Below are 57,671 nucleotides of genomic sequence, written 5' to 3'. Positions count from 1 at the left end.
TGGCCTTGTCGAAGCTGGCCTTGAAGACGTAGGGGATGCCCAGCTTCTCGGTGACCTTGACGTAGCTTTCGCAGATCTGCATCGCGAGATCACGCGACTCAAGCACGTTCATGCCGCCAAACAGCACGAACGGCAGGTCGTTGCCAATGCGGATGTCGCCAAGCGACAGGATCTTCTGCGTGGACATGGGTGCCACTCCCGAGGTGTCGTGTGTCGTTTTTGTTGTGATGACCGCTCAGTGTCCGGAATGCTGCAGCGCAGCGCGCACGAAGCCCGAGAACAGCGGATGGCCTTCGCGCGGCGAACTGGTGAATTCCGGGTGGAACTGACAGGCCAGGAACCACGGATGATCTTTGATCTCCACCATCTCGACCAGCGTCTTGTCGGCACTTCGTCCGGAAATCACCAGACCGGCGGCTTCCAGCTGCGGCAGATAGGTGTTGTTGACTTCGTAACGGTGGCGATGGCGCTCGGTGATCTGCTCGGCACCATAGGTGCTCTGCGCCAGCGTGCCCGGCTCCAGGTGACAAACCTGGGCCCCCAGTCGCATGGTGCCGCCGAGATCGGAACTGGCGTCACGACGCTCGACCTGGCCGTCCTCGGTCATCCACTCGGTGATCAGGCCGATCACCGGATGCGCACAACCCGGCTTGAGCTCGGAGGAGTTGGCATCGGCCAGGCCCGCCACATCCCGGGCGAACTCGATGACCGCGACCTGCATGCCCAGACAGATGCCGAGATAGGGAATCTTCTGCTCGCGCGCATGGCGTACCGTGGCGATCTTGCCCTCGGTACCGCGATCGCCGAAGCCGCCCGGCACCAGGATGCCGTCAACGCCGGCCAGCACCGAGATGCCCTGCTGCTCCACCGATTCGGCATCGATGTAGCGGATGCGCACCTTGGTCTTGTTGCGGATGCCGGCATGCAGCAGCGCCTCGTTGACCGACTTGTAGGCGTCGATCAGCTCAACGTACTTGCCGACCATGGCGATGGTGACTTCGCGCTCGGGATTGAGCAGGCCGTCGACCACGGCATCCCAGTCCGACAGGTCGGCGGGGCCAGCCTGAAGGCCCAGGCGTTCCACCACGAAGTCATCCAGACCCTGCTCGTGAAAGCGGCGCGGAATCTGGTAGATGGTCTTGGCATCCTTGGCAATGATGACCGCACGCTCTTCGACGTTGGTGAACAGCGAGATCTTGCGCTTGGAGTCGGCCGGCACGTCATGCTCGGAACGGCAGATCAGGATGTCCGGCTGCAGGCCGATCGAGCGCAGCTCCTTGACCGAGTGCTGGGTCGGCTTGGTCTTCAGCTCGCCCGCCGAGGCGATGTAGGGGATCAGGGTCAGGTGCATGAGCAGCGAGCCCTGGTAGCCGAGCTCGATGCGCAGCTGACGCACCGCTTCCATGAACGGTTGCGACTCGATGTCACCAGCGGTGCCGCCAATCTCGACGATGGCGATGTCATGGCCCTTGGCACCGTCGCGCACGCGCTGCTTGATGGCGTCGGTGATGTGCGGGATCACCTGCACGGTGCCGCCCAGGTAGTCACCGCGACGTTCCTTCTGCAGCACGTCAAGGTAGATGCGGCCGGAGGTGAAGTTGTTCTTCTTGCTCATGCGCGAACGGCGCAGGAAGCGTTCGTAGTAGCCCAGGTCAAGGTCGGTCTCGGCGCCATCGTCGGTGACAAAGACCTCGCCGTGCTGATACGGGCTCATGGTGCCCGGATCGACATTGATGTAGGGATCCATCTTGATCATGGTGACCTTGAGACCCCGCGCCTCCAGCAGTGCCGCCAGCGATGCCGCCGAAATGCCCTTGCCCAGCGAAGAAACCACACCACCGGTGACAAAAATGAACTTGGTCATGAAAAATCCAGGCCGCTTGCGTGTTGAGGCGCACCCACGTCGTGGGTACAAAGACGGGACAGAATGTTATCACGCAGGGATAGTCTGCGGGAGCCCGCGCCACAAAAGCAGAAGGCCCCTTGCGGGGCCTTCCGGTGTCTCCAGATGCTCAGGACAGCTTAGAAGTTGTACTGGGCACGGGCGGTGATGGCCGAGGCATCGAGATCAGAGGCCCCGTTCTTGGCGTTGCCATCCACGTACTCGACCATGAAGCGGGTGTTCGGGGTCGCGTAGTAGTTGACACCCACCGCGTAGTAGGACGCTTCCACATTGTCGAGATCCTTGTTCTCGATCTTGTCGAAACGGGCCTTGAGCTCGACGGCACCCTCTTCGCCATTGACCTTGGGCGACTTGAACACGCCCTTCTTGAAGTCATAGGCCTTCTCGTGGGCGGTCAGGAAGTAGCTGGCCTGCACGTAGTAGGTGTCGAGATCCTGGTCATCATTGGTGCCGGCACCAAGAGCACCCAGGGTACGGTTGTCCTTGAAGCTCGACTTGGCGTATTCGCTCTGCAGCGAGAGGGCACCGAAGCGGGCAGCCAGTTCGGCAGCCAGGGTGGTCTGTTCGTTGAAGATGCCGCTGGTGATCAGGTTGCCGCTGCGCAGACCGTTCTCGCGACCCACGACACGCACGTTCTTCGAGGTGGTGTTGCTTTCGAAGTTGTCCTGGGTGGCGCTCAGACCGATGTGCACGATGTTGCCGTTGGAACGGATCGGCACGATGAAGCCACGCGCGTTGACACCCAGGCCCTGGGTTTCCCTGTCGGACACCGAGCGCGGGGTGTAGACCGACACGCCGTAGCCGAAACCTTCGCCAGAGCCATCGAGGAAGGCACCGGTGGTGAACTGGTTGTTGTAGATGCCGGTGGCGGTAGCGAACGGACGCTCCATGAACGTGATTTCATTGGAGCTGGTCAGCTCTTCCATGCCACGGTAGGGCTTGGCCTGACCCAGACGCAGGTTCTTGTCACCCAGCACCTTGCGGCCGATCCACATTTCACGGAAGCCTTCGTTGCCCTTGGTACTGGCGGTGGCACCAGTAAGCACCGAAGAGATGGACACCGTACCTGCAGGGCAGCTGCCCGACACGGCCGTGACCACGTTGGTGGTGGTGTTCTGGCAGAGACGCGTGGTGGTGGTCGTCGTGCTGGTCAGCTCTTCCGAGCTGGTGGCGAAATCGTTCTCGAACTTGAAGTTCCAGTCATAGGCCTTGCCTTCCAGGCTGAGACGGGCGCGACGGAAGAAGAACTGGCTGTTGGACTTTTCGGCAGCCGCCGTAAAGCCGCTGTCCTTGTTGTCTTCGTTGACGTAGTAGTTGCCGTCGAAGTGGATGCGGCCACCGAGCTTGAATTCGAAGTTGCCGTCTTCCGACTTGATCTGGAAACCACCCTTGGTCTTCACTTCATCGGCAGCGAGAGCCGGAGTCGCCAGGGTGGCGGCAGCGATGGCAACAGCCAGGGTCTTGATCGTCATGTTCATTGTGTAAACCTCAACCAGTCAGCTAGTAAGAGCGGCTTGTCAGCCAGTCCCCCCGCACAGAGCCAGGGACATGGGCCTGCTGCCGGGATGCCGCGAAGTATTGGCGAGATTTGTGACAGGACGGCGCCAGTTTGATGACAGATTGGTTACAACTGATTTGGTTTACATCCGTACGGATATTTTTCAGGCAGACGCAGAGCGACAGCGTACCGCTCAAAGCCCCAGACGCTTGGCCTCCTGCCAGAGCGCTTCCTTGTCATCCAGCGAGGCCTCTGCCAGCGGCACGCCTTTCGCCTTCAGCACCGTCTCGATGTGACCGAAACGACGACGGAACTTGGCGATGCAGCCGAGCAGGGCCTGCTCGCTGTCGATACGCAGATGCCGCCCGATGTTGACGCAGCAGAACAGCAGATCGCCCAGCTCGTCCTGCAAGGCCGATGCCGGTGCCTGCTGGTCCAGTGCCTGCTCAAGCTCGTCGAGCTCCTCGCGCAGCTTGGCGATCACGGCACGCGGATCATGCCAGTCGTAACCCACCTCGCTCGCCCTGGCCTGCAGCTTCTCGGCACGCAGCAGTGGCGGCAGCCCGGCACCCACCTTGTCAAGAAACGCGGGTTCGGGCAGTGCCCGGCCGGTTTCCGCCAGATGCGTCGCCGCCCTGAGCGCCTTTTCCTGCGCCTTGATGTCCTGCCATTGCGCAGCCACCTGGTCGGCAGACAACGTCTGGCGCGGCAGGTCCAGACGACCGTCGCGGAAGATGTGCGGATGGCGACGGATCAGCTTGTCGACGATGGCCGCCGATACTGCATCGAAGTCAAACAGGCCCTGCTCGCTGGCCAGCTGGGCCTGGAACACTACCTGCAGAAGGAGATCGCCCAGTTCGTCCCGCCACTCCGCAGGCGAGCCGGACGCGACGGCCTCGACCACCTCGTAGGCTTCCTCCAGCGTGTAGGGCGCCAGGGTTTGCGGCGTCTGAGCCAGATCCCACTCGCAGCCCTGCTCCGGATCACGCAGACGCGCCATGACCTGCAGCAGCTGCTGAAGGGCTGGCACCTGGAACTCGGGCAACGTCACGACGGGCCGTTCAGACATCACGCGACTCCTGACCTGCTCCCTGCCCCTGACTGGTCAGACGACGCGCCTCGATCACGTTGGGCAGCTGCTCGATGCGCGTCAGCACGCGCGAGAGCTTGGACAGGCCGGTCACCTCCAGGGTAATGCGCATGCTTGCCGTGCTGTCACGCTTGTCGGAATGGGTCTGCACGCCGGTGACATTGACCTGCTCGTTGGCCAGCACGGCCGTGATGTCACGCAGCAGGCCGGTACGGTCCCAGGCACGCACCTGGATGTCGACGGCATAGGTATCGGCCTCGCGGGTCTGCCACTGCACCTCGACTTCGCGCGCAGGATCCTCCTGCTTCAGACGCATGAACTCGGGACAGCCGCGGGCATGGATGCTGACGCCTCGACCGACCGTGACATAGCCGACGATGGGCTCGCCCGGCACCGGCTTGCAGCAGCCGGCGATGTGGGTCAGCAGATTGCCGACGCCTTCAATGATGATGCCCGAGCCACGCTCGGCGGCACTCTGCCGTGCCGGACGCACCGGCAGCTCGGGCAGCGCCAGCTGCTCATGGCTGGGCAGCACAAGACCCTCGTGCAGGGCATGGGTGACGCGCGCCAGCGGCAGATCGCCGGCACCCAGCGCCACCAGCACGTCCTCGCCCGTGCGGACATTGAAGCGCGACGCGATCTTGTCGAGTGCGGCACGGTGATAATGCAGGCCAAGTCGCGACAGTTCACGCTCCAGCAGCACCCTGCCCTCGGCCAGATTGCCCTCGCGATCCTGCTGCTTGAACCAGTGTCTGACCTTGGCCAGGGCACGGCTGGTGCCGAGATAGCCCGAGGCCGGATTCATCCAGTCACGGCTGGGCTGACCGCCGCGCGTGGTCATCACCTCGACCTGCTCGCCAGTCTGCAGCTTGTAGGTGATGGGCACGATACGGCCGTTGACCTTGGCGCCGCGGCAGCCGTGACCGACCTCGGTATGGATGTGGTAGGCGAAATCCAGCGGTGTCGCGCCGGCCTGCATGTCGATGACATGGCCGTCACGGGTGAACACGTAGATACGCTCGTCGTGGATGGCCTGATTGATCTGCTCGGCGAGGTCATCCAGTCCCTGATCACCGATGTCATCCTGCCATTCCAGCACCTGCCGCAGCCAGGCGATCTTGTTTTCATAGCGCAGATCGGAGCGTGCCGACTTGCCTTCCTTGTAGGTCCAGTGCGCGCAGACGCCGAGCTCGGCCTCCTGATGCATGTCGAAGGTGCGGATCTGCACCTCCAGCGGCTTGCCGGACGGGCCGATGACCGCGGTGTGCAGCGAGCGGTAGCCGTTCTCCTTGGGTGTCGCGATGTAGTCGTCGAACTCCTTGGGGATGTGCTTCCACAGCGAGTGCACCACGCCCAGCGCGGCATAGCAGTCGCGCACCTCGGGCAGCAGGATGCGCACCGCGCGCACGTCATAGACCTCGTGGAAACCGATGCCCTTGCGCTGCATCTTCCGCCAGATGGAATAGATGTGCTTGGCGCGCCCGCTGACTTCCATGCGCACCATGCCCATGCGCTCGAGGTTGTCGCGCAGGGTCTGGATGACCTGCTGGATGTAGCCGTCGCGATCCAGTCGCTTCTCGTCGAGCAGACTGGCGATATGCTTGTAGGCCTCCGGCTCCAGGTAGCGGAACGACAGGTCTTCGAGCTCCCACTTGATGTGGCCGATGCCGAGGCGATGTGCCAGCGGCGCGTAGATGTCGAAGATTTCCCGGGCCACGCGGCGCTTGCGCTCGTCGCTGGCCTCCTTCAGCTCGCGGATGGCGAAGGTGCGCTCGGCGAGCTTGATCAGGGGCACGCGCACGTCATCGATCATGGCCACCAGCATCTTGCGCACGCTGTCGAGCTGCTGCGCCTCGGTGCCGCTGCCGGGCCGGTGGTGGTCCGGATTGATCAGACGGCTGATGGCGGCCATGCGCAACACGCCGTCGATGAGCTGGGCAATGTCCTGGCCAAAGTCCTTCTCGATCTGGCGCGGCTCGACCCGCCCTTCACGCACCGAGCGGTAGAGCACCGCCGCGATCAGGGAATCCTGGTCGAGGTTGAGCTCGGCCAGGATGTCGGCCATGGCCAGACCGGTCAGGAAGCTGGAGGTTCGGGTCGACCAGACGTTGTGGCGGGCCTCGGCCTCGCGGTCGAGCTGCTCGGCGTAGCGGCAGGCGCGCAACAGCTCGGCCGGATCATGCAGCTCGACCTGGTCCTGGATGCGCGCGAGCCAGGTCTCCAGATCGACGCTGCCGTCGACCCGGACCGGATAATCTTCGCGAACCTTGACCATGGTGATGCCTTTTCCTGTTGCTCTTGCCCTGTTATGGGGCGCTCAACGCCGTTTTTCAAACAGGGCGATGGACTCCACATGCGTGGTGTGCGTGAACATGTCCATCACTCCTGCCTTGACCAGCACATAGCCCTGCTCCGCCATGGCGCCTGCATCACGTGCCAGTGTCGCCGGATTGCAGGACACGTAGACCACACGCCGCGCCCCCAGTTTCGCCAGATGCGGAATCACCTCGAGCGCACCGCTGCGCGGCGGATCGATCAGGATCTTGTCGAAACCCAGCCCGGCCCAGGGCTGGGTCTGGAAGTCCTGGGTCAGGTCATGGGCATGAAACGACACATTGCCCAATCCGTTGGCACGCGCATTCTCGTAGCCACGCTCGACCATGCTCGCGACACCCTCGACGCCCACGACCTCCCTGGCACGGGTCGCCAGCGGCAAGGTGAAATTGCCGAGACCGCAGAACAGGTCCAGCACACGCTCGTCCGGACGAGGATCAAGCAATTCCAGTGCCAGACTGATCATGCGCTGGTTGATGTCGGCATTGACCTGGGTGAAGTCATTCGGGTGAAAGGCCATGGTCAGCCCGGTGCCAGCCGGTGCGGCCGGCGGCGTGAACGCGGCCAGATGGTAGGCCAGACGATCCGGCCCCTGCTCCGGCCAGATCTTGTGCACGGAGTCGTAACCGGCAGGTTGCAGATAGGCCTGCCAGCCACGGCTGGCGCAGAACGCGATGATGGCCTGGCGATCCGCCTCCACCAGCGGCACCAGATGGCGGAACACCAGCGCAACGTCCTCGTGACCCGGCAGGCGATCACCCGCCGCCACTTCGACCTGGGCAATGTGATCGCGAGCCTGCAGACCGGCGATCAGCTCGCGCAGCGGTGTCACTGCCTGACCGAGACGCGGGTCCATGACCGCGCAGGCGTCGATCTCGGCCAAGTAGCTGGCCTGACGCTCGCGGAAGCCGACCAGCAGCTTCTCCTTCTTGATCACGTAGCGCACACCCAGACGCGCCTTGCGGCGATAGCCCACCGCGGCATCATGGGTCAGCGGGGCCAGCCAGGTCTCCGGGCTGAGTCCGCCGAAATGACGCAGATGATCGGCCAGCACGGACTGCTTGAAGGCGATCTGCGCGGGCGGGGCCATGTGCTGCAGCGAACAGCCGCCACAGACACCGAAGTGTGCGCACGGCGGCTGGACCCGGTCAGCGGCGGCATACTGCACCGATACCACCTGGGCCTCATCGAATTTCTTGTTGCTGAAGGTCACCTGGACGGTCACCTGCTCGCCTGGCAGCGCACCATCAACAAACACCAGCTTGCCGTCCTCGCGCTGCGCGATGCCGCGCCCCTCGTGGCTGAGGCGATCAATGGTCAGGTCCAGCGGCGGCTGGGCACGCAGTTTTTCTTTCTTGCGAACACGGGGCATGAGGCTCTCGAAAAGCAGATCGTCAGGAAATCGGGGCATTCAGCGGACTGTCGGCCGGCATCGCGGCCGTCGCCGTCTGCCACTGCGACAGGAAGTCCAGCAGATGCGGCTGGCCGCTGGCGCGCAGGGTGTCCTGCAGCAGCGCGAACTCGGCATCCAGCGCGGTCTGATCCAGCAGTCCGCGCATGAACTGGAAGCGCAAGAACACCAGCCAGGTGTTGAGCACGTCGGTCTCGCAGTACTGGCGGATCTTCGCCAGCTCGCCGGCCAGGAAAGACGGCCAGACCTGGCTGCCGTCCATGCCCATCTTGCCGGGAAAGCCCAGCAAGGTGGCGATCTGGTCCAGCGGCTGCACGGCACGCGCCTGGTAGCCGGCGAGCAGATCCATGAGATCGGTGTGACGGGCGTGGAAACGCCCCAAGTAGTTGTTGAACTTGGCGTCGCGGTTGTGCTCGCCCTGGTCCCAGTAGCTGGGCGCCTGCACGCCATGCAGCAGGGCCCGGTAATGCAGCACCGGCAGGTCGAAGCCGCTGCCGTTCCACGACACCAGCGTGGGCTGGTAGCGTTCCAGACCGGCAAAGAAACGCTGGATCAGCTCGCCTTCGGTCGAGGACTCCTCGCCCAGCGACCACACCTTGATGCCGTCGCGGGTTCGCAGCACGGCCGAAATGCAGACCACGCGCTGCAGGGAGTGGCGGATGAAATCGGAACCGCCGGTCTCCTGGCGGCGCAGCTTGAACAGCGCCTCGGCGGCAGCGGCGTCATCCAGCCCGGCCAGTCCGTACAGACGACGGCCACCGGCGATGTCCGGCACCGTCTCGATGTCAAAGACCAGGGTATTCATGGTCACGCTCCGCGATCAGGCCGGCACCGGCGTGAACACGCCGGTGGACAGGTAACGGTCACCGCGATCACAGACGATCGCGACAATGACGGCATTCTCGACACGCTTGCTCAGCTCCAGCGCCGCCCACACCGACCCGCCCGAGGACACGCCACAGAAGATGCCCTCCTCGCGTGCCAGACGGCGCATCATGGTTTCCGCCTCCGCTTGCGGGATGTCGATGACCTCGTCGACGCGCTGACGCTCGAAGATGGTCGGCAGGTATTCCTGCGGCCAGCAGCGTATGCCCGGAATCTGCGCGCCGTCGGCCGGCTGCAGACCGATGATGCGGATCGCCGGGTTCTGCTCCTTGAGAAAGCGCGAGGTGCCCATGATGGTGCCGGTAGTACCCATGGAGCTGACAAAATGGGTGATGCGGCCCTGGGTCTGGCGCCAGAGCTCCGGCCCGGTACCCTCGTAGTGCGCCTGCGGATTGTCCGGGTTGCCGAACTGGTTGAGCACCTTGCCCAGCCCCTCGGCCTGCATCCTCAGCGCCAGGTCACGGGCGCCCTCCATTCCTTCGGCCTGGGTCACCGAGATCAGCTCGGCGCCATAGGCAGCCATCGCGTCGCGCCGCTCCTGGCTCTGGTTGGCCGGCATGATCAGGATCATGCGATAACCCATGATCGCCGCCGCCATGGCCAGAGCGATGCCGGTGTTCCCGGACGTGGCCTCGATCAGCGTGTCACCGGGCGAGATCTCGCCGCGCTGCTCGGCGCGCTGGATCATCGACAGTGCCGGACGGTCCTTGACCGAGCCCGCCGGGTTGTTGCCCTCGAGCTTGACCAGCACGATGTTGGAGGTCTGCCCGGGCAGACGCTGCAGGCGCACCAGCGGCGTGTTGCCGATGCAGTCGGCGATGGTGGGATAGGTCATGCCCGACAACTCGCGGAGTGGAAAACAGCGCATTGTAATGGAAAGCGCTGCCGCCCCCCACTGTCATGCCGACAGATCCCTTCCCACCTGCAGCAGCCCGTGACAGCGTGCTAGGCTAGCTGCGCACATCCCTTGGAGGCGCGCATGCTGCCCTGGCTACTCCACTATCGTCTGCTGCTGGCCGTGCTGCTGCCCACCAGCTTCTTCCTCGTCCTGCTGCCCGCACTCAACCTGGGCATGTACCGGCAGGATCTGCAGCGTCAATTCGAGAATCAGGGCCTGTTCACCATCGAGAAGGCCGGCGCCTGGCTGGACCGGCGCCAGATCAGCACGCCTGACCTGCAGGGCTGGCTGTCGCAGCAGCTGGAATTCGAAGGTCTGCGCCGCATCACCCTGCTCGACTCGCAGGGCCAGGTCATCGCCGAGGCCGGCATGAGCGACTTTCCGCGCCCTGACATCACCGGTCTGCACCAGCGCGCGCCGACGAGTCTGCGCCTGCACGTGCTGTCAGTCGCTGTCGACGAAGGCATGCACTGGATCGCCATTCTGCCCGACCAGCGCCGCCTCATCCTGACCGGCACCGACCGGCCGCAGAAGATCGCCTTCTACGAACGGGTATTGCAGTACGTGCTGATTCTGGTGGTCTCCATCGGGATCCTGTTCCTGCTGATCCGTGTGCAGATCCGGCGCACCCTGGCCCCCTTGGCAACACTGGACAAGTCGCTGCCCATCGACATGCCGGTCAGCCGGATGACCGTGCCGGAAGAGGCACGTGAAGTCTGGCCCAGCTTCGCCATGCACCTGGACAAGCTGTTCAAGCAGTGGGCGACCCAGGAGGCCAGCCTCAAGGAGGATGTCGCGCTGCTCGACGAGGAGCTCAAGGAGGCCCTGGTCACGGTCGAACGCCAGAATCTCGCCCTGCACAGCGTGCGCCGTTCGGCAAGCGCCAGCACCGAATTGAAATCGGAGTTTCTCGCCAACATCAGCCACGAGATCCGCACGCCGCTGGTCAGCCTGATCGGCTTTGCCCGCTTGCTGGAGCGCACCCCGCTCAATGAGCGCCAGCACGACCATGTCAACGACCTCAAGCAGTCTGCCGAACATCTGCTGGCCATGCTCAACGACATGCTTGACCTGTCCAAGATGGAGGCCGGCCGACTCACCCTGGATGCCACCCCGGTATCATTGCGCGAGGTGGTGTCGCAAACCCTGGGCATGCTGCAACCGCTGATCGGCGACAAGCCCGTCACCCTGCATCAGCACGTCAGTGACAGCATCCCGCGCAGCATGCTCGGCGACCCCATGCGCCTGAAGCAGATCATGACCAACCTCATCAGCAACGCCATCAAGTTCACGCCATCCGGCGAGGTCAATGTCAGCCTCGACGTGACGCGGCAGGATGCCATCAGCGCCGACCTCGTGCTCATCGTTCGTGACAGCGGCATCGGCATTCCCCGGCATCTGCAGGAGAGCCTGTTCGACGCCTTCGAACAGGCCGACACCTCGACCTCGCGGCGCTTCGGCGGCACCGGACTGGGCCTCACCATCACGCGGCAGCTGGTCGAGCTGATGGGTGGTCGCATCACGGTTGAAAGCCAGCAGGGTCTGGGTTCCACCTTCACGGTGCGTTGGCAGATGCGCAAGGACCCCTTCGAGTCCCTGGCACCGATCACGGACTCGGCGCCGCTGACCCTGCCGATACGCCAGATTCCCATGCTGGATCCACCGCTGCAGGTGCTGGTGGTCGATGACCACCCCGCCAACCTCAAGCTCATGCAGACCTGGCTGGGCGACATCGGCATCATCACGGTGGCGGTCGACAACGGTCCGGAAGCCATACACCGCGCCAGCCAGCAGCCCTTCGACCTGGTCTTCATGGATATCCAGATGCCCGGCATGAGCGGACTGGAAGCCGCGCAGGCCATACGGGCCAATGAGTCACAGGGCCATCGCGTGCCCATCATCGCGCTGACCGCGCACGCGCTCAGCTCGGAGCGCGAGTTCTGGGCCAGCAACGGCATTGACGACTACGTCAGCAAGCCGCTGCACGAATCCCAGCTGCTGCACATCCTGCAGCAGTGGACACGCTTCGTGATCTGGCAGGCGCCGGTGGTTGACTGGGACATGGCCACCCAGCGCGCAGGCGGTCGACGCGATCTCGCGGAAGAACTTCTGCAGGAGCTGCTCAAGGACTTGCCGGCTTGCCTGCAGCGCATGCGGCAGGCCATCTCCAGCCAGAATGCCTCAGCCTGGAAAGACGAGGTGCATCGCCTGCTCGGGGCCTGCCGCTACTGCGGCGTGCCGGAACTGCACCAGGCCCTGGAGGCCGCCATGACAGCCTGTCAGGAAGCCGGGGGCCAGTGGCCCTGCGCAAGCAGCATCGACGCCGTGCTGAACGGCATCGATGGCTTGCAGAACTGGCAGCGCAAGCAGACGGATGTCAGCGCGGAGCCATCCGGATAGCGCCGTCGATGCGGATGGTTTCACCATTGATGAAGCTGTTTTCGGCAATGTGCGCGACCAGCTGACCATATTCCTCGGGAACGCCCAGGCGCTTGGGGAACTGCGTCATCTCGATCAGCGGCAGCTTCACCGAGTCCGGCGAGGCATTCATCAGCGGGGTGTTGAAGATGCCCGGTGCGATGGTATTCACGCGCACCCCGAGCGTGGCGAGATCACGTGCCAGCGGCAGCGTCATGCCGACCACCCCGCCCTTGGACGCGGAATAGGCTACCTGGCCGATCTGGCCGTCAAAGGCCGCCACCGAGGCCGTATTGATGATGACGCCACGCTCGCCATCCGCGTTGGGGTCATTCTTCGCCATCTCGGCAGCGGCCAGACGCGTGACATTGAAAGTGCCGACCAGGTTCACCGTGATGACCTTGTTGAACACCTCCAGCGAATGTGGGCCGTTCTTGCCGACGGTGCGCTGGGCGCTGCCGATGCCGGCACAGTTGACCACCACATGCACCCCGCCCCACTTCGCCGACACGGCAGCGAGACCGGCCTGCACCGACGCCTCGTCAGACACGTTGACCTGGCAGAACAGGGCATTGGCGCCCAGCTCGGCGGCCACAGCGCTGCCGTTCTCGGCATTGAGATCGAACAGGGCGACGCGGACGCCGCGAGCGAGCAGAACGCGGGCAGTGGCCAGACCCAGGCCGGAGGCGCCACCGGTAATGACGGCAATCTTGTCTTGCAGCTGCATGAGAACTCCTGAAGAAAACTGACCATTCAGTCACGGCCCGGAGAATACCACCGCCAGCCAGACTGGCAAGCCGTCAGATCAGTCCGATGCCGGATATCTCGCGGGCAAGGCGCGCGGCATGGTTGTCGGTCATGCTGCCGACGAAGTCGAGCACGCGCAGATAGCCCTCGTACAGGCTGACCGCTTCCGGCAAAGGCACCTCGAGCAAGGCCAGCTGGGTGCGCTGACGATGGCTCAGCGCATCCGGACCCTGCGTGCAGAGGGCATGCACGGTCGGCACCAGGGTATCCAGAATGACGGCGAGGCAGGGATAGGCCGCCACCTCGGTGACCACCTTGCTGCGGTGCCGGTAGACCTTCTCGCTGGCCAGCTGCTTGGACGCCGCCAGCGTGTCCCGGATTTCCGGCGAGGCACCGGCAATCAGGTCATGCATGGGCAGCTCACCGGCCAGCAGGGCGTCATGGTGACGCATGAAGGTATCGGCCAGATCCTTCACGCAGCGCCCCACCATGGTGCCGCGCAGCGCCGCTGCGTACTGGCGCGGATCACGTATCTGCCAGACCTTGTCGGGATCGACGATGGGCGCCAGCAGGCGCTGCAGCTCGACCAGGTCAAGGATCTCCATCTCGACCGCATCCTCGAGATCCACGATGGCATAGCAGATGTCGTCCGCGGCCTCCATGAGGTAGGACAGCGGATGCCTGACCCAGCATTCGGCACTGCGCCGGAGCAGGCCAAGCTCCTCCGCCACGGCATCGAAATAGGCCAGCTCGGCCTGGTAGATGTTGAACTTGCCCTTGTCCGGAAAGGTCTGTGCCGTCCACGGGTATTTGACCAAGGTGCCCAGGCTGGCCGCCGTCAGGCGCATGCCGCCCTCGCCGCTGTACATCTCCAGGCTGCAGACCTGGCGCAGGCCGTGGGCATTGCCTTCGTAGGTCTGGATGTCCGCACGCTGGCCCGCGCTCAACTGCGCCAGCAACGCCGCGCGCGACGGCTCGCGAAACCAGTCGCGCAGGGCATATTCACCCGTGTGCCCGAAGGGCGGATTGCCCAGATCGTGTGCCAGACAGGCAACCTGTACAGTGGAGCCGATGTCATAGGGCGTGTAAGGTTCAGGCAAATGACCACCCGCACGCAGCATGGCACCGACCCGGTTGCCCAGGCTGCGCCCGACGCTGGCGACCTCGATGCTGTGCGTCAGGCGGTTGTGGGTATGATCATTGCGCGCCAGCGGATGCACCTGGGTCTTGCGACCGAGACGACGGAAGGCGCTGGAAAACACGATGCGATCATGATCAATGTGAAACTCCGAGCGCAGCCCCGCGCTGCCATCCTCGCTCACGGCCGCCGGCATCGCACGCAGGCCGCCATCGCGAACCTTGAAGCGGGTGGCAGACAGCAGTGTTGACCAGTGCATGCGCTCGGACATCGTTTCACTACCCTGAAATGACAGACAGGGCATCATGGCCAAATGTGACCGGGATGGCCAGCACCGGGCATGGCATACTGGTCACGTCACACTGAGGACTACGAGGATGCTGAGAATGCTGGATGAGCTGTTTCGCAACAACCGTTCCTGGGCCGATTCCGTGAAGGCTCGCGATCCGGATTTCTTCGAAAAACTGGCTCAGCAGCAAACCCCGCAGTTTCTCTGGATCGGTTGCGCAGACAGCCGGGTTCCTGCCAACGAGATCATGGGGCTGCTTCCCGGCGAGGTGTTCGTGCACCGCAATGTCGCCAACCTGGTCGTGCACACGGACATGAACTGCCTGTCCGTGCTGCAATATGCCGTCGAGGTGCTCAAGGTGAAGCACATCCTGGTCACCGGCCACTACGGCTGCGGCGGCGTCAAGGCGGCCATGGAAACCCAGAAGTTCGGTCTGATCGACAACTGGCTGCGACACATCCGGGACATTCATCGCATCCACGAAAGCGCCTTTGTCGGCCTGACCCATGAGCAGAAGATCGACCGCATGTGCGAACTGAACGTGGTCGAGCAGGTCGCCAACGTGTGCCACACCACCATCCTTCAGGATGCCTGGGCACGTGGCCAGGATGTCTCGGTGCACGGCTTCATCTTCAGCGTGCGCGACGGCATCCTGCGCGATCTCGGCGTGCACTACAGTGCCGCCAACCAGCTGCCGCCGATCTACCGCATGGACGAGACAGCCTCCTGACGGAGGCTGGCGGTGCCGCCCTGCATCAACGCAGGGCGGACTCCGTGATCCGCGTCAGCGCGTGGCACACTCGGTGTAGTCCAGCTCGACACGGCGATTGAGCTTCCAGGCCGCTTCGTCGTGGCCATCGGCAACCGGCTTCTCCTTGCCCATGCTGACCACGGCGATCTTGTCGCTGCTGACACCCTTGCTGACCAGATAGCGCGCCACCGCATTGGCGCGGCGTTCCCCCAGCGCCAGATTGTAGTCATGCGTGCCGCGCTCGTCGGTATGCCCGGTGAGCTGGGCGATGGTCTTGCCGCCCTTGAGCAGCACCGCGACATGGGCGTCCAGGCTGTCGGCCGCTTCCGGCGCCAGCTCGCTGGCATCGGTGGCGAAGTAGTAGACCTTCTGCGCCAGCTTTGCCTGCACGGCCGGATCCAGGCCAGCAAACAGGCGCTCCAGTTCCTGCGGATTGCACAGACGACGCTTGCCCGGCTCGGCCTCGACCGTGCCCACGCCCAGCACCGGCGGCAGCGTGTCCGACTGCATGTCCGGCGAGGTCGCCGGCGTGCTGCCGGAGCGGAACAGCGAACAGCCGCTCAGGCTGGCCAGCAGCACGGAACCGATCACCACGTTCTTCACTGTCATGTTCATGGGTTTTCTCCTTGGGTCAGGGGGATGGATCAACGCAACCAGGGCGACCAGACCGGCTCGCGGATCTCGCCTTCAATCGCCGGCAAGGTCAGGCGGAAACGCCCGTCCAGCGACATGATGGACAGCACGCCCTTGCCGGCACGCAGGGTGCTGTAGACCAGCATGCGGCCATTGGGCGCAAAACTGGGGGACGCATCGAGACGCGTCGAGGTCATGCGGCTGAACACGCCATTGCGCAGGTCCAGCGTGGCGATGCGGTACTGGCCGTCACCGTTCTCGTTGACCACCGCCAGCGTCCGCCCGTCCGGGCTCAAGTCAGGGCGGGCATTGAAACGGCCATCGAAAGTCAGGCGCCGGACCTCGCCGCTGGCCAGCTGCAGGCGATAGATCTGCGGCTTGCCGCTGCGGTCGGAGGTGAACACCAGCGATTGGCCGTCAGCACTCCAGCGCGGCTCGGTATCAATGGCAGGATGATCGGTCAGGCGTGTCAGGGCACGCGTCTTCAGATCCATCACGTAGAGTTCGGGGTTGCCGTCCTTCGAGAGCGCCATGGCCATGCGCTGGCCGTCCGGCGACCATGCAGGCGAGCTGTTCAGCCCCGGAAACTGGGTCAGCTGGGTACGCTGACGCGTGGCCAGGTTCTGCGTGAAGATCGCCGGGCGACCGCTTTCGAACGACACATAGGCAACCTGGCGGCCATCCGGCGACCAGGTCGGCGAATTGATCGGTTCGGCCGAGTCCAGCGCGGTCACGTGGCGCTTGCCATCCATGTCGGAAATGCCGAGCCGGTAGCGCAGCTTGCCGTCACGACGGTAAGAGTTCACGTACAGCAGATGGGTGCTGAAGAAACCGCGCTCACCGGTGATGCGCTGATAGATGCGGTCACTGATGTAATGACCGACATCACGCCAGCGCCCAGTCCCGGCTGACAGCCGCTCGCTGAGCAGGGCATTGCCGTCACGGTCGGCCAGCGTGTACTGGAACGAGAGGCGACCATCGGGCTGACGCAGCACCTGGCCGCGGACCACGAGTCCCGCTGCCGACAACCAGTCTTCCGAGGACGAGACCACGGGCGGTGTCACGGCATCGCCATCACTGCCATACGGACCGATGGCCCGGAACACGTCGGCATGGTTGAGATTCGAGCGAATGATGCTGCCCAGGTTCTCGCCGACCTGCTCACCCGTGAACGGCGCCACGGCGATCAGACGCGCATCGTCCGGAACCTGGGTGATCTCTATGGTCAGGGAGGCTTGCGCCGTCGCCGTCGCCGTCAGGCTGGCAGCACAGACCATGCCGACCAGAAAATGCAACCGCATGAAATGACTCCGGCACACCCTGTGCTCATGTCATGACCCTGGAAAAACAAGAGGCGCCCGCAGGCGCCTCTGGCTCAGCCTGCCGCTTACTGGGCGGGCGGGTTGATGCGAACCTCGACACGGCGGTTCTGCGAACGACCGGCTTCGCTGCTGTTGGAAGCGATCGGCGAGGACTTGCCGTAACCGGCCGCCGAGACACGACCCGAGGCCACGCCACGGTTGACCAGGTAGGACGCCACCGAATTGGCGCGATCCTGCGACAGCTTCATGTTGTAGGCGTCGGCGCCGACATTGTCGGTGTGACCGGAGACCGAGATCGTGGTGTTCTTGTATTCCTTGAGCACGTCGGCGACGGCATCGAGAACCGGGTAGAAGTCGGCACGAATGCTGGCCTGGGCGGTCGGGAAGGTGATGTTGCCCGGCATGATCAGGTTGATGGCACCAGTGGCCGGGTCACGCTGCACGCCCACGCCGACACCGGCGAGACGGTCACGCAGCTTCTTTTCCTGGACGTCCATGTAGACGCCAACGCCACCGCCGGCAACACCGCCGATCGCTGCGCCCTGCAGGCAGCGGTCATCGCGCTTGCCCTTCTCGGTGGTTGCAGCCGCAATGCCGCAACCCAGTGCAGCACCAATGGCTGCGCCGTAGGCTGCCTTGGCAACCTGACGCTCACCGGTGTAGGGGTTGGTGGTGCAACCCGCCAGAACAACCGAACCAGCCAGGGCGGCCAGCATAAACTTACGCATGTGTGCTCTCCTAATTCCCGTCAGGGTATGTACATGTCGGCTAATACGCCCGAGTCGACAGTCGGTTTACACCGCCGCGATTCAGGCCAGCCAGCCCAGGACATCCCGGGCCATCGCCACCCCGACGATATAGACATAGGTTAGCAGACCCAATACCAGCCAGCGCATTGCCTGCGGCCTTTTGTCGGCTGCCTTGAGCGCACGGCTGATGCTCAGCACCAGCACCACCAGCAGCACGAACTTGGCGATCACCCATCCCGGCAGGCCACCGTAGGCATGCACCATGCCGCCACCGGTGATGATGAGCAGCAGCGCCAGGGCATGCGGCGCCACCTTCAGCCAGGTCGGGATGGCTCGCGAACTGCCGCGCGATACCATGACCGCTGCAGCCACCCAGGTCACGGCCATGAGTGCCGCCATCAGCAGGTGCGGGTGCTTGAATGCCAGGTATGTGTTCACGACGTCCTCCGACAGGGATGATTTGACAGTGTCCGGACTGTATCAGCCCTGCTCTGCGGAGGCGACGACACGACGCGATTTTGATAGCGTGCAGGATCTCTTGTGCAAGCACCCGCGATGACCATGCTTTTCAACACGGTACCCACGCCCTGCGTCGGCATCTGCTCCACCACCTATGGCGATACCGTCTGCCGCGGCTGTCGCCGCTACCTGCATGAGGTCATTGACTGGAATCGCTACAGCAGCGACGAAAAGCGCCTGATCTGGCGCCGTCTGGACGGCCTGCAGGCCCAGGTACTGCCGCGCTACTTCGAGATCGCCTCCGAAGAGACCCTGAAAAAGCAGCTGCTGGCACTGCGCCTGCCGCTGCGCGAGGATGCCTCGCCCTGGACCTGGCTGGCCCTGCTGCTCAAGCACATGGCACGGCAGTCGCCAGACCTCGCCCTGTTTGGCGTGCAACGCCTGGACACGTCGGGACTGTCACTGGCCGAGTTGCGCGAGCAGATCAATCAGGAGCTGCATGGCCTGGCCTGTGCGTATTACGAGCGGGATCTGTTGCGGGCGAGAACGCATCCGGCATGAGGCGGAAACGTTGATTGAAGATGGTGCGCCAGATAGGACTTGAACCTACACGCCTTGCGGCAACGGAACCTAAATCCGTCGTGTCTACCAATTTCACCACTGGCGCATCGGGACCGGACTATACCGGCCGGCCCCGATGACGCACAAGCCAGCCTGATCAGCTGGCGCGCAGACGGCGGGTCTTGAGCGTGCCGCGCACGTTGCCGACCACGGTGTTGGCCAGCGACCACAGCGCCGACTCGTTGGGCTTGGGTTCCTTGCCGGCGCCCATGCGATGCAGCTGACGCGTGTACCAGGCCACCTCCATCAGGGCCATGCGGTCGACCATGCCGATGCCGGTGACGATAGGCTTGACGCGGTGACGCGTCTCCTGGCCACTGAGCAGACGACGTGAGGCATCCGGCTCGATGCAGAGCGGACGACCGAGACCGATCAGGTCGAGGGCGCCGGAGGCCAGCGCCTCGCCCATCGCGGACAGGCTGCGGAAGCCGCCAGTGACCATCAGGGGTACCGTCACCTGCGTGCGCACCTGCTCGGCAAACGCGAGGAAATACGCCTCACGTGCCTGGCTCGACGCCTTCTGCTTCTTGCCGGCCATGGCAGGAGCCTCGTAGGTTCCCCCCGAGATCTCGACCATGTCGATGCCCGCCGAGGCCAGCGCCTTGATGGTGTCCAGCGACTCCTCTTCGGTGAAGCCGCCACGCTGGAAATCGGCCGAGTTCAGCTTGATGCCGATCGGGAAGTCGGCACCGACGGCGTCGCGGATCGCCCGGTAGACCTCGAGCACGAAGCGGCGACGCTTTTCGGGCGTGCCGCCCCACTCGTCGCTGCGAATGTTGTGATGCGGTGACAGGAACTGGCTGACCAGATAGCCATGCGCACCATGAATCTGCACACCGGTGAAGCCTGCCTTCTTGATGATCGCGGCGGAGCGCGCAAACCGCGCGATGATGTCGCGGATCTCGGCATCGGTCAGTTCACGCGGGGTGTCGAAGAAAGCCTGCATGTCCTTCTTGAACGGAATCGCTGACGGGGACACGTTCTCGCGATTGAGGCCCTTGGGCGACTGCTTGCCCGGATGATTGAGCTGCACCCAGATCGCCGAGCCCTGACGTGTGGCACTTTCGGCCCAAGCCTGCAACAACGGCAAGTCACGCTCGTCCTCGACCACGACATTGCCGGGCTCGCCGAGGGCACGCCGGTCGATCATGACGTTGCCGGTGATCAGCAGACCCGTGCCACCTGCGGCCCAGCGCCCGAACAGGGTTGGCAGCGCGGGCGTGACGCGATTGTCATAGGTGCCCAGGGACTCACTGAGCGCGGACTTGGCAAGGCGGTTGGGCAGCACCGAGCCGTTGGGCAGGGTCAGCGGGGTGGCAAGCAGGGTCTGGGGCTGGGTCATGAGGGACTCCGGAGCATGAAGAGCAGCGAGCATCCCTCAAAAACCACAAACAGGCAATAGTCAATGTCAGAATCAGCTGGCAGCCTTGCGAACCACAACACCCGGCCAGCCCTCGCGCACCGGCGCCGGACTGGCACCATGCAGCGCATGCAGCGCCGTGCGCATGATGTCCTCGCAATGGATCGCCAGCTCCGGCGCCGTGTGTCCGGCAGGATCTATGACCGGCAGGAACTGCACCGTGACATCCATGGGGCCCAGCGCCAGCAGGTTGAGCAGGTGCGCGCCCATCTCGTCATCACCGATGAAGGGAGCCAGCGGGTGCAGCTCCCCGTCATGCTGATAGCACAGCACCATGGGCTGGATGCGGCATCCCGCCAGGTGGGCGGTCTGGAACAGCTTGGCAAAGAAGCGCTTGACGGTATGGCCGTCCGTGGTCGTGCCTTCCGGGAAGAACAGCACGCGCTTGCCCTCGCCGATGGCTTCGGCCATCTGGGCACTGACGAGGGCGGAGTCGCCCGAACCACGACGGATGAACAGGGTGCCGGCGACCTTGGCCAGCAGCCCGATCAGCGGCCACTCGGCAACCTCGGCCTTGGACAGGAAGTGCAGGCGACGCACGCCACCCAGAACGGGAATGTCCATCCACGAGACATGATTGCTGATCCACAGCGCCGGCTCCTCGACCGGCTCGCCCTGTACGCTGATGCGCAATTGCAGGCTGCTGGTGAGGCGACGCAGCCACCAGGTCACCAGCGGCTGCTGCCAGCGCGCCTGGAAAAAGAACATGCCGCTGAACAGCGCCAGCACCAGGCCGAACACGATCAGCAGCAGCAGACAGGACAGACGCCAGACCAGGCGTGGCGTCAGGGGCGGTTTCTCGATCACGGCAGGATGTGCATGTCTATGTCTGGGCGCTCGGCTCACGATGTCTCATTTCAGGCTGACCTCAGGAAGCGCTGAGCATAACGTCCCGAGAGCGCTTCGACATCCAGCACGATGAAAACATCGGCGCAGTTGAACTCCGGATCCCAGCAGGCTTCGCCGCCAATGCGGCAGCCCATGCGCAGATAGGCCTTGAGCAGCGGCGGCACGGACACCGGGCCGGTACCCGGCGAGGCCAGAACAATGCCGCGATTGGGGCTGACACGCAGCTCCGGACCCACCAGGTAATTGTCACGCAGATTGGGCATGACACTGGCCAGCGTGGTGCCACCGTCGGCAAGGCTGATGCTGGCGCAGCCGATCAGGTAATCGAAGCCTTCCTGCAGCAGGTACTCCGCCAGCGTGCTCCAGAGCAGGCCGATGGCGGCACCGGAACGGTAGTCGGGATGCACGCAGGTGCGGCCGACCTCAAGCACCCTGCCGGACAGACGGGCCAGGGCGGAAAGGTCAAACTCCTGCGCCGAGTAGAAGCCGCCGGCACGCTCGGCCTGCTCCTGACCGAGCAGCCGGGTGGTGGCCACCAGCGCGCCGCTGGCATCGTCAAAGATCATCACATGCTGGCAAAAGGCATCATAATGATCTCGATCAATGCCGCCGGTCTGTTCAAAATCAACACCATACTCGCTGCCGAAGACATCGGCACGCAGCTGCTGGGCACGCACCACGTCATTATCGCTGCTCGCCATGCGTGCACTCAGACGCGGTCTGGATGGCTTGGCCGATGCCGTTTCCGGCTGGCAGGAAGCGGTCAGCGCCGGATTGATGAGGTGTGCATCGTTCAGGCTGCGTGCGTGCATGGTGGCTCTCGTCTGGGTCGTTTTCATGCCCGACACTGTCGTGTGCAGGCATGAAAACACCGTGACGGGAACGTGACAGTTCAATGAAGACCGCACGCCAGACTGGCGTGTCAGGAGTGCGCAGCATGTGGAACATTCCGGCGGAAGCCTGGGCCCTGTTTGCTCTGGTCGGCGCCCTCGCCGGCTTTCTTGCCGGACTGCTCGGCATCGGTGGCGGCATGGTCATCGTGCCGGCGCTGATCCTCATTCTGCAGGCCCAGGGCGAGTCGCCCGAGGTGGTCACCCACATGGCCATCGGCACGTCGCTGGCCAGCATCCTGCTGACCTCGGCCAGCTCGATACGCACCCATCATCAGCATGGCAGCGTGGACTGGAGCCTGCTGGCACGCCTGGCCCCCGGCCTCCTGCTGGGCAGCCTGGTGGGGGCATGGATAGCCGATGCCCTGCCGGCGCGCATCCTGCAGCTGGTGATCGGCAGTTTCGCGATCTGGACTGGTCTGAAAATGTGGCGAGGACGCAAGCCCGACCAGCTTGACCAGCCACTGCCCGCCGGCCCACGCCTGGCCGCAGCCGGCAGTGTCATCGGCATTGCCTCGGCCATCTTCGGCATCGGGGGGGGCAGTCTGATGGTGCCCTTTCTCAGCCATCATGGCGTACGCATGCAGCGCGCCATCGGCACGGCAGCCGCCTGCGGCTTCCCGATCGCGGCGGCCGGAACGGCCGGCTTCATCTGGGCCGGCTGGGGCCACCCCATGCTGCCGGCAGGCAGCAGCGGCTATGTCTTCTGGCCCGCCCTGCTCGGACTGGCCGTCACCAGCCTCGTACTCGCCCACTGGGGGGCACGCGCCGCGCATGCATTGCCGGCAGCACGACTGAAGCAGATCTTCGGCGTGCTGCTCGTCGTCATCGGCCTGCGCTTTCTCGGGGGCGTCTGAACCTCAACCGGTATTGCGCAACCCGCTGGCAATGCCGGTCATGGTCACCATGATGGCGTGATCATGCGGCGTTCCCGCTGCCGACGCGATGCCGCCATGCTCGCGCAGATGCAATCGTCGCCGGCGCATCAGCTCGGCCTGCAGCAGATGCAAGGGCAGCAGATACGGGGAACGCAGACGTATCGACTGCGCCAGGATGGGATTGCGGCTGGGCCAGTCCGGTCCCGACTGCAGGTCAGCCAGCACCGCGAGCAGGCGCTCCGGCATGGCACGCAGCGCAGCGCCCATGTCGCGCAACTCGCCACGCTCCGCCAGCAGCTGCTCGTAATGACTGGCAATGGCCATGTCCGACTTGGCCAGCACCATTTCCAGCATGTCGATCAGACCCGCCAGGAAGGGCCAGCGTGATATGGCTTCGCGCAGCCGGCTGCCGCCCTGGTCTTGCTGCAATGCCTGCTCGAGTGCCTCGACCACACCCAGCCAGGCCGGCAGCATGAGCCGGATCTGTGTCCAGGCAAACACCCAGGGAATCGCACGCAGGGTCTCGATGCCGCCCCCGGTCTGGCGCCGGGCAGGACGCGAGCCCAGCGGCAGCAGCTGCAGCTCGAGCTCGGGGGTAACCGTGCGCAGGTACTCGATGAAGTCAGGCGTGGCACGCAACCAGTGCCGGTAGATTTGCATGGATGTCGCCGACAGCTGATCCATCAGGTCGCGCCAGTGCGGCTCGGGCTGGGGTGGCGGCGCCAGACTGGCCTCCAGGGTGGCGGCCAGATAGCGTTCGAGATGATGCCGCGCCAGGCCGGGCAGACCGAACTTCATGCGGATGACCTCGCCCTGCTCGGTCACGCGCAGGGCACCAGCCACCGACCCCGGCGGCTGCGAACGCAGGGCCTGGCGTGTCGGTGCGCCGCCGCGGCTGACCGTGCCGCCACGACCGTGGAACAGCACCAGCTTGACGCCATGTTTCGCGGCCACCGCAGCCAGACCTTCCTGGGCCTGGTACTGGGCCCAGGCTGCCGCGAGAAAACCGGCATCCTTGGCGGAGTCGGAATACCCGATCATGACTTCCTGACTGCCATCGATTCGGGCCCGATAGGCTGGCAGCGACAACAGTGCATCGAGACACTCGGGAGCCCGCGCGAGGTCGTCATAGGTTTCGAACAGGGGCACCACACGCAGGGGCTGCGGCACTTCGGCCTTGAGCTGCAGCAGCAGGACCGCGAGCACATCGCTGGGCTGATGCGCCATCGAGATCACATAGGCCCCCAGGGACTCGCGCGGCTGGGTGGCCAGCATGCGGAACGTTGCAAGCACCTCGCGGGTTTCGGCATCGAACGGCGCAACGGGGTCGCCATGCAAGATCGCCTCGGGCAGGAACGGGCGCGGATTGTCCAGCTCCGCCAGCAGGAATGCCTGGCGCTCGGTCTCGCTCCACTGGCCGTAATCGCCACGACCGAGGTAGCGCGTGATCGCCGACAGCGCCTGCACGTGCCGGCCGGACTCCTGGCGAATGTCCAGGCGCAGCAGGGCCAGCCCGAAACCACTGACCCGGCGCAGGGTATCCAGCAATGGCCCGTCGGCAATCGCGGTCAGTCCGCAGGACTTCAAGTCGTCATGGCAGAGACGAAGATCGGCCAGCAGCTCGGCACTGTCGTGATAGGGCTCCCAGGTGGCGGGAGCCGGCACGCGGCCGGCACGCAGGGCATTGGCATGCTCGCGCGTCTGCATCAGGCGCTCGCGCACCTGGCGCAACCAGTCCCGGTAGGGCTCGCGCGAACCACTGCCAACCCGGGCGCGCAGCAGCTCGCCGCAACGATTCATCGAGAGGTCGGCACGCAGGGCATCGACATCGCGCAGAAACAGGTCCGCCGCCATCCAGCGTGCCAGCCAGATACATTCACGGGTGACGACATGGGTGACAAAGGGGTTGCCGTCGCGGTCCCCCCCCATCCAGGAGCCGATGCGCAATGGCGCCAGCTCCAGCGGCAAGCCCTCGCCCACGGTCACGCGCAGGGCGCGGTCAAGCTCGCGCAGACAGGACGGCAGCGCCAGCCAGAGGCTGTTCTCGACGGTGGTGAAGCCCCAGCGCGCCTCGTCGACCGGCGTAGGCCGCTGGTTGCGGATCTCGTCAGTCTCCCAGATCGACATCATCACCCGCCGCAACTGGTCATGCACGGCGGCGCGCTCGAAGGGGTCCAGAGTGCCGTCATCGAGACGATGCAGGCAGGCCGCCACCTCATCCTGCTTCTGGATCAGGGTCCGCCGCGATACCTCGGTGGGGTGGGCCGTGAGCACGAGGTCGATCGCCAGCTGGCGTACCTGGTCACGAATTGTCTGCGCGGACACGCCGCGTGCCAGCAGCTGCCTGAGCAGGGCCTCTATGGAGTCGGCAGGCATCTGCTCCGGGCTGTTCTGCGCCCGCAACCGGCGCCGGCGCAGACGGTGGTGCTGCTCGGCCATGTTGGCCAGACTGAGAAAGTGGCTGAAGGCCCGGGCAATGTCATGCACGGTCTCCTCGGAGCTTTCAGCCAGCAGCCGGTCCAGCCGTGTACGCGCATCGGCATCACCGGTGACTGCCTTCAAGGCCCAGCGCCGGGCATTCTCCACATCCTGAAAGAATGTCTGGCCCTTCTGGGCAGCCAGTGACTCGCCAAGCAGACGCCCGAGCAGGCGTACGTCTTCACGCAAAGGGGCGTGGTGATCCGGATCATTCGACATGGCGATTCCTGTAGTCAGCTGCACAAAACGGTATACTGGCGCTGCATGCTCATTGTGACGATGACATAGCACAAACCGTGAGACCAGCCTGTCATGCCCTCCCCCGCCTCCGACGCTCTGCAGCCCTTCCTGATGAATGATCCACGCCTGCTGGCACCCGCCCGGCAGAGCCTGCAGCATGGCTGCTGGCGCATCCTGCTGTGCGCCCTTCTCGCCGCCTATGCCTGGATGCTGCCATCTCCGGTCTGGCACGACACGCGCACCGGCGCGGCCATCCTGGCTGGTCTGGCACTGCTCTATCTGATGCTGGCCCTGCACGAGCATCGGCATCCGAAAGACCCATTCACCGGCAGGCTCGTCCGGCTCCTGGACCTGTCCCTGCTTGTCTTGGCGGTGGCCAGCGATCCGCTCCCGGAGACGCCCACCCTGGGCATCAGTCTGCTGCTGGCCGGCCTTGCCCTGCCACAGCTGCTGCCTGCCCGCTACCGGGTCTGGCTTGCTGCCACGCTGCTGGGCGCCACCGCTGCGCTGGCATTCCGCCAGCAGCTCGGCATGATCCAGGCAGACTGGCGCCAAGCCGTGCCGATGCTGGTCGTGGTGACAACGCTGCTGCTCTGGTTTGCAGGACAGCGTCAGAACCTGCTTGCGCTCCAGCTTGGTCAGCTCAATACATTGGATGATGATCCGGTGACCGGGATAGGCACCCGCTACAGTCTGTATGCCGCGGCACGCTTTCTGTGGCCTCTGGCACATCGCCAGCTGATTCCCTTCAGCCTGCTCTATCTCGAAGTGACGCCGACCGCAGCGCGCTGCAACGCGACCCAGGCCAACCAGCTGGCACGCCTCCTCGCCGACTGCAGCCTGCAACACCTGCGCGGCTGCGATGTGCTGACGCGCTACGATCAGCTCAGCTTCGTCTTCTGCCTGCCGGATTGCCAGCACAAGGAGGCCGAGGCCATCGCGCATCGCCTGCACACGGCCTTCCACGCCGCGAGTGCACAGGCCGGTCTGCCCGCCACCCTGCAGATAGGCGCGACCTGGCTGCCGGAAGCTCCGCGCGCTCTCGATGATCTGCTGCACAACGTCATCCAGGCCGTGCACCGCGCGCGTCAGTATCCGCTGACAGCCGGCAATGGCGTTGCCTATGCCGATCCGGAGCAGGGTCGCCACGCTCTGCACTGGAAGTGATGACTGACCGGCCTGTCTGACAAAATCGCCGTGCAAACCGGATTGGCCGGTGCTACTATGGCTTCGCTTGATGACCTCTGGGCTTAGCCGCAAACGAAGCCGGACCCGTTGCCAAGCGGAATATGACTAGTCAAGTCCAACCTGAGAGAGACTGAATCATGCAAATCAAGAAGATCGCTGTGCTCGCCGCCGTTGCCGCTACCCTGGCCGTTGCTGGCTGCGCCAAGAAGGAAGAAGCTGCTGCTGTTGAAGCTCCGGCCGCTGAAGAAGCCGCTGCTGTTGAAGCTCCGGCCGCTGAAGCTGCTCCGGCCGCTGAAGCCGCTCCGGCTGCTGAAGCTGCCCCGGCCGCTGAAGAAGCTGCTGCTCCGGCCGCTGAAGCCGCTGCCCAGTAATTGGGTCGAGGCTCACGCCTCACGAAAAGGGGTGCTTCGGCACCCCTTTTTCATGTCTGACTGTTGGAGATTTTCCCCATGACCTGCCCTTGCGGCTCGCAACGTCCGCTTGAATCCTGCTGCGCCCCGATCATCGCCGGCACTCAGTCCGCCCCGACGGCCGAAGCCTTGATGCGCGCCCGCTACACCGCCTACACCCAGCACAACATTGACTTCATCATGCAGTCGACGCACCCCGATGGCCAGGGTGACAGCGACATCGACGCCATGAAGGCCTGGGCGGAAGCCGCCGACTGGCAGGGACTCGAGGTTCTCCAGGTGGAAGCCGGAGGCGAGACGGATCGCAAAGGTCTGGTAGAATTCGTCGCGCATTACACCCTGGGTGGCGTCAAGCAGCATCACCATGAGGTATCGGGCTTCATCCGCGGCGACAACGGATGGCAGTTCCGGGATGGCAAGGTGTTGCACAGCGGACCGTCCGAAAAGCTCAAGCCCGTGGTCAACGATCTGAAGATCGGCCGCAACGACCCCTGCCATTGCGGCAGCGGAAAAAAATTCAAGAAGTGCCACGGCGCCTGACGCCGGGCACAGTCCCTTTTACGGAGAGCACCTTCCATGAGTCACGATCCAGTTGTCATCGTCAACGGCGCCCGCACCCCGATGGGCGGATTCCAGGGCGCCCTGGCCGCGGTCACTGCCACCGAACTCGGCGCAGTCGCCATCCGCGAAGCCCTGGCCCGCGCCGGTGTCGCACCTGAACAGGTGCAGGAAGTCATCATGGGCTGTGTGCTGCCCGCCGGTCTCAAGCAGGGCCCGGCACGCCAGGCCGCTCTCGATGCCGGCATCCCGGCCGCTGCCGGCGCCACCACCATCAACAAGCTCTGCGGCTCGGGCATGAAGGCCACCATGCTGGCCCATGACCTGATCCTCGCCGGCAGCGCCGACATCATGGTGTCGGGCGGCATGGAATCCATGACCAACGCACCCTACGTGCTGCCCAAGGCGCGCGGCGGCTATCGCATGGGCCATGGCCAGATCATGGACCACATGTTCCTTGACGGCCTCGAAGACGCCAAGACCGGCCGCCTGATGGGCTCCTTCGCCCAGGACATGGCCAACACCCTGGGCCTGACCCGTGCCGACATGGATGCCTTCGCTGTCGAATCGCTGCGTCGTGCCAATGCCGCCATTGCCAACGGCAACTTCAAGGCCGAGATCGTTCCGGTGCCGGTGCAGACCCGCAAGGGCGAAGTCCTGGTCGACACCGACGAGCAGCCGGGCAACGCCAGCCCGGACAAGATCCCGACCCTGAAGCCGGCGTTCGCGAAGGATGGCACCATCACCGCCGCCAATGCCTCGTCAATCTCCGATGGCGCCTCGGCCCTGGTGCTGATGAAGGAGAGCAAGGCGCGTGAACTCGGCCTCCAGCCACTGGCCCGCATCGTCGGCCACGCCACCCAGTCGCAGCACCCCAGCGAGTTCACCATCGCCCCGATCGGCGCCTTCAGCAACCTGTTCGCCAAGACTGGCTGGACGGCTGACAGCGTGGACCTGTTCGAGATCAACGAAGCCTTCGCCATGGTCACCATGGCCGCGATGATCAAGCACGACATCCCGCACGCGAAGGTCAACGTCTACGGCGGCGCCTGCGCGCTGGGCCATCCGGTCGGCTCGACCGGCTCGCGCATCATCCTGACGCTGATCCACGCGCTCAGGCAGCACGGCAAGACCCGTGGTGTCGCCGGCCTCTGCATCGGCGGCGGCGAAGCCACCGCGATGGCGATCGAAGTGCTGTAACGCACCAGCGCACTGCCCTTGCCGGCAGTCATGGCGGCACCCGGGACCCCCGCATCATGCGGGGGTCCCTGTTTTCCGGGCCCGCTCCGACCACAGGCGGCAGCAAGCAGACTAATGACCTCACCGCGAGGCAGCATCGCGGTAGAGGCCATGCTAGCGTGAATCCTTCAGCCACCCGGAGGACCGCCTGACATGCACTGGATCCGCAACGTCATTCCCTATCGCTATTTTGTCTGGCTGTTCAGCGGTATCGCCTTCATCGCGTCACTGGGACTGCTGTGGTGGAATCCGCTGATCGGCTCGACGCCCAGCCTGCTGTTCGGAGCGCTGACCCTGCTCGGAAGCATCGACTTCTTCCAGAAGAAGCAGGCGATACGCCGCAACTACCCGATCATGGCGCACTTCCGCTTCCTGTTCGAATCGATACGCCCGGAAATTCGCCAGTACTTCCTTGAGTCCGACACCGAAGCCATTCCGTTCTCGCGCGCTCAGCGCTCGCTGGTCTATCAGCGTGCCAAGGGCGCTGTCGACAAGAAGGCCTACGGCACCCTGACCGATGTCTACGAGGCGCACTACGAGTGGATCAACCATTCGGTGCATACGGTCAAGATCACCGACACCGACTTCCGCGTCATGATTGGCGAGGGCCAATGCCAGCAGCCGTATTCGCTGTCCATCTTCAACATCTCGGCCATGAGCTTTGGCGCGCTGTCAGCGAACGCCATCCAGGCCCTGAACAAGGGGGCGAAGATGGGGCACTTTGCCCATGACACCGGTGAAGGCTCGATCAGCAGCCACCATCGCCTTAACGGTGGCGACCTGATCTGGGAAATTGGCAGCGGCTATTTCGGCTGCCGCACCCCGGATGGCCGCTTCGATCCGGAGCGCTTTGCCGAGAATGCCCGCGATCCGCAGGTCAAGATGATCGAGATCAAGCTCAGCCAGGGCGCCAAGCCGGGCCATGGCGGCATCCTGCCGGCAGCCAAGGTGACCGAGGAAATCGCGGCGGCACGCGGCGTCGAGCCCTGGGTCGACTGCATCTCGCCCTCTTGCCATTCGGCGTTCTCGACGCCGGTCGAGCTCATGAACTTCATTGCACAGCTGCGCGAGCTGTCCGGCGGCAAGCCCATCGGCTTCAAGCTCTGCATCGGACACCCCTGGGAGTTCTTCGCCATCTGCAAGGCCATGCTGAAAACCGGCATCACCCCCGACTACATCGTTGTCGACGGCGCCGAGGGTGGCACCGCCGCTGCGCCGGTGGAGTTCAGCGACCACATGGGCACGCCCATGCATGAGGGGCTGGTGCTGGCCCACAACACCCTGGTCGGCCTCAATCTGCGTGACCGCGTCAAGATCGGTGCGGCCGGCAAGATTGTCTCGGCGTTCGACATCGCCCGCACCATGGCACTGGGTGCCGACTGGTGCAACTCCGGACGCGGCTTCATGTTCGCACTGGGCTGCATCATGGCGCAGACCTGCCACACCGGACGCTGCCCGACCGGCGTGGCAACGCAGAGCTGGCTGCGCCAGCGTGCGCTGGATCCGGCCGACAAGGCCACGCGCGTCTACAACTTCCACAAGAACACCTTGAAGGCGGTGGCCGAGCTGACCGGTGCCGCCGGCCTCAGCCATCCCAACCAGCTGCGCCCGCATCACATCGTACGGCGCCTGTCGATCAATGAGGTGGCGCTGGTATCCGCCCTGATCGCCTATCTGAAGCCGGGTGACCTGCTCGACAACCGGGCCGCCCATCCGGTCTACCAGATGTTCTGGGACATGGCCTCGCCGGACACCTTTGCCGCCGTTGCACCGGCCGAGCAGGTCGTGGCCGTGGCCTGAGGCGCCCTGCCTCGCGAGGGCGCTGGCTGACCGCCGGCGCCCTCACCCTCCCCCGACAGACCGCAGGCCAAGTGCGGAACAGACATTGTCACGCAGCGCCTGACGCAACTCAGGTACCGGCTCCGGTCGCAACTGGCACAGCGTCTCGAACACCGCGGGCAGATACGCCGGGCTGTTGCGCACCCGCTCTCCCGGCTGACGCGGCCGGCCATCGCCATGACGATCACGCCAGGGTGCCGGCACCAGATCAGGCGCATCCGTTTCCAGCACCAGACTGTGCAGCGGCAAGGCCTGCACGGCCTCGCGCAAGCGCCGCGCCTGCGGATAGGTCAGCGGTCCGCCAAAGCCGAGGCGGAAACCCAGACGGACATAGGCCTGCGCCTCCTCGATGCTGCCGGAAAAGGCATGAAGGATGCCGCCCCGGGCAAAGCCGGTGCGCTTCAGGCTGCGCACGATCTCGGCGTGGCAACGCCGGGCATGGATGATGACAGGCTTGCCATGTCGGGTCGCGAGCTGCAGCTGCTGCTCGAACAGGGACTGCTGCCTGGCCCAGGCGGCCGGCGTGGTGAGCTCAGGCAGAAAGCGGTCCAGCCCGATCTCGCCGACAGCGACAACCTGCGGACAGCGCGTCAGCCAGGCATCGAGCTGCTGCAGATCATCGTCGGCGTGTTGCGCCAGATGGACCGGATGCAGCCCCAGCGCCGGCCAAAGCTGCGGCGCCTCCGGCGTGACCCGGTCATGGGCAGCCGTCAGTGCCAGCAGGGCGGACCAGCGCGAGGCGACATAACCGGGAATGACCACGCCGACAACACCGGCCGCGCGGGCATCGTGCAGCACCTGGCTGCGATCCGCATCGAACTCGGGAGCGTCGAGATGGCAGTGGCTGTCAATCAACATGGCCGCTGCCCCTGACTCAACGTGCCGGAGCAGCTGGCAGATAGGCGGGTTTGAGGATGCCGGACAGTCGCTGATACGGGAGCATCAGCGCCGGCATGCCCTCGGAATAGGGCGCGATGGAATACGGCAGGTACTTGAGCTCGACCCCTTGCGGGCGCAGAGCCAGGGTATCGGCCTTGACGAAGGGCCAGCCATCACCCAGCGGGGCATCCGTCGGGCGGGCTGCCAGCCAGCGCTGATGAGCGCGCTGCGCCTCGCCCCAGAACGCCGACTCCTTGCCGGGCAGCAGCATGTCACCCAACGTCAGCACCTTGCCCTGCTCGGGATCCCAGTTCAGGTAACGCACCGTGCTCATGCCATGGGCACCGCCGGTGTAGTCATACGTCTCGACCACGATGATGCTGATGCGCCCCTGGCCGTTCTCGACCCTGGCCGACAGCATCTGCTGCCAGCCGCCACCGCCTTCTTCCGACTCCTTGAGAAAACGCTGACCAGCCTGGGTCAGGACCTGCTGCGGACTGACATCGGCGGGCAGAGCCACCGCTGCCATCAGGGCCTTCTGCAGCTCCGGAGCCGCCGTGAAATGCAGCCACGTCGCCTTGAACTCACTGCAACGCTCCGTGCAGCCCTGACCGGCCTTGAGCTCGACATGCACCGGCGTCGCCAGCAGACGCGGCGTACTCGCGGCCGGCATCTGCGTCGCGCTCGCGTCTGCGGACGTGCCAGCCGGCACCGGCTCCTTGCGGGCGTCACAGGCGGCCAGCATGGTGGTCAGCATCGTGGCCAGAACTGCAGGAAACGCCAGCGCAGACCAGGTCGAACGTGTCATCAATGCTCTCGTGTCGGGGAAAAGACGATATCCGGATAACGCTCCTGCATCAGCTGCAGGTTGACGCGCGACGGCGCCAGATAGGTCAGGTAGCCACCACCATCCAGCGACAGCTGATCGTGCGCCTTCTTCTTGAACTCGGCCAGCTTGCGCTCGTCATCACAATGAATCCAGCGCACCGTGGAGACATTGACAGCCTCGTAGACGCACTCGACCTTGTACTCCTCGGCCAGACGGAAGGCGACCACGTCGAACTGCAGCACACCGACCGCCCCCAGGATGAGGTCGTTGTTGATCTGCGGCATGAAGACCTGGGTCGCGCCCTCCTCCGACAGCTCCTTGAGGCCCTTCTGCAGCTGCTTGCTCTTGAGCGGATCCTTGAGGCGCACACGGCGGAACATTTCCGGCGCAAAGTGCGGGATGCCAAGGAACTGCAGCTTCTCGCCCTCGGTGAAGGTGTCTCCGATCTGGATGGTGCCGTGGTTGTGCAGACCGATGATGTCGCCCGGCCAGGCCTCCTCCAGATGCGCACGCTCGCCGGCCAGGAAGGTCAGCGCGTCAGCCACGCGGACATCCTTGCCGATGCGCACATGCTGCATCTTCACGCCCTTCTGGTAGCGCCCGGAGCAGATGCGCAAGAAGGCGATGCGGTCGCGGTGCTTCGGGTCCATGTTGGCCTGGATCTTGAACACAAAACCGGAGAATCCTTCTTCGGTCGGCTGCACCTCGCGTTGCGAGGTACGGCGCGGCAGCGGTGTCGGGGCCCAGTCCACGAAACCGTCGAGGATGTGGTTGACGCCGAAGTTGCCCAGCGCGGTGCCGAAGAACACCGGCGTCATGCGCCCGGCGCGGAACTCCTCGAGGTCGAAGTCATGACTGGCGCCCTGCACCAGCTCCAGCATGTCGCGCAGCGCGGCAGCCTCGTCACCCAGGGTGGCGTCAGCCTCGGGGTTGTTGAGGCCGTCGATGACCTTGTCGGCGATCAGTTCGGAGCCATGGCCCGGCTGGTACAGGTAGAAGCGATCCTGCAGCAGGTGATAGACACCCTTGAAATCACGACCGCTGCCCACCGGCCAGGTGATGGGTGCGCACTTGATCTTCAGCACCGACTCGATTTCGTCGAGCAGCTCGATGGGGTCGCGGATCTCGCGGTCAAGCTTGTTCACGAAGGAGACGATGGGCGTGTCGCGCAGGCGGCAGACATCCATGAGCTTGATGGTGCGGTCTTCGACACCCTTGGCGCCGTCGATGACCATCAGTGCCGAGTCGACCGCCGTCAGGGTGCGGTAGGTGTCTTCCGAGAAGTCCTCGTGGCCCGGGGTGTCAAGCAGGTTGATCGTGGCGTCCTTGTAGGGAAACTGCATGACCGAGGTGGTGATGGAAATGCCGCGCTGCTTTTCCATTTCCATCCAGTCCGAGGTCGCGTGGCGATCGGACTTGCGCGACTTCACCGTGCCCGCGACCTGAATGGCCTTGCCCCAGAGCAGCAGCTTCTCGGTGATGGTGGTCTTGCCCGCGTCGGGGTGCGAGATGATGGCAAAGGTGCGGCGCTGGGCGACTTCAGCGGCCAGCTGTTCGGAAAAGGACATGAGTGCTCGAGGGGCCTTGATCAGCGATGCCGGGATTATACGGCGAACCGGCATCAGCGTGCCGACTTCCCGCATGCGACAGACGATCAGGGTTCAGCCGAGACCAGTGCTGCACGCCATCAGCAGGGCATCTTCCTTGCCGTCAGGACCGTCATAGTAGTTCCTGCGGATGCTCAGCTCGTTGTAGCCCAGCGACTGGTAGAGAGAGATGGCCGCCTGGTTGGAGACACGGACCTCGAGAAACCAGATGCTGATGCCATCCGCCAGCTCCTCGTCCATGAGCCGGCGCAGCAGCTCGCGCCCGAGTCCCTGGCCGCGCAGCGATGGGTCAATGGCAATGTCGAGCAGATGCGCCTCGTCAAGAATGCGCTGCACGAAGGCAAAGCCGCCAAGTTCGCCCGCTGCCGTGACCAGCACATAGGCATGGTGCTGCTGCAGCGACTCCTGCAACCCTTTCATGGGCCAGGGACTGGGGTGCGACGTCTGCTCGATGCGAAACACCTCGGGCAGGTCTGCGGCCGTCATGCGCCGCAACAGAGCGGACATGACTCAGTCGCCCCGGCTCAGCTGACGCCAGAGCAGACGCTTGCGCACGGGATCACGCAGGCAGGCGGTCAGCGCCGGAACGACACGATGCGGTCGGTCCACGAATGGCGCCAGCTGGTCGCCAAACACCCAGAGTCGCTCGCCGGCGGGCACATCGCGTTGCAGCCACGAGGTCATCACGGCGCGTGCCGACTCGGCATCCGGGGCCAGGAAGAGCGAGCTCGGCGTCACCGATCTGGGCCAGACAAACGCGCTGGCCACGGCCTCCGCCTGCCAGGCCATGGCGCGCTGAATGCCCTGCCAGAGCTGACGCTCAAGCCCCTCCAGAGCAGGATGGTCATCCAGGTCGACAAGTGCCCAATGCCCCTCTGCCAGGCGGAAAAGCTGACAGCTGAAGCGCGGAACCGTGCCGGCATCGGCTGCGTCAGCCGGCGCCGATGCCGGGACCGGCAGGGAAACCGCTGGTGCCGGCGTCGTGGCAGCCGCTGGCGGCAGATCCGGACGCATGCGTTGAGGCAGAGTCTCGGGTAGCGGCGCAATCGCCGCCGTTGCGCTGACAGGTACGGGCGCCATCGGCAGATCCGGCAGCGGTGCGTCCGTCAGCGCTGTCACTGGCAACGCGACATCGACCGCCGGTACGGGTCGGGACGGCGCCGCTCCCGGCAGCACATGGCGTGCCCGGAACAACGGAACACCCATGGCCGAGAGGTAGGCGGTGCGCACCGCGTCAGATACCGGCCCGGACATCGATACGGTCATCAGATCGGCGTGCCTTGCGGGTGCTCGCGATCACCGCCGGCCTGCAGCAGGTTCAGCGCATTCAGATAGGCCTTGACGCTGGCCACCACGATGTCGGTATCCGCGCCGTGACCATTGATGATGCGACCGGCCTGGCTGAGACGCACGGTGACCTCGCCCTGCGAATCCGTTCCGCTGGTGATGGCATTGACCGAGTACAGCTCCAGCGAGGTGCCGGAGTTGGCCACCGCCTCGATGGCACGGAAGCTGGCATCGACAGGACCGGAGCCGGTGGCGGTGACCGGCTTGTCGACCCCGCGCACCGACAGCAGCAGGCGCGCTTCCGGCATGGTGCCGGTCTTCGAGGTGACCTCGAGGCTGACCAGCTTGAACACTTCCTCGGCCTGCGGCTGGGCATCCGAGACCAGGGCGTGGATGTCCTCGTCGAAGATCTCGTGCTTCTTGTCAGCCAGTTCCTTGAAGCGCACGAAGAGCTGGTTGAGGGTGTTGTCGCTGTCTACCGGAATGCCGAGCTCGTCGAGACGGGCACGGAAGGCGGCGCGGCCGGAGTGCTTGCCCAGCACCATCTTGTTGGCATTCCAGCCGACGTCCTCGGCACGCATGATCTCGTAGGTCTCGCGATGCTTGAGCACGCCATCCTGGTGGATGCCGGACTCGTGCGCGAAGGCATTGGCACCGACGATGGCCTTGTTGGGCTGCACCGGGAAACCGGTGACCGACGACACCAGACGCGAGGTCGGCACGATCTCCGGCGTCCAGATCGTGGTCTCGACCGGGAACAGGTCGGCACGCGTTCTCACCGCCATCACCACCTCTTCCAGCGAGGCATTGCCGGCACGCTCACCCAGGCCATTGATGGTGCATTCAACCTGGCGGGCACCCTGCAGCACCGCCGACAGCGAATTGGCCACGGCAAGTCCGAGGTCATTGTGGCAATGCACCGAGAACACCGCGCGGTGGGCATTGGGAATGCGCGCCAGCAGCTGGCCGATGGTGTCGCCGAACTGGCCGGGAATGGCGTAGCCGACAGTGTCGGGGATGTTGATGGTGCTGGCGCCGGCATCAATGGCGGCCTCGATGATGCGGCACAGGAAATCGATCTCGGAGCGGCCGGCGTCCTCGCAGGAGAACTCCACGTCCTCGACGCGGTTGCGTGCGTACTTGACCGCGCGCACGGCATTCTCGATGACCGCATCCGGCTCCAGGCGCAGCTTGTACTTCATGTGGATGGGCGAGGTCGCGATGAAGGTGTGGATGCGCGCCGCATTGGCCGGCTTGAGCGCGTCGGCTGCACGGTCGATGTCCTCGGCGCGGGCACGCGCCAGCGAGCAGATGCGGGACTCGCGCACGGCAGCAGCCACCGCCTTCACCGACTCGAAGTCACCCGGCGAGGCAATCGCGAAGCCGGCCTCGATCACGTCCACGCGCAGGCGTTCGAGCGCCTTGCCGATGCGCACCTTCTCCTCCAGGGTCATGGATGCCCCGGGGCTTTGCTCGCCATCGCGCAGGGTGGTGTCAAAAATGACCAGCTTGTCTTTGCTCATTGCCTCGTTTTCCTTGCCACGGCGCGCGCCGGCTTCATTCGTCGTTCAGTGAACACTCTGCGCTGCCGGGCGCGTTCTTGCAACGCACGCGCTTGAGCAGCTTCATCATGCGCGGATCGTAGTCGCCTTCCGCGGTCATGCTCAACCGCGCCTCGCGCATCAGCCCCAGATACTTGGCCTTGTCCGCCGGGGTCAGGTCGAGCCAGTAACGTGCCTCGATGCCGGCCTCCTCGCGCGCGATGTACTTGTAGGCCTCCTCGATCTGGGTGACCACGAACTCGCGCATCTTCTGCCCCACCTCGGGCGGGAAACGGTCACGGCGCAGGACGATGGAGGCACTCAGCATGGCCAGCGGAAAGCGGTAGACCGCACCCTTGTCACCCAGGCCGCGGTAGATTTCCAGCGGCTTGAAGGCCACGGCCGGCGCCGCGATGATGTCGACCTGGCCATTGTTGAACTTGCCGGCAAAGTTGGTGATGTCGGATGCCACCGGCTGGGCGCCCAGGCGCTGCACCATCTTGGCCTGGGACTTGTCCCACTCCATCACGGCCACCTTCTTGCCTGCGGCCTTCTCGATGGAGTTGATGGCACGGTCACGCACCATGACATAGACCGAGCCCAGCGGAATCAGGCCGGCCACCTCGAAGTTGCCCTTGATCATCAGTGGCGCCATCTTAGGGTCGGCCAGGGAGCGCAGGACATCGCGCATGTGGGCATTGTCGGGGACGCCGCCGACGGCATCCAGGCTGCCGACGAAATGGTTGAACTGCTTGGTGCGCAGCGTGGTGATGGCAGCGGCATCGCAGAGCCCGGCCTTCAGATCCTCGGCGGCGACACGCTCGTCGACATAGGCACGCAGCTCGGCATTGATGCCCCACTTGCGCCCCTCCAGCAGATAGTCCTTGGCATAGCCCATGGCCGGCCCGTTGGCGCCAACCGGGTCAAAGATGCAGAAACGCACGTTCTTGCCTTTCATGCTTTCCAGCGCCTTGCGCTGGGCGGCATCGGGCTGGGGCATGACGGCCTGGGCCGGCAGCGAGAAAACAGGGAGCAGCACCAGGGCAAGCAGCGCTGGCAGGGACAGGAAACGGGACATGGCACGTCCTCTCGTTATGGAATGGTCAGTGTCAGCATGGCAACGGCCGCCAGGCCGTCGAGTGTACGTCAAGCCCTGCTCACGCGGGGCTGTCTCGCTCAATCCTTGAGGAACTGCGCGAGATGGTCCGCCAGCGGCTTGTGCAGATGCGGGGGCAGATGCTCCCCCAGGCGGCGCAAGCTGCGGAAGCCCAGACTGGTGGTGATCGATATCACACCGTTGAGGGTCTTGTCGACGACGAAGTTGAACTTCAACAGTCGCTTGGGCTCGAACAGCAGGGGCTGGAGGCCGGCCTCGATGAAGCGGATCAGGGTTTCGATGCCCTCTCGTGCATCCGCTGCCGTGCCGGTCTGCAAGGCCGTCAGTGCCGCGCGCCCTTCCCGGGCCAGCTCGGGCGTGACCGGAAACACGAGATTGGCCTGCGCTCCGGCAGGGCTGTCCAGCGTGACCAGCAAATGCTGGAAATGCGTCACCACCGGCGCCAGCCGCTCGTTGCCGAAGAAGCCGGTGATCCAGCCCAGGTAATGCTGCAGCGTGCCCTTGATCTGGTCGATGACCTTGCGCGACTCGATGAACACCGGCGACTGCGGCTCGGCCGCATGCAGGGCATCGATCATGTCACCGAACAGGGATTCGATGAGGTCGCAGGACGCCTCGGTCATGATCTCCCCGGCCCGCTTGGACTGCGACTCCTTGACGCCCGACTGCAGTCGGCGGTCGAGCTCGGTGATGGCATGCGGAAGATCATTGCTGACGTAGCAGGCAATGAACGGTCTTTCAGGAACCATGATGATCTCCATGTGAACTGGGCATGTCCCGAGCATAGGCTCAGGCTGACAACCGCCATTGGCAGATTCTACGCAGGTGGCTGTCAGTTGGGCCATGCCGTCCGCCGGACCGGAAACGGAAAAGCCCGGCACGGGCCGGGCTTTTCACGAACAGTCGACTGACCGGGGGCTTACATCATGCCGCCCATGCCACCCATGTCCGGCATGGCCGGTGCGGCGGCCTTGTCTTCCGGCGCATCGGTGATCATGGCTTCGGTGGTCAGCATCAGGCCGGCAACCGAGGCGGCGTGTTCAAGCGCGGAGCGGGTGACCTTGGCCGGATCGAGGATGCCCATGACCAGCATGTCGCCGTACTCGCCGCTGGCAGCGTTGTAGCCGAAGCTGCCGGAGCCTTCCTTGACCTTGTTCAGCACCACCGAGGCTTCTTCGCCAGCGTTGGTGACGATCTGGCGCAGCGGGGCTTCCATGGCGCGACGCAGGATGCTGATGCCGGCAGTCTGGTCTTCGTTGTCACCCTTGAGCGACTCCAGGGCCTTGATGGCTCGCACCAGGGCGACACCGCCACCGGCCACGACACCTTCTTCCACGGCGGCGCGGGTGGCGTGCAGGGCGTCATCCACGCGGTCCTTCTTTTCCTTCATCTCGATCTCGGTGGCAGCGCCGACCTTGATCACGGCGACACCGCCGGCGAGCTTGGCAACGCGCTCCTGCAGCTTCTCGCGATCGTAGTCCGAGGTGGCTTCCTCGATCTGGGTACGGATCTGCTTGACGCGCGCCTCGATCTCGGCAGCCTGGCCGGAACCGTCGATGACGGTGGTGTTTTCCTTGGCAACCACCACCTTCTTGGCGTGGCCGAGGTCGTTGAGGCTGGCATTCTCCAGGCTCAGGCCGACTTCCTCGGAGATCACGGTGGCGCCGGTCAGGATGGCGATGTCCTGCAGCATGGCCTTGCGACGGTCACCGAAGCCCGGAGCCTTGACGGCACAGACCTTGACGATGCCGCGCATGGAGTTGACCACGAGGGTGGCCAGGGCTTCGCCCTCGACGTCCTCGGCGATCAGCAGCAGCGGCTTGCCGGACTTGGCGACACCTTCCAGCACCGGGATCAGCTCACGGATGTTGGAGATCTTCTTGTCGACCAGCAGAATGAACGGATTGTCCAGCTCGGCGGTCATGGTGTCCTGCTTGTTCGCGAAGTACGGGCTGATGTAGCCGCGATCGAACTGCATGCCTTCCACGACATCGAGGGTGTCCTCGAAGCCCGAGCCTTCCTCGACGGTGATCACGCCTTCCTTGCCGACTTTTTCCATGGCTTGGGCGATCAGGTCACCGATGGTGGTGTCAGAGTTGGCCGAGATCGAACCGACCTGGGCGATGGCCTTGGTGTCCGAGCAGGGCTGGGAGATGGCCTTGATCTCGGCGACAGCGGCGCGCACGGCCTTGTCGATGCCGCGCTTGAGGTCCATCGGGTTCATGCCGGCGGCGACCGACTTCAGGCCTTCGTTGAGGATGGACTGGGCCAGCACGGTGGCGGTGGTGGTGCCGTCACCGGCGATGTCGGCGGTCTTGGAAGCGACTTCCTTGACCAGCTGGGCGCCCATGTTCTCGAACTTGTCCTTGAGCTCGATCTCCTTGGCCACGGACACGCCGTCCTTGGTGATGTGCGGTGCACCGAAGGACTTGTCGATCACGACATTGCGGCCCTTGGGGCCCAGGGTCACCTTGACCGCATCGGCCAGGATATTGACGCCGGCGATCATGCGGGCGCGGGCGGAGTCACCGAACTTGACGTCTTTTGCTGCCATTTTTGCTATTCCTCTTGTCAGGGTTCAACGTGATGAGCGTCACCGACGCTCACGACTGCGGACCGGGCTCAGCCCAGCACCGCGAAGATTTCGGATTCCTTCATGATCAGCAGCTCTTCGCCGTCGACCTTGACGGTGCTGCCGCTGTACTGGCCGAACAGGACCTTGTCGCCGACCTTGACGTCGAGCGGACGGACATCGCCGTTGTCCTTGATGATGCCGTTGCCGACAGCCACGACTTCGCCCTGGGACGGCTTCTCGGCCGCCGAGCCCGGGAGCAGGATGCCGCCAGCGGTCTTGGTTTCTTCTTCAACGCGACGGATCACGACACGGTCGTGCAAGGGACGAATTTTCATCGGAACCTCCTCATGGTTGCTGTGAATCTGCGGCCCCGACACGGGTACCGCACAATCGGTTGCCAGCCTGGATTGCCGGCTTGTCTTTGTGATGGGGATGGAAGTCCGGCGTTCAAGGGCAGACCGGCAAAATTTTTCCAGTCATTTCAGAGGCTCGTGTCCACGGGCACATGCTCTGTCGTTACAGTAGGCGCAGCCTGATTCGAGACCCCGTCATGACCGACACGCCCGCCATTACCTTGCGCGCCGCCTTTGCCCGGCCCGCCGCCTTCACCCTGCTGCTGTTCGGTTTCGCCTCCGGCCTGCCCTTCCTGCTGGTCGGCGGCACCTTGTCGGTGTGGCTCAAGGACAGCGGCATCTCGCTCGAAGACATTGGCCTGATCAGCCTCGCCGGCCTCGCCTACGCCTTCAAGTTTCTCTGGGCACCGCTGGTGGATCGCGCACGTCTGCCTCTGCTGCAGCGTCTGGGGCGGCGACGCAGCTGGCTGCTACTGGCGCAGATCCTGCTTGCGGCAGCCCTGCTAGGCATGAGTGTCGTCACGCCCGCCAGCGCCACCGCCCTGCCGCTGTTCGTTGCCCTGGTCGTTCTGGCCGGCTTTGCCGGCGCCACCCAGGACGTGGTGGTGGATGCCTACCGCATCGAGATCGCGCCGCCGGAGATGCAGGGCGCGCTGGCCGCCACCTATACGCTGGGCTATCGCCTGGCGCTGCTCGTTTCCGGTGCACTGGCCCTCGTGCTCGCCGACCACGTCGACTGGCCGCTGATCTACCAGGGCATGGCCGCGCTGGTCGGACTGATCATGCTGTCGACACTGTGGGCCAGCGAACCGCCGGCGCCAGAGGCCCTGCCCGCACAGCCCTGGTTGCGCGCCGTGCGCGACAGCGTGGTGGCCCCGTTTCACGATTTCTTCCAGCGCTACGCCGGCTGGCTGGGGCTGGGCATTCTGGTGTTCATCGGGCTGTTCAAGATCTCGGACCAGATGCTGGGCGTGATGGCACTGCCCTTTTATCTGGACAGCGGCTTCAGCAAGACCGAGATCGCCGGCGTCTCAAAGCTGTTCGGGGTCTGGGTCGGCATCGCCGGCGCCTTCATTGGCGGTGCCTGCGCCGTGCGCCTGGGCATACACACCACGCTGCTGATCGGCATGATCATCGGTGCCGTCAGCAACCTGCTGTATCTTCTGCTGTCCTATTTTCCCGGCGATCTCGGCGTCTTCGTCGCCGTGATCGGAGGCGAGAACCTGTCCGGCGGTTTTCTCGGTGCCGCTGCCGTGGCCTGGCTGTCATCGCTGGTGAATCAGGCCCATACCGCCACGCAATATGCCCTGTTCAGCTCGCTGGTCACCCTGCCCGGCAAACTTATCGGGGGATTCTCCGGTTTCATGGTCGCCGGCATGGGCTACAACGGCTTTTTCATTTTTTCCACCATTTGCGTGATTCCAGCACTTGCACTTTTTCTCTGGATATCTAAATACTTGTGCAGGAAGCCCGAAGTTGGTGCTTAAGACACACGAATGCAACGAAAGTGTGCGTAAAGCGCTGTAGAGAAGAAGAATCGGGCTACCTAATCTTGCACTAATTTCCAGCTATGGATGCATTGAGGGTAACGATTATGAAGCTGAATCAACTGACCGTGGCCATTCTGGCCGCCGGGTTCGCCGCCCAGGCCTCCGCCGCCGGCTTCGCGCTGAGCGAGCAGAGCGTTTCCGCCAATGGCACCGCCAATGCCGGACGTGCCTCCGACGCTGTCGATGCCTCCGTGGTCTACAACAACCCCGCCGCCATGCACAAGCTGAAGCAGGCGCAGATCACCACCAACGTGTCGTTCATTGATGCGGACACGAAGATCAAGAATCAAAGCGTTGCTCCCCCAGCATTGGCTGCAACTGGCAATAGCAAAGGCGACATTGTTCCTCACTCTTTCATCCCATCAGGCTACTTTACCTCAGGTGATCAAGGCGGCTGGGCCTGGGGCGTTGGCGCATATAGCGGCTTCGGCCTCAAGACCAATCACAACGATGGCTTTGCTGGTCGCTACCTGGGCAATAAAAGTGACGTGAAGATCATGACCGTCCAACCTACAGTGAGCTACAAGCTTCATGACAAACTGTCCGTTGGTGTCGGCGCGACCATTAACAAGCTCGAAGCCTATTTGAGCAGCAACCCCGCTGACGCACTTGGTGCATTTGCCCTTGGCAAGAATGCTGGTCGTGTTCAAATTGAAGGCGATGACATGGGCTATGGCTTCAATCTCGCACTGCATTCAGACGTGACAGAAAACACCCAAGTTGGTCTGGTTTACCGCTCCAAGGTCAAATACAAGATCGATGACGGTGAAATTCGCCTCGGCGTTGGATTTGGACCGGCTGCAGGGGAGTTTGACGCGAGTACCGCCATCTCGACACCAGAAAGTGTAGAGCTTGGTATTACCCATGCCCTTTCTCAGAAAACCAAACTGCATGCCACAAGCAGCTGGACAAGGTGGAGCCGATTCAAAAGCCTAGATGTTGATAACGGCTCACTTCTCGGCGCACAGTCCGAAGAGTTCAATTGGAAAGACTCCATGGCCTATGCCGTGGGCGTCAGCCACGCGCTGGATGACAAGCTGACCGTTCGTGCCGGCCTCGCCTATGACAACACCCCGGTAGCTCCGGCCGATCGAGGCGTCCGTCTGCCCAGTGGCGACCGCCGTGTAGCTAGCGTCGGTGCAGGTTATGCACTGACACCGAACCAGGTGGTGGATGTGTCCTACATGTACATTGATGAAGAGCGTGCTGACGTGAATCGTCCGGCAGATGGCTACGCCGCCACCTTCCAGAACTCCGCCAGCATCTACGGCGTGCAATACACCCTCAAGTTCTGATCACCTGATCTGACCTGAGGCAACAGGAGCCCGGCACCCGCCGGGCTCTTTCATTTGAGCCTGTCAGAACAAAGAACGATCTCGGCAAAACCCTCCCAAAGCGCAGCTACAGACCCACTGGTCACACCCGTCCGGCATTGCCATACTCGGTCCGTACTCAAGAAACATCGGTCATATCCCGGAACCGATGCCTGCCACGGAGCCTGTCATGCTGGGTCAAATGCAGAACCGTCCCCTCCTCATCGCCGACCTCATTGATTTCGCCGAGCGCTTCCACGGCGATGGCGAGATTGTCAGTCGCCGCGTCGAGGGTGACATCCATCGCTACACCTATGCCGATGCCGCGAAACGCGCGCGTCAGGTCGCTCATGCGCTCGATCGTCTCGACATTCCCGAGGGCAACCGGGTGGGCACGCTGGCCTGGAACGGCTATCGCCATTTCGAGCTCTACTATGGCGTGTCCGGCAGCGGCCGCGTGCTGCATACCATCAATCCGCGCCTGCACCCGGAGCAGGTGGCGTGGATCATCAATCACGCCGAAGACGAGGCACTCTGCTTCGACCTCACCTTCCTGCCCATCATCAAGGCCATTCATGCGCACTGCCCGGGCGTGAAGCGCTGGATCGCCCTCTGTAACGGCAGCGCGCTTCCTGCCGACAGCGGCATCCCCAATCTGCTCGCCTACGAAGCCTGGATCGCCGGCGAACCGGACTGGTACACGTGGCCGGCGCTGGATGAAAACGCCGCCGCCTGCCTGTGCTACACCAGCGGCACCACCGGCAATCCGAAGGGAGTGCTCTACAGCCACCGCTCCACCGTGCTGCACGCCTATGGCGCCGCCATGCCCGACGTGATGGGCCTGTCGGCTCGCGATGCCGTGCTGCCGGTAGTTCCCATGTTCCACGTCAACGCCTGGGGCATCCCGTACATCGGGGCTGCCGTCGGCTGCAAGCTGGTGTTTCCGGGGCCGGCACTGGACGGCAAGTCGGTCTACGAGCTGATCGAGGCCGAGGGCGTGACCCTGGCCGCCGGCGTACCCACGGTCTGGCAGATGCTGCTCGGCCACCTGCAGCAGCACCAGCTGCGTTTCAGCACGCTGGAACGCACCATCATCGGAGGTTCGGCCTGCCCGCCCGCGATGATCCGGGCCTTCAAGGACGACTATGGCGTGACCGTGCTGCATGCCTGGGGCATGACCGAGATGTCGCCGCTGGGCACGCTGTGCACACTGAAGAAGAAGCACCTGAGTCTGTCGCCCGAGGAACAGCTGAAGATTCTCTGCACCCAGGGCAGACCGGTGTTTGGCGTCGACCTGAAGATCGTCGACGAGTCAGGCAATGCCCTGCCCCACGATGGCGTCGCACAGGGCGAGCTGCTGGTCAGAGGCCCCTGGATCGTCAGCAGCTACTTCAAGGGCGAAGGCGGCGATCCGCTGGTCAACGGCTGGTTCCCCACCGGCGACGTGGCCACGATCAATTCCGAGGGCTATCTGCACATCACCGACCGCAGCAAGGATGTCATCAAGTCGGGAGGGGAATGGATCAGCTCCATCGATGTCGAAAACATCGCCATGGCGCATCCGGCCGTGGCCATGGCCGCCTGCATCGGCATGAAGCACCCGAAATGGGACGAGCGCCCCATCGTGGTGGTGGTGAAGAAACCGGGTACCGACGTCAGCAAGGAAGAGCTGCTGGCCTTCTACCAGGGCAAGTTGAGCAAGTGGCAGATCCCGGATGACGCGGTCTTTGTCGATGCCATCCCGCTCGGCGCCACCGGCAAGATGCAGAAGGTCAAGCTGCGCGAGCAGCTGGCCGGGTATGTGCTGCCTACTGCCTGAACGTCCTGGCAGCACCTGCATCCGGATGCACGCGACGAAATCCCTGATGCAAGCCGGCCCTGCGCCGGCTTTTTCATGCTCGCGAGGTCATGACTGCGGGCACGATGTTGGACAAGCGGTTGTCAACGCCCGACAATGCGCACGTCCTTGGTGTTCAGCTCACGCTGGTCCGTGTCCGCACGGATGGGAAGTCGGTGCAAGTCCGACGCTGCCCCCGCAACGGTGACCCTGGTCAAGCCGCTCGAAAACCACTGTTCCTCCGAATGGGAAGGTGAGCGGCCTCGGCGCAAGCCAGCCAGACAGCCCGGAGACCGACCGATGACATTCACGGCCAGCGCGGAGGGCGCTTTGCGACGTTGAGGGCAGCACGCCACGTGCCGCCCCGCTTCGTGCTGGCCTTTCCCGGAATCACTGTCTGCGGGAAGGCGACAGTTTGGAGCGAGCACCTCAATGAAATACCTGCCTTTTACCCTGGCGCCGCTGGCGCTGGGCATATCCCTCATCGCGTCAGCAAACGATGTCCCCGTTGATGACACCCTGCCCGACATCGTGGTCAGCGCCAGCCGACTCACGGAACAAGCCGGTGCCCAGTCCCTGCGAGTGATCTCTCGCGAGCAGATCGAAACCTCCACGGCGCAGACCCTGCCCGACCTGCTGCGTCAGGTTCCCGGCCTTCAGGTGCGCTCCCTCTTCGGCGTCAACAGCTCGGAGGCCATTGTCGACCTCGGCGCCTTTGGTCCTGCGGCGGCGCAGAACACCCTGATCCTGATTGACGGACGTCGTCAGAACGACATCGATTCCAGCGCCACCGACATCGGCGCCCTGTCACTGGATCAGGTCGAACGCATCGAAATCCTGCCCGGCTCCGGAGGCGTGCTGTATGGAGATGGTGCAGTCGGTGGCACGATCAACATCATCACCCGCGACCAGCGCATCAATCGCACGCGTATCACCCTTGGGGCTGGCAGCTATGACACGGAAGAAGCGCAACTGCTCAGCCAGTTTGCCGCCAGCCGAATCGCTGGCCAGACGTTCATCAAGCACAGCCGTTCCGATGGCTACCGTGACAACAGTCAAGCCAATCGCATCGAAGCTGGCAGCAAGCTGCAGCTGGACCTGACGGAAAGGCAGTCACTGTATGGCAGCTTCCAGGCTTCGCGACAGGATACCGGTCTGCCCGGCTTCCGCAGCGTGACGGCTCGGGAAGACCAGCTCAATGACAGCCCGCGTGAAGCCAGCTCTCAGCTGGACTATGCGGATACCGAGCGCTTGCAGGGAACCGTCGGCTGGCGAGCCGTGCTCCGTCCGGACACCACGCTGGTGCTTGAAGCAGCACATCGCCAGAAGCAGCAGCGCGCCCTTTTTGTTGATCCTTTTTTTTCTCGATACATCGACACACGTCTGCAGACAACCAGCCTCAGTCCACGACTGGAACAGCAGGCACGACTTGCGAACTGGAGCGGCCCACTCACGATCGGCGTCGACCTGCAGCTGAGCGACTATGACTCAGACCGCAAGGCCGATGAAAACGCAGACGCCATCCACAGGCTCAACATCACTTCACGCAATCAGAGCATCTATGCTCACCAGACACTGCGAAACGGCAACACGTCCGTAACGCTGGGTGTGCGCGAGACTCGTGCACGGCTGCGAGCACGGGACCGTTATGACGAAAGCGCTGATCCATTTGGTGGCGGAGATGCTAAGGCAGCTCCTTACAATGCAACCCTTAAGGCTTCGCTCTACGAGGCAGCAGTCGGCCAGCAGATCAGCCCGCAAACACAGGTTGGCCTGGGAATTGCCCGTAATGTCCGCCTGCCGACCGTCGATGACCTATTTGAAGGGTTTGGTTTAGGATTTCCCGGCTTTTCTGATCCACGCGCGTTTTCCCCACTACGCCCTCAAGTCGGCAAGAACCTGACGGCCTATGCCCAGACCCGCGCAGGCAAGACGGACATTCGCCTGGATGCCTTCCATCACCGGCTGCGCAACGAGATCTACTTCAGCAACGAGACCTTCACCAACGACAACATCGATCCGACGCGTCGTGAAGGCATCTCGCTGAGTGTCGGTGCGCCGTTGACAGGAGCCACGCGCCTGGATGCCAGCACCACCTTCCAGCGCGCACGTTTCAGCGCTGGCGCCAACAAGGGCAATGATGTGCCGCTGGTGGCGCGTCATCTGGCACAGCTGCAGCTGACTCATGATCTGAACGCACGCTGGCAGCTGGCCGTGTCGAGCAACTACACCGGCAGCCGCCATTTCGACAACGATGACGAAAACTCCTTCGGCCGTCGTGCACCTGTCATGGTGCGCAGCGATGCGGCAATCCGCTATCGTCAGGGCAACTGGCGCGTCACCGGCACGGTGCGCAACCTGACCGACGAGCGTGACCAGTACGACTATGCTGCCAGCAGCGGCCTGCCCTTTGGCACCCTGGTCATGAATCCGTGGGGCACCTCGGAAGGCAAGTACAACGCCTATCCGCTGCCGGGCCGAAACCTGCTGGTCAACATCGAATACACCTTCTGAGTCGAGGACACCATGGGCTACCGCCTCTCCAGGATCTACACCCGCACCGGCGATGACGGCAGTACGGGGCTCGGCGACGGCAGCCGCGTTCGCAAGGACGCGGCACGGGTCGAGGCCTACGGCACGGTCGACGAAACCAATGCGGCAGTCGGCCTGCTGCGTGCCCAGCTGCCGCAGCAGCATCCGGCGCAGGACATGCTCACCCATGTGCAGCATGACCTGTTCGATGTCGGCGGCGAGCTCTGCATTCCGGGTCACCGGATGCTCACCGCCGCCTACATCGAGCGGCTGGAGCAAGCCATCGACGCCATCAACGAGCATCTGCCGCCGCTGAAGGACTTCATCCTGCCCGGCGGTTCGCTGGCGGCGTCACAGGCACACATGGCGCGCACCATCTGCCGCCGAGCCGAGCGCCGCACGTTGACGCTGGCTGATCTGGAAGAAGTCAGCCCGCTGGCCGTGCAGTACCTGAATCGCCTGTCTGACTACCTGTTCGTGCTGGCGCGTCAGCTGGCACGCGAGGATGGCGGCCAGGAAGTGCTGTGGCGGGCGCGCACGACCTGACGCCGCTGTGCCCACGCGTCACACCAGACGATGGGCTCAGCAAAGTTGCTGCACCAGTGCTGAATGAAAAAACCGGGCCATGGTCCGGTTTTTTTCATAACTCACGACACCATGTGTCAGACCAGCAATCGCCGGATGTCGGCCAGCAGAACACCCAGACGCGTGGTGAAGCGTGCCGCCACGGCACCGTCGATGACACGGTGATCGTAGGACAGCGACAGCGGCAGCATCAGACGCGGCACGAAGCCCTTGCCATCCCAGACCGGCTGCTGGCTGGCTTTAGACAGCCCGAGGATGCCCACTTCCGGCCAGTTCACCAGCGGCGTGAACGCGGTGCCCCCGACCCCGCCCAGCGACGAGATGCTGAACGTCGCCCCCTGCATGGCTGCCGGCGGCAGCTTGCCGGTGCGGGCCTGCTCGGAGAGCTCGCCGAGCGTGCGCGCCATCTGGCTCAGGCTCATGCGGTCGGCGTTGTGCAGCACCGGCACCAGCAGGCCATTGGGCGTGTCGACGGCAATGCCGATGTTGACGTAGTCCTTGACCACGAGGTTCTCGCCATCCCGCGCCAGCGAGCTGTTGAACACCGGCATCTCGCGCAGCAGATAGGCCACCGCCTTGGCGACCAGCACGGTCATGGTCAGCGACAGGCCATCCTTCTTGAAGCTGTCACGCAGACTGAGACGGAAGGCCTCAAGCTCGGTGATGTCAGCGAGGTCGAACTGCGTGACCTGGGGCACGATCAATGCGGAGCGGGCGAGATTCTCGGCCGACTTGCGCTGGATGCGCGAGCGCGGCCGGAGCTCAACCTCGCCCCACTTGCGGTAATCCGGCTCGGCCGGCAGATCACCGAAGAGCGCGGCCATGCCGCCACCGGATGCAGCTGGCGCGGCCGCCACGGGTCGCGACAGCTGCTGCTTGACCCAGGCGTGCAGGTCATCCTTCTGGATGCGCTGGCGTGGCCCGCTGCCGGTCACCTGCGACAGATCCACGCCAAGCTCGCGAGCGAGCTTGCGCACGGCAGGCCCGGCATGCACCGGTCCCGACGGCGCCGTGGCAGCACTTGGTTCTGCTGGCGAGAGCGCGACGGACGCAGATGAGGCCGATGCCGCAGACTGTGCAACGGGCGCGGCCGATGCCGGCACTGGTGCAGCCACTGACGCGGCGGCCACAGCAGCGGGGACGCTGCCCGGCGCGGCGCCGGACTGCAGCGACAGCAAAGCATCACCCTGCCTGACCGCCTGACCGACCGTGACCACCCAGGCCACCAGCACGCCATCCGCGGGGGCCGGCAGCTCCAGACTGGCCTTGTCCGACTCCAGCACGGCAATCGGCTGATCCTTCTTCACCGTGGCACCGGCCGGTACCAGCAGCTCGATGACCTCGGCCTGCTCGACGCCGAGATCGGGGACGCTGATCTGCTCGACCGAACCCGCAGCGGCTGTCACCGCCTCAGGCACGACGGCTGGCGTCGCCGCTGACGCCATGAAAGCAACCGGCGCCGGCACGTCTGCCTCGGCAGCCGGCTCGGATGCAGCTGCTGCCGGCACAGACGCGGCTGCGCTCGCCCCGCCCGCCTCCACCAGCGTCATCAAGGCATCGCCCTGCTTGACGCGCTGGCCGACCGTGACCGCCCAGGCCTGCACGACGCCATCGGCCTCGGCAGGCAGCTCCAGGCTGGCCTTGTCCGATTCCAGCACGGCAATCGCCTGATCCTTCTTCACCATGGCACCCGGCTGCACCAGCAGCTCGATCACCTCGGCCTCATCGACCCCCAGGTCAGGTACGCTGATCTGCTTGCTCATGATCAGCTCCTCAGGCGTTGGCCGCAGCAATCTGGGACGGATCAACACCCCAGCGTGCGCGTGCGGCCAGCAGCTTGTCCGTGGTGATGTCACCCGCCTCGTGCAACGACGCCAGCGCCGCATAGGCGACATGGGCGGCATCGACCTCGAAGTGGCGACGCAGCTGGGCGCGCGAGTCGGAACGGCCGAAACCGTCGGTGCCCAGCACTCGGTAGCTGCGACCCGCCGGCACGTAGGCGCGAATCTGGTCGGCATGCACCTTCATGTAATCGGTGGCCGCGATGATCGGTCCCTTGCTGCCGGCCAGCTGGCTGCTGACCCATGCCACACGCGGCTTCTGCTCCGGGTTGAGCAGGTTCCAGCGCTCCACCTCCTGAGCCTCGCGACGCAGCTCGGTGAAGCTGGTGGCACTCCAGATGCTGGCGCGCACGCCCTCTTCGGCAAGCAGCACGGCAGCCGCTTCGACCTCGCGCAGGATGGTACCCCCGCCCATCAGCTGCACCTCCGGTCCCTTGCCCTTCTTCGCGGCCTGCAGGCGATAGATACCGCGACGGATGCCCTCCTCGCAGCCCACCGGCATGGCCGGGTGCGGGTAGTTCTCGTTCATCACGGTGAGGTAGTAGTAGACGTCCTCCTGCTCGCCATACATGCGGCGCAGGCCGTCCTGCACGATGACCGCGATCTCGTAGCTGTAGGTCGGGTCGTAGGCGATGCAGTTGGGGATGGTCGCGGCCAGGATGTGCGAGTGACCATCCTCGTGCTGCAGACCTTCGCCGTTGAGCGTGGTGCGTCCGGCGGTGGCACCGATCAGGAAGCCGCGCGCGCGGCTGTCGCCGGCGGCCCAGGCCAGGTCGCCGATGCGCTGGAAGCCGAACATCGAGTAGTACAGGTAGAACGGCACCAGCGGCTGGTCATGCACGCTGTAGGCCGTGGCGCAGGCGACCCAGGCGCTCATGGCGCCGGCCTCGTTGATGCCCTCCTCGAGGATCTGGCCCTTGAGGTCCTCGCGGTAGTACATGAGCTGGCCGGAGTCTTCGGGCTCGTAGAGCTGGCCGACGCTGGAGTAGATGCCGAGCTGGCGGAACATGCCCTCCATGCCGAAGGTGCGCGCCTCGTCGGGCACGATGGGCACGATGCGCTCGCCGAGGCCCTCCAGCTTGAGCAGCACGCCCATCAGACGCACGATGGCCATGGTGGTGGAAATCGGACGCTCGGAACCGGTGGTGATGGTGCTGAGCTGGTCCAGGGTCGGCACCGGCAGCGCGCGGCTCTTCATGCGGCGCTGCGGCAGATAGCCGCCGAGCTTCTCGCGACGCTCGCGCAGGTAGCGCATCTCGGGACTGTCGTCGGCCGGCCGATAGAACGGCAGCTGCTCCAGCTGCTCATCGGTGAACGGCATGTCGAAGCGGTCGCGGAACTGCTTCAGCGACGGCAGATCCAGCGACTTCAGCTGGTGGGTCTTGTTGACGGCCTGGCCGGCGCCGGTGGCATAGCCCTTGACCGTCTTGGCCAGGATGACCACGGGCTGGCCCTTGGCGGCCATGGCCTCGGCATAGGCGGCATAGACCTTGAACGGGTCGTGGCCGCCGCGATCCAGCGCGGCGATCTCGTCATCGCTGAGATCCTTCACCAGCTCGGCCAGCTCCGGATACTTGCCGAAGAACTTTTCGCGGGTATAGGCGCCGCCACGGTTCTTGAAGGCCTGGTACTCGCCGTCCACGGCCTCGTTCATGCGCTGGCGCAGGGCACCGCTCTCGTCACGCGCCAGCAGCGGATCCCACTTCTTGCCCCAGATGACCTTGATGACCTTCCAGCCGGCGCCACGGAATACCGACTCCAGCTCCTGGATGATCTTGCCGTTGCCACGCACCGGGCCATCGAGGCGCTGCAGGTTGCAGTTGATGACGAAGATCAGGTTGTCGAGCTTCTCGCGGCCCGCGAGGGCAATCGCGCCCAGCGACTCCGGCTCGTCCATCTCGCCGTCACCGAGGAAGGCCCAGACCTTGCGGTTCTGCTCGGGCACGAAACCGCGGTTGATCATGTACTTCATGACATGGGCCTGGTAGATCGCCATGATCGGGCCCAGCCCCATGGACACGGTCGGGAACTGCCAGTAGTCCGGCATCAGCCAGGGATGCGGGTAGCTCGACAAGCCCTCGCCACCTACTTCACGACGGAAGTTCTCGAGCTGGGCCTCGGTGAGGCGTCCTTCCAGAAAGGAACGTGCATAGATGCCCGGTGCCGAGTGCCCCTGGTAATAGATCAGGTCGCCTCCATGCGAGGCATCGGGGGCACGGAAGAAATGATTGAAGCCGACATCGTAGAGCGTTGCCGAGGAGGCAAAGGTGGCGATGTGGCCGCCCAGCTCGTCGTCATTCTGGTTGGCGCGCATGACGATGGCCAGCGCATTCCAGCGCACCAGCGAGCGCAGCTTCCACTCCAGGCTGGGATCCCCCGGCATCAGCGGCTCGCGCTCGCGCGGAATGGTATTGACGTAGGGGGTGTTCAGGCGATCGATGGTGACGCCCAGGTCCGGAGCCAGTGCCAGCAGCTTTTCCAGCAGCTGCCGCGCACGCTCGGGTGATTCGTTTTCCACAACAGAAGCCAGGGCGTCCAGCCATTCCTGCGTTTCCGCGTGGTCGGTGTCGCCGTAGTGACGATGCCGTGCCATGAACTACTCCTTCCCGATGACGGGGCTCAGCCTCTTGGGCCGGGTAAAGAGCAGCCTACCCACTGTTCCGGATAGGAACAGGGGAGTGACTGCTCGGTCATCTGGATAATGTCATGGCTGGTCAGCGCGCTCCAGCACGCCATGGCTTCATTTGCGCACAAAGTGATGGCAGCGCATCAAGCAATGACAGGCCGGGACGCGTCAGCGCCCGGTCATCGACACTGACAATGGCCTGTCGCTGCACGGCCGGCAGACTGGGAAAACGGCGCCAGTAGCGGCGCGCCTCGGCGAGTTGCTCAGGCGCCACCAGGATGATTTCGGGTCGCGCCCTCAGCACCGACTCCGGCTGCACCACCGGCGAGGCCATGCGGCGGTCACTGACAATGTTGTCGACACCGCAGAGGCGAAGCGCCTGGCTGGTCAGATGATCCGGTGACAGCGTGTACAGCGGCGCCTGCCAGATCTGGTAGAAGCCACGCAGGCGCGGTCCGTCACTGCGCTGGCTGCGCAGCAGCAGCAAGCGCCGCTCATGCTGGCGCGCCAGAGCGTCGGCGGCCTGCGCCCGGCCGGCCAGCGCACCCAGCCAGCGCAGGCGTTGCGGAATGTCCTCCAGCCGGGTCGGTTCCACGGCCAGCATGGGCAGGCCGAGACGGCGCAGATGCGCCAGTGGCTGCGGCGAAATGCCGCTGGGCCAGTACACGATCAGATCCGGCTTCTGCTGCCACAGACGCTCGTCATGCACGCGATCGGCAAAGCCGACCACCGGATGTCCGGTCAGGCTGCGCGCATGGGCGCCGGGCAGCAGATGATCATCCTGCACCCCGACGATGCGTTCGCGCGCACCGATGGCATGCAGCATGTCGACCAGATGAGGGCCCAGAACCACCCAGCGCTGCGGCAGTCGCGCCGGCAGCTGCCAGGCGGTACCGGCATCATCGCGCCACTGCGTCAGCCCGGCCGGTGCCGGTGATGCCGCAGCAGGAAGGGGAGCCCCAGGAGAGGCAACGCTCTGCGTCGGCAAACCTGCACACAGCAGGCTGCCGAGCAGACAGGGAATCAGCCGCCAGGCCATAGGGTATGCAGCGCCAGCATGACCATCCAGACAATCAGGGCACGCTGCAGCAGCGCACTGAGCTCAAGCAGCGCCTGCTCAAGACCGACCGAGGGACTCAGCGTGACGTCGAGATCGGCCGGCTCGGCCGCCTCCGCCGCCTGATCCAGCAATTCGGCACTGGCCACCTCGGGCTTCAGCAGCCGCTCGCGGATGACCTGCCAGGTGTCCTTGAAGTTGCCGGCCAGCGCCAGGCTCAGGGCCAGCAGACGCGTCGGCAGCCAGTCGGCGAGATCGCGCCAGCGCGTCGCCAGATCACGAACGGCCTCCTCGGGATGCTGCTCGGCACGACGCACCAGGTAATAGCCCAGCGCGGCCACCGGGCTCGCCAGCAGCAACCAGAACAACGGCGAGAACAGTTCGGTGAGCTGGCCGGAAAGCACGCGCCGACGTGCCTGCAGCAGCAGCTCACGCACATTGGTGGCCGACACCTCGACCGCATCACGCACCATGGCACTGTCGGTGACATCAGGAACATGTTCGTCACCATGATCATCGTCGCCATCGTCCGGGCTGTCGGGCGCCGCGACCGGCTGCTGGCTGTCACCAAACACCACCAGCAGCACCAGTGCCGCCGGCAGCAGCGTCAGCACACTCAGACCGACCTCGCGAAAAGCCTGCAGGATGATGCCCAGCACCACCATGGGAATGATCAGGATCAGCGCCAGCCTCACACCGACAGCGATCGATGCCGGCAGACGCGCCGACACCTGCAGCCAGGTCGTCCCCGGACGGGCAGCCGGCACGCGCCATTCCGCCGGCATGGCGAAATAGGCAGCCAGCGACAGCAGGGCCAGTAACAGGGTCATGACTTCACTCTCCTCGACATCCAGTCTTGTCAGGTTCAGGTGCCGCAGCAGCCGGCATCAGCGCATGCAGACGCGACCACTCGAAACAGGGTCCGGGATCGCTCTTGCGACCGGGCGCGATGTCGCTGTGGCCGGCGAGCTTTCCGGACGCGTCCGGATAACGCCGCCACAGCGCCTGCAGCACCTGCGCCAGTTGCGCATACTGTATCGCCTCGAAGGGCTGATCGTCGCACCCTTCCAGCTCGATCCCGACAGAAAAGTCATTGCAGTTGCTGCGCCCCTGGTACTCGGAGCGACCGGCATGCCAGGCCCGGCGATCGAAGGGCACGTACTGGACCAGCTCGCCGTCGCGACGAATCAGCAGGTGCGCAGACACTTCCATGCCCGCGATGCTGGCGAAATAGGGATGCTCCGATGCCGGCAGCGTGCCGAGGAAAAGCCGGTCGATCCAGGGCCCGCCGAACTCGCCGGGAGGCAGGCTGATGTTGTGGATCACCGCAAGGCTGATCTCGCCCGTCGGACGCTCGTTGAAATGCGGCGACGGACAGCGGCGCGCGCTGCTCAGCCAGTGTTCGGCATCAATCTGCATGCGGAGGTTCCTGAAACGACGCAACTAGCCTACGCCAAGGCAACCCGTGCGCAAACCCGTGCCTGACATGATTTATACTTCACCGTCTTTTTTCAGCCGGATATCACCTGATGACACCCGACATGCTCAAGGCCGCACTGGCCGCCAACGTGGCCGCCGCTCTCGTCGAGGACATCGGTACCGGAGACATCACGGCTCAGCTGATTCCGGCGGAACGTCAGGCAACCGCCCGGGTGATCACCCGTGATGACATGGTGCTGGCTGGCAAGCTCTGGGTCGAGTCCACCTTCGTGGCCGTCGATCCGACACTGAAGATCCGCTGGCTGGTTGATGAAGGTGCCGACATTGCCGCCGGCACGCCGCTGTTCGAGGTCACCGGCAGCGCGCGCAGCCTGCTCACCGCCGAACGCACCGCGCTCAACTTCCTGCAGACCCTGTCGGCCACCGCCACCCATGTGCGCGAACTGACGCGCCTGCTGACCGGCACGCGAGCGCGTCTGCTGGATACCCGCAAGACCCTGCCCGGCCTGCGCGTGGCACAGAAATACGCGGTGCTGGTCGGTGGTGGCGAGAATCACCGCATGGGTCTGTTCGATGCCTTCCTGATCAAGGAAAACCACATCCTGGCCGCCGGCTCGATTGCTGCTGCGGTCAGCGCGGCACGTCAGCAGGCGCCGGGCGCCATGGTGGAAGTCGAGGTGGAGAACCTCGATGAGCTGCAGCAGGCACTGGCTGCGGGTACAGATCGCATCATGCTCGACAACTTTGACCTCGCCGGCATGCGCGACGCGGTCGCCATCACCGCCGGACGCGCCCAGCTCGAGGCATCCGGAAACGTCAACCGCAGCACCCTGCGCGGCATTGCCGAAACCGGCGTCGACTACATCTCGCTGGGCACCATCACCAAGGACATCAAGGCCGTCGACCTGTCCATGCGCCTGCTCGACGCCTGAGCGGGCAACGCGGCACCTGCACGGGCGCCGCCGTGCCCTGGCATGGCCTGAGTCGTCGTCAGCCCGGCATGTCCTCTCCAATCCAGGCGAAACGCGGCATCTCCTCCCCGTCGGGCCCCGTCACCATCCCGGTGAACATCGCGTGCGGTCGCACCCAGCGACCCCAGTCGCCGTAGCAGGTGCGGTACAGCACCAGCCACTCCTCCGTCTCGGAATGACGCACAAGATCCAGCACTTCGTAGACCGGCCCCTTGTAGTGCCGGTAAAAGCCCTTGCGTACGGTTGGCTGCATGCCTGAAATCCCTTTGAAAACAGTCAGAAAGCAAAAACCCCCAACCGTGATACGGTTGAGGGTTCGTGCATTAGGTGCCTGGCAATGACCTACTTTCACATGGCGAATGCCACACTATCATCGGCGCTGAGTGGTTTCACTTCTGAGTTCGAGAAGGGATCAGGTGGTTCACACTCGCTATGGTCGCCAGGCAATTCGGCGGACCGGATGTCGCTGCTGCTCGCGCAACACAACATCGTCCAAATTCGTGATTCGAGTCTGTAGAGAACGCGTCAAGCGCTTTGTCTTTCATCAATCAATCGCCCGTCTGCATTGCAGACTGCTTGGGCGTTATATGGTCAAG

Annotated in this window: 49 protein-coding genes, 1 tRNA gene, 1 rRNA gene and 1 riboswitch (1 of these 52 running past the window's edge); of the genes, 15 read left to right on the top strand and 36 right to left on the bottom strand. The window is 64.3% G+C overall.

What is annotated here, in order from left to right; translation table 11 throughout:
- The 8 genes from kdsA to cysM form a co-directional block, all read right to left on the bottom strand.
- Positions 1-187, bottom strand: the 5' end (the start) of a protein-coding gene (kdsA, locus tag F595_RS0107720) for a 3-deoxy-8-phosphooctulonate synthase (protein WP_022956296.1). 662 nt of this gene lie to the left of the window's left edge; 187 of the gene's 849 nt are visible here — the first part of the coding sequence; it begins with the start codon at positions 185-187; the stop codon falls past the left edge of the window.
- Positions 188-235: 48 nt separating this feature from the next.
- On the bottom strand, positions 236-1,864 hold the full coding sequence (locus tag F595_RS0107715; protein WP_022956295.1) for a CTP synthase: 1,629 nt from the start codon (positions 1,862-1,864) through the stop codon (positions 236-238).
- A 158-nt stretch (positions 1,865-2,022) separates the two neighbouring features.
- Positions 2,023-3,381, bottom strand: coding sequence for an OprO/OprP family phosphate-selective porin (locus tag F595_RS0107710; protein WP_022956294.1), 1,359 nt, complete (start codon positions 3,379-3,381; stop codon positions 2,023-2,025).
- 213 nt (positions 3,382-3,594) lie between these two features.
- Complete coding sequence (mazG, locus tag F595_RS0107705) at positions 3,595-4,470, bottom strand: nucleoside triphosphate pyrophosphohydrolase (RefSeq protein ID WP_022956293.1); 876 nt, start codon at positions 4,468-4,470, stop codon at positions 3,595-3,597.
- A complete protein-coding gene (relA, locus tag F595_RS0107700) occupies positions 4,463-6,766 on the bottom strand; it encodes a GTP diphosphokinase (protein ID WP_022956292.1) in 2,304 nt (767 codons plus the stop codon). Before relA ends, mazG begins: the two co-directional genes overlap by 8 nt.
- Before the next feature lie 42 nt (positions 6,767-6,808).
- Positions 6,809-8,197: a 23S rRNA (uracil(1939)-C(5))-methyltransferase RlmD gene (gene rlmD / locus F595_RS0107695; protein WP_040568436.1), complete on the bottom strand. Its 1,389-nt coding sequence runs from the start codon at positions 8,195-8,197 to the stop codon at positions 6,809-6,811.
- Positions 8,198-8,219: 22 nt separating this feature from the next.
- A complete protein-coding gene (locus F595_RS13335; protein WP_022956290.1) occupies positions 8,220-9,041 on the bottom strand; it encodes a 3'-5' exonuclease in 822 nt (273 codons plus the stop codon).
- Positions 9,042-9,056: 15 nt separating this feature from the next.
- A complete protein-coding gene (cysM, locus tag F595_RS0107685; RefSeq protein WP_026913363.1) occupies positions 9,057-9,956 on the bottom strand; it encodes a cysteine synthase CysM in 900 nt (299 codons plus the stop codon).
- Positions 9,957-10,100: 144 nt separating this feature from the next.
- On the opposite strand from cysM, the gene F595_RS14220 reads away from it, so the two are divergent.
- Positions 10,101-12,419 (top strand): ATP-binding protein, encoded by a 2,319-nt coding sequence (locus tag F595_RS14220; RefSeq protein ID WP_156873842.1) that lies wholly within the window; start codon positions 10,101-10,103, stop codon positions 12,417-12,419.
- Here the strand turns inward: F595_RS14220 and F595_RS0107675 are convergent.
- Both F595_RS0107675 and F595_RS0107670 read right to left on the bottom strand, forming a co-directional pair.
- Entirely contained in the window at positions 12,397-13,164 is a 768-nt protein-coding gene (locus tag F595_RS0107675) for a 3-hydroxyacyl-CoA dehydrogenase (RefSeq protein WP_022956287.1), read from the bottom strand. The two genes, F595_RS14220 and F595_RS0107675, sit on opposite strands and share 23 nt — an antisense overlap.
- Before the next feature lie 73 nt (positions 13,165-13,237).
- The gene (locus tag F595_RS0107670; RefSeq protein ID WP_022956286.1) at positions 13,238-14,593 is read right to left on the bottom strand and encodes a deoxyguanosinetriphosphate triphosphohydrolase; all 1,356 of its coding nucleotides are present in this window, start codon (positions 14,591-14,593) and stop codon (positions 13,238-13,240) included.
- A 109-nt stretch (positions 14,594-14,702) separates the two neighbouring features.
- Between F595_RS0107670 and can the strand changes: the two genes are divergently transcribed.
- Positions 14,703-15,341, top strand: a complete 639-nt coding sequence (gene can / locus F595_RS0107665; protein ID WP_026913362.1) for a carbonate dehydratase — start codon at positions 14,703-14,705, stop codon at positions 15,339-15,341.
- A gap of 54 nt (positions 15,342-15,395) precedes the next feature.
- Here the strand turns inward: can and F595_RS15000 are convergent, their stop codons facing one another.
- From F595_RS15000 to F595_RS0107645, 4 genes are all read right to left on the bottom strand, one after another.
- On the bottom strand, positions 15,396-15,977 hold the full coding sequence (locus F595_RS15000; RefSeq protein WP_022956284.1) for an OmpA family protein: 582 nt from the start codon (positions 15,975-15,977) through the stop codon (positions 15,396-15,398).
- Positions 15,978-16,006: 29 nt separating this feature from the next.
- A complete protein-coding gene (gene tolB / locus F595_RS0107655; RefSeq protein WP_026913361.1) occupies positions 16,007-17,296 on the bottom strand; it encodes a Tol-Pal system beta propeller repeat protein TolB in 1,290 nt (429 codons plus the stop codon).
- Between the two features lie 86 nt (positions 17,297-17,382).
- Positions 17,383-18,045 carry an OmpA family protein gene (locus F595_RS0107650; protein WP_022956282.1) on the bottom strand — a complete coding sequence of 221 codons (663 nt, stop codon included), beginning with the start codon at positions 18,043-18,045 and terminating at the stop codon, positions 17,383-17,385.
- A gap of 81 nt (positions 18,046-18,126) precedes the next feature.
- Positions 18,127-18,504, bottom strand: coding sequence for a SirB2 family protein (locus F595_RS0107645; protein WP_022956281.1), 378 nt, complete (start codon positions 18,502-18,504; stop codon positions 18,127-18,129).
- A gap of 117 nt (positions 18,505-18,621) precedes the next feature.
- On the opposite strand from F595_RS0107645, the gene F595_RS0107640 reads away from it, so the two are divergent.
- Positions 18,622-19,086 (top strand): DUF1289 domain-containing protein, encoded by a 465-nt coding sequence (locus tag F595_RS0107640; protein WP_022956280.1) that lies wholly within the window; start codon positions 18,622-18,624, stop codon positions 19,084-19,086.
- Positions 19,087-19,107: 21 nt separating this feature from the next.
- Here the strand turns inward: F595_RS0107640 and F595_RS0107635 are convergent.
- The 4 genes from F595_RS0107635 to F595_RS0107620 all read right to left on the bottom strand — a co-directional run bounded on the left by F595_RS0107635 (position 19,108) and on the right by F595_RS0107620 (position 22,227).
- Positions 19,108-19,192 (bottom strand) — tRNA-Leu (locus tag F595_RS0107635).
- Positions 19,193-19,243: 51 nt separating this feature from the next.
- The gene (locus F595_RS0107630; RefSeq protein WP_022956279.1) at positions 19,244-20,488 is read right to left on the bottom strand and encodes an NADH:flavin oxidoreductase/NADH oxidase family protein; all 1,245 of its coding nucleotides are present in this window, start codon (positions 20,486-20,488) and stop codon (positions 19,244-19,246) included.
- 72 nt (positions 20,489-20,560) lie between these two features.
- The gene (locus F595_RS13325; RefSeq protein WP_022956278.1) at positions 20,561-21,373 is read right to left on the bottom strand and encodes a lysophospholipid acyltransferase family protein; all 813 of its coding nucleotides are present in this window, start codon (positions 21,371-21,373) and stop codon (positions 20,561-20,563) included.
- Between the two features lie 50 nt (positions 21,374-21,423).
- Positions 21,424-22,227 carry a GNAT family N-acetyltransferase gene (locus F595_RS0107620; RefSeq protein WP_022956277.1) on the bottom strand — a complete coding sequence of 268 codons (804 nt, stop codon included), beginning with the start codon at positions 22,225-22,227 and terminating at the stop codon, positions 21,424-21,426.
- A 125-nt stretch (positions 22,228-22,352) separates the two neighbouring features.
- Between F595_RS0107620 and F595_RS0107615 the strand changes: the two genes are divergently transcribed.
- Positions 22,353-23,162 carry a sulfite exporter TauE/SafE family protein gene (locus F595_RS0107615; RefSeq protein WP_040568400.1) on the top strand — a complete coding sequence of 270 codons (810 nt, stop codon included), beginning with the start codon at positions 22,353-22,355 and terminating at the stop codon, positions 23,160-23,162.
- Positions 23,163-23,165: 3 nt separating this feature from the next.
- On the opposite strand, the gene ppc is transcribed toward F595_RS0107615, so the two are convergent.
- Positions 23,166-25,880: a phosphoenolpyruvate carboxylase gene (gene ppc, locus F595_RS0107610; RefSeq protein WP_022956275.1), complete on the bottom strand. Its 2,715-nt coding sequence runs from the start codon at positions 25,878-25,880 to the stop codon at positions 23,166-23,168.
- Between the two features lie 93 nt (positions 25,881-25,973).
- Between ppc and F595_RS0107605 the strand changes: the two genes are divergently transcribed.
- The 5 genes from F595_RS0107605 to F595_RS0107585 all read left to right on the top strand — a co-directional run bounded on the left by F595_RS0107605 (position 25,974) and on the right by F595_RS0107585 (position 31,096).
- Entirely contained in the window at positions 25,974-27,068 is a 1,095-nt protein-coding gene (locus F595_RS0107605) for a GGDEF domain-containing protein (protein ID WP_022956274.1), read from the top strand.
- A gap of 158 nt (positions 27,069-27,226) precedes the next feature.
- On the top strand, positions 27,227-27,460 hold the full coding sequence (locus F595_RS0107600) for a hypothetical protein (protein ID WP_022956273.1): 234 nt from the start codon (positions 27,227-27,229) through the stop codon (positions 27,458-27,460).
- 78 nt (positions 27,461-27,538) lie between these two features.
- Positions 27,539-28,039 carry a YchJ family protein gene (locus F595_RS0107595; protein WP_022956272.1) on the top strand — a complete coding sequence of 167 codons (501 nt, stop codon included), beginning with the start codon at positions 27,539-27,541 and terminating at the stop codon, positions 28,037-28,039.
- A gap of 36 nt (positions 28,040-28,075) precedes the next feature.
- Positions 28,076-29,257 carry an acetyl-CoA C-acyltransferase gene (locus F595_RS0107590; protein WP_022956271.1) on the top strand — a complete coding sequence of 394 codons (1,182 nt, stop codon included), beginning with the start codon at positions 28,076-28,078 and terminating at the stop codon, positions 29,255-29,257.
- Positions 29,258-29,449: 192 nt separating this feature from the next.
- Positions 29,450-31,096 (top strand): FMN-binding glutamate synthase family protein, encoded by a 1,647-nt coding sequence (locus tag F595_RS0107585; protein ID WP_022956270.1) that lies wholly within the window; start codon positions 29,450-29,452, stop codon positions 31,094-31,096.
- Between the two features lie 42 nt (positions 31,097-31,138).
- On the opposite strand, the gene F595_RS13320 is transcribed toward F595_RS0107585, so the two are convergent.
- The 10 genes from F595_RS13320 to F595_RS0107535 form a co-directional block, all read right to left on the bottom strand.
- Complete coding sequence (locus F595_RS13320) at positions 31,139-31,993, bottom strand: TatD family hydrolase (protein WP_022956269.1); 855 nt, start codon at positions 31,991-31,993, stop codon at positions 31,139-31,141.
- 16 nt (positions 31,994-32,009) lie between these two features.
- Positions 32,010-32,822 carry a DUF3298 and DUF4163 domain-containing protein gene (locus tag F595_RS14215; RefSeq protein ID WP_022956268.1) on the bottom strand — a complete coding sequence of 271 codons (813 nt, stop codon included), beginning with the start codon at positions 32,820-32,822 and terminating at the stop codon, positions 32,010-32,012.
- Positions 32,822-34,411: a peptide chain release factor 3 gene (locus tag F595_RS0107570; RefSeq protein WP_026913357.1), complete on the bottom strand. Its 1,590-nt coding sequence runs from the start codon at positions 34,409-34,411 to the stop codon at positions 32,822-32,824. The genes F595_RS14215 and F595_RS0107570 overlap by 1 nt, the downstream gene beginning before the upstream one ends.
- Before the next feature lie 93 nt (positions 34,412-34,504).
- Complete coding sequence (gene rimI, locus F595_RS0107565; RefSeq protein WP_022956266.1) at positions 34,505-34,957, bottom strand: ribosomal protein S18-alanine N-acetyltransferase; 453 nt, start codon at positions 34,955-34,957, stop codon at positions 34,505-34,507.
- A 3-nt stretch (positions 34,958-34,960) separates the two neighbouring features.
- Positions 34,961-35,716 (bottom strand): hypothetical protein, encoded by a 756-nt coding sequence (locus F595_RS0107560; protein WP_156873841.1) that lies wholly within the window; start codon positions 35,714-35,716, stop codon positions 34,961-34,963.
- Entirely contained in the window at positions 35,716-37,260 is a 1,545-nt protein-coding gene (locus F595_RS0107555; protein ID WP_022956264.1) for a 2-isopropylmalate synthase, read from the bottom strand. The genes F595_RS0107560 and F595_RS0107555 overlap by 1 nt, the downstream gene beginning before the upstream one ends.
- A 34-nt stretch (positions 37,261-37,294) precedes the next feature.
- On the bottom strand, positions 37,295-38,356 hold the full coding sequence (locus F595_RS0107550) for a putative solute-binding protein (protein ID WP_022956263.1): 1,062 nt from the start codon (positions 38,354-38,356) through the stop codon (positions 37,295-37,297).
- Positions 38,357-38,454: 98 nt separating this feature from the next.
- Positions 38,455-39,144, bottom strand: a complete 690-nt coding sequence (locus F595_RS0107545; RefSeq protein WP_156873840.1) for a hypothetical protein — start codon at positions 39,142-39,144, stop codon at positions 38,455-38,457.
- Positions 39,145-39,314: 170 nt separating this feature from the next.
- Entirely contained in the window at positions 39,315-40,949 is a 1,635-nt protein-coding gene (gene groL / locus F595_RS0107540; RefSeq protein ID WP_022956261.1) for a chaperonin GroEL, read from the bottom strand.
- 68 nt (positions 40,950-41,017) lie between these two features.
- The gene (locus tag F595_RS0107535) at positions 41,018-41,305 is read right to left on the bottom strand and encodes a co-chaperone GroES (protein WP_026913354.1); all 288 of its coding nucleotides are present in this window, start codon (positions 41,303-41,305) and stop codon (positions 41,018-41,020) included.
- 215 nt (positions 41,306-41,520) lie between these two features.
- On the opposite strand from F595_RS0107535, the gene F595_RS0107530 reads away from it, so the two are divergent.
- The 5 genes from F595_RS0107530 to F595_RS0107510 all read left to right on the top strand — a co-directional run bounded on the left by F595_RS0107530 (position 41,521) and on the right by F595_RS0107510 (position 49,101).
- Entirely contained in the window at positions 41,521-42,810 is a 1,290-nt protein-coding gene (locus F595_RS0107530; protein WP_022956259.1) for an AmpG family muropeptide MFS transporter, read from the top strand.
- 107 nt (positions 42,811-42,917) lie between these two features.
- Positions 42,918-44,168, top strand: coding sequence for an OmpP1/FadL family transporter (locus F595_RS0107525; RefSeq protein ID WP_022956258.1), 1,251 nt, complete (start codon positions 42,918-42,920; stop codon positions 44,166-44,168).
- A 208-nt stretch (positions 44,169-44,376) separates the two neighbouring features.
- Complete coding sequence (locus tag F595_RS0107520; RefSeq protein ID WP_026913353.1) at positions 44,377-46,005, top strand: 3-(methylthio)propionyl-CoA ligase; 1,629 nt, start codon at positions 44,377-44,379, stop codon at positions 46,003-46,005.
- Between the two features lie 131 nt (positions 46,006-46,136).
- A riboswitch (cobalamin riboswitch) is annotated at positions 46,137-46,339 on the top strand.
- 116 nt (positions 46,340-46,455) lie between these two features.
- Entirely contained in the window at positions 46,456-48,537 is a 2,082-nt protein-coding gene (locus F595_RS0107515; RefSeq protein ID WP_022956256.1) for a TonB-dependent receptor, read from the top strand.
- Between the two features lie 12 nt (positions 48,538-48,549).
- Positions 48,550-49,101 carry a cob(I)yrinic acid a,c-diamide adenosyltransferase gene (locus F595_RS0107510; protein WP_022956255.1) on the top strand — a complete coding sequence of 184 codons (552 nt, stop codon included), beginning with the start codon at positions 48,550-48,552 and terminating at the stop codon, positions 49,099-49,101.
- Positions 49,102-49,217: 116 nt separating this feature from the next.
- On the opposite strand, the gene F595_RS0107505 is transcribed toward F595_RS0107510, so the two are convergent.
- The 5 genes from F595_RS0107505 to ampD all read right to left on the bottom strand — a co-directional run bounded on the left by F595_RS0107505 (position 49,218) and on the right by ampD (position 56,083).
- Positions 49,218-50,903, bottom strand: a complete 1,686-nt coding sequence (locus F595_RS0107505) for a 2-oxo acid dehydrogenase subunit E2 (RefSeq protein WP_022956254.1) — start codon at positions 50,901-50,903, stop codon at positions 49,218-49,220.
- Positions 50,904-50,913: 10 nt separating this feature from the next.
- Positions 50,914-53,574 (bottom strand): pyruvate dehydrogenase (acetyl-transferring), homodimeric type, encoded by a 2,661-nt coding sequence (aceE, locus tag F595_RS0107500; protein WP_022956253.1) that lies wholly within the window; start codon positions 53,572-53,574, stop codon positions 50,914-50,916.
- A gap of 121 nt (positions 53,575-53,695) precedes the next feature.
- A complete protein-coding gene (locus F595_RS13310) occupies positions 53,696-54,646 on the bottom strand; it encodes an ABC transporter substrate-binding protein (protein ID WP_022956252.1) in 951 nt (316 codons plus the stop codon).
- Positions 54,631-55,494, bottom strand: a complete 864-nt coding sequence (locus tag F595_RS0107490) for a hypothetical protein (RefSeq protein WP_022956251.1) — start codon at positions 55,492-55,494, stop codon at positions 54,631-54,633. Before F595_RS0107490 ends, F595_RS13310 begins: the two co-directional genes overlap by 16 nt.
- A gap of 4 nt (positions 55,495-55,498) precedes the next feature.
- Positions 55,499-56,083: a 1,6-anhydro-N-acetylmuramyl-L-alanine amidase AmpD gene (ampD, locus tag F595_RS13305; protein WP_022956250.1), complete on the bottom strand. Its 585-nt coding sequence runs from the start codon at positions 56,081-56,083 to the stop codon at positions 55,499-55,501.
- A gap of 110 nt (positions 56,084-56,193) precedes the next feature.
- Here ampD and nadC point away from each other — a divergent pair, with 110 nt between their 5' ends.
- Complete coding sequence (gene nadC, locus F595_RS0107480) at positions 56,194-57,036, top strand: carboxylating nicotinate-nucleotide diphosphorylase (protein WP_022956249.1); 843 nt, start codon at positions 56,194-56,196, stop codon at positions 57,034-57,036.
- Between the two features lie 58 nt (positions 57,037-57,094).
- On the opposite strand, the gene F595_RS0107475 is transcribed toward nadC, so the two are convergent.
- The gene (locus F595_RS0107475) at positions 57,095-57,328 is read right to left on the bottom strand and encodes a DUF1653 domain-containing protein (protein WP_022956248.1); all 234 of its coding nucleotides are present in this window, start codon (positions 57,326-57,328) and stop codon (positions 57,095-57,097) included.
- A gap of 76 nt (positions 57,329-57,404) precedes the next feature.
- Positions 57,405-57,519: ribosomal RNA gene (gene rrf / locus F595_RS0107470) — 5S ribosomal RNA — on the bottom strand.
- Positions 57,520-57,671: the final 152 nt, after the last annotated feature.

Source organism: Perlucidibaca piscinae DSM 21586, from assembly GCF_000420045.1.
Lineage (GTDB): Bacteria > Pseudomonadota > Gammaproteobacteria > Pseudomonadales > Moraxellaceae > Perlucidibaca > Perlucidibaca piscinae.
The sequence above is the reverse complement of the archived record's forward strand: the minus strand, read 5'-3'. Positions and strand labels throughout refer to the sequence as shown.

Excerpts from the sequence above, each read along its gene's own strand:
- F595_RS0107715 (WP_022956295.1), bottom strand. The coding sequence starts at position 1,864 with ATGACCAAGTTCATTTTTGTCACCGGTGGTGTGGTTTCTTCGCTGGGC.
- F595_RS0107710 (WP_022956294.1), bottom strand. The coding sequence starts at position 3,381 with ATGAACATGACGATCAAGACCCTGGCTGTTGCCATCGCTGCCGCCACC.
- mazG (WP_022956293.1), bottom strand. The coding sequence starts at position 4,470 with ATGTCTGAACGGCCCGTCGTGACGTTGCCCGAGTTCCAGGTGCCAGCC.
- relA (WP_022956292.1), bottom strand. The coding sequence starts at position 6,766 with ATGGTCAAGGTTCGCGAAGATTATCCGGTCCGGGTCGACGGCAGCGTC.
- rlmD (WP_040568436.1), bottom strand. The coding sequence starts at position 8,197 with ATGCCCCGTGTTCGCAAGAAAGAAAAACTGCGTGCCCAGCCGCCGCTG.
- F595_RS13335 (WP_022956290.1), bottom strand. The coding sequence starts at position 9,041 with ATGAATACCCTGGTCTTTGACATCGAGACGGTGCCGGACATCGCCGGT.
- cysM (WP_026913363.1), bottom strand. The coding sequence starts at position 9,956 with ATGACCTATCCCACCATCGCCGACTGCATCGGCAACACGCCGCTGGTG.
- F595_RS14220 (WP_156873842.1), top strand. The coding sequence starts at position 10,101 with ATGCTGCCCTGGCTACTCCACTATCGTCTGCTGCTGGCCGTGCTGCTG.
- F595_RS0107675 (WP_022956287.1), bottom strand. The coding sequence starts at position 13,164 with ATGCAGCTGCAAGACAAGATTGCCGTCATTACCGGTGGCGCCTCCGGC.
- F595_RS0107670 (WP_022956286.1), bottom strand. The coding sequence starts at position 14,593 with ATGTCCGAGCGCATGCACTGGTCAACACTGCTGTCTGCCACCCGCTTC.
- F595_RS15000 (WP_022956284.1), bottom strand. The coding sequence starts at position 15,977 with ATGAACATGACAGTGAAGAACGTGGTGATCGGTTCCGTGCTGCTGGCC.
- tolB (WP_026913361.1), bottom strand. The coding sequence starts at position 17,296 with ATGCGGTTGCATTTTCTGGTCGGCATGGTCTGTGCTGCCAGCCTGACG.
- F595_RS0107650 (WP_022956282.1), bottom strand. The coding sequence starts at position 18,045 with ATGCGTAAGTTTATGCTGGCCGCCCTGGCTGGTTCGGTTGTTCTGGCG.
- F595_RS0107640 (WP_022956280.1), top strand. The coding sequence starts at position 18,622 with ATGACCATGCTTTTCAACACGGTACCCACGCCCTGCGTCGGCATCTGC.
- F595_RS0107630 (WP_022956279.1), bottom strand. The coding sequence starts at position 20,488 with ATGACCCAGCCCCAGACCCTGCTTGCCACCCCGCTGACCCTGCCCAAC.
- F595_RS0107620 (WP_022956277.1), bottom strand. The coding sequence starts at position 22,227 with ATGCACGCACGCAGCCTGAACGATGCACACCTCATCAATCCGGCGCTG.
- F595_RS0107615 (WP_040568400.1), top strand. The coding sequence starts at position 22,353 with ATGTGGAACATTCCGGCGGAAGCCTGGGCCCTGTTTGCTCTGGTCGGC.
- ppc (WP_022956275.1), bottom strand. The coding sequence starts at position 25,880 with ATGTCGAATGATCCGGATCACCACGCCCCTTTGCGTGAAGACGTACGC.
- F595_RS0107605 (WP_022956274.1), top strand. The coding sequence starts at position 25,974 with ATGCCCTCCCCCGCCTCCGACGCTCTGCAGCCCTTCCTGATGAATGAT.
- F595_RS0107600 (WP_022956273.1), top strand. The coding sequence starts at position 27,227 with ATGCAAATCAAGAAGATCGCTGTGCTCGCCGCCGTTGCCGCTACCCTG.
- F595_RS0107595 (WP_022956272.1), top strand. The coding sequence starts at position 27,539 with ATGACCTGCCCTTGCGGCTCGCAACGTCCGCTTGAATCCTGCTGCGCC.
- F595_RS0107590 (WP_022956271.1), top strand. The coding sequence starts at position 28,076 with ATGAGTCACGATCCAGTTGTCATCGTCAACGGCGCCCGCACCCCGATG.
- F595_RS0107585 (WP_022956270.1), top strand. The coding sequence starts at position 29,450 with ATGCACTGGATCCGCAACGTCATTCCCTATCGCTATTTTGTCTGGCTG.
- F595_RS13320 (WP_022956269.1), bottom strand. The coding sequence starts at position 31,993 with ATGTTGATTGACAGCCACTGCCATCTCGACGCTCCCGAGTTCGATGCG.
- F595_RS14215 (WP_022956268.1), bottom strand. The coding sequence starts at position 32,822 with ATGACACGTTCGACCTGGTCTGCGCTGGCGTTTCCTGCAGTTCTGGCC.
- F595_RS0107570 (WP_026913357.1), bottom strand. The coding sequence starts at position 34,411 with ATGTCCTTTTCCGAACAGCTGGCCGCTGAAGTCGCCCAGCGCCGCACC.
- rimI (WP_022956266.1), bottom strand. The coding sequence starts at position 34,957 with ATGTCCGCTCTGTTGCGGCGCATGACGGCCGCAGACCTGCCCGAGGTG.
- F595_RS0107560 (WP_156873841.1), bottom strand. The coding sequence starts at position 35,716 with ATGACCGTATCGATGTCCGGGCCGGTATCTGACGCGGTGCGCACCGCC.
- F595_RS0107555 (WP_022956264.1), bottom strand. The coding sequence starts at position 37,260 with ATGAGCAAAGACAAGCTGGTCATTTTTGACACCACCCTGCGCGATGGC.
- F595_RS0107550 (WP_022956263.1), bottom strand. The coding sequence starts at position 38,356 with ATGTCCCGTTTCCTGTCCCTGCCAGCGCTGCTTGCCCTGGTGCTGCTC.
- F595_RS0107545 (WP_156873840.1), bottom strand. The coding sequence starts at position 39,144 with ATGGTTCCTGAAAGACCGTTCATTGCCTGCTACGTCAGCAATGATCTT.
- groL (WP_022956261.1), bottom strand. The coding sequence starts at position 40,949 with ATGGCAGCAAAAGACGTCAAGTTCGGTGACTCCGCCCGCGCCCGCATG.
- F595_RS0107535 (WP_026913354.1), bottom strand. The coding sequence starts at position 41,305 with ATGAAAATTCGTCCCTTGCACGACCGTGTCGTGATCCGTCGCGTTGAA.
- F595_RS0107530 (WP_022956259.1), top strand. The coding sequence starts at position 41,521 with ATGACCGACACGCCCGCCATTACCTTGCGCGCCGCCTTTGCCCGGCCC.
- F595_RS0107525 (WP_022956258.1), top strand. The coding sequence starts at position 42,918 with ATGAAGCTGAATCAACTGACCGTGGCCATTCTGGCCGCCGGGTTCGCC.
- F595_RS0107520 (WP_026913353.1), top strand. The coding sequence starts at position 44,377 with ATGCTGGGTCAAATGCAGAACCGTCCCCTCCTCATCGCCGACCTCATT.
- F595_RS0107515 (WP_022956256.1), top strand. The coding sequence starts at position 46,456 with ATGAAATACCTGCCTTTTACCCTGGCGCCGCTGGCGCTGGGCATATCC.
- F595_RS0107510 (WP_022956255.1), top strand. The coding sequence starts at position 48,550 with ATGGGCTACCGCCTCTCCAGGATCTACACCCGCACCGGCGATGACGGC.
- F595_RS0107505 (WP_022956254.1), bottom strand. The coding sequence starts at position 50,903 with ATGAGCAAGCAGATCAGCGTACCTGACCTGGGGGTCGATGAGGCCGAG.
- aceE (WP_022956253.1), bottom strand. The coding sequence starts at position 53,574 with ATGGCACGGCATCGTCACTACGGCGACACCGACCACGCGGAAACGCAG.
- F595_RS13310 (WP_022956252.1), bottom strand. The coding sequence starts at position 54,646 with ATGGCCTGGCGGCTGATTCCCTGTCTGCTCGGCAGCCTGCTGTGTGCA.
- F595_RS0107490 (WP_022956251.1), bottom strand. The coding sequence starts at position 55,494 with ATGACCCTGTTACTGGCCCTGCTGTCGCTGGCTGCCTATTTCGCCATG.
- ampD (WP_022956250.1), bottom strand. The coding sequence starts at position 56,083 with ATGCAGATTGATGCCGAACACTGGCTGAGCAGCGCGCGCCGCTGTCCG.
- nadC (WP_022956249.1), top strand. The coding sequence starts at position 56,194 with ATGACACCCGACATGCTCAAGGCCGCACTGGCCGCCAACGTGGCCGCC.
- F595_RS0107475 (WP_022956248.1), bottom strand. The coding sequence starts at position 57,328 with ATGCAGCCAACCGTACGCAAGGGCTTTTACCGGCACTACAAGGGGCCG.